The organism is Bradyrhizobium sp., assembly GCF_050014615.1.
In the GTDB taxonomy this organism is placed as follows: domain Bacteria; phylum Pseudomonadota; class Alphaproteobacteria; order Rhizobiales; family Xanthobacteraceae; genus Bradyrhizobium.
The window spans coordinates 1-42,158 of sequence record NZ_JBEKCZ010000016.1; the positions used below are offsets into that span (position 1 = coordinate 1).

Sequence of the window (42,158 nt, forward strand, 5' to 3'; positions counted from 1 at the left end):
CCCAGACATGGTCGTAGCGATCCGGGTAGAGCAGCAGGTCGGTCCTGCGCTCGTCTTCCAGCACCGCTGGAAACCAGGGATTGTCACGCCAATTGGCGTTGACGATCACGGCACCGTCGGGCTTTTTGGTCCGGAAGAAATCGTCAATCGCGTCCGAGCGCCGGCGTGGATTCCACGACGCCCACAATTCTGAATTCTCGGCGCGAATGGTCGGACGCAGCAGCGAAAGACTACGCGCGCTCAGCGACTGTGCCTCGTCGACCCAGGCGATGCGAAAACCCTCCAGCGATTTGATCGAATCGGCCGTATGATCCTGCATGCCCCGGAAAATGATGACGCCGCCGCCGGGGGTGGCGATCTTGTCGCTGAAAATCTTGAAGCGGGGGCCGAGGCCGAGGCCCGCGATCTTGCTTTCGATCAGGCGTTTTGAGGATTGCGCCAGCGTCTTCTGCGCCTCGCGAATGCATACCGCCGAGGTGCCGCGCTCGGCCTGGCAAAGCTCGACCAGAAGTTCGCCGAAGAAATGCGATTTTCCCGAGCCCCGGCCACCGTAAGCGCCGCGGTACCGCACGCCGGGCGCCAGCAGCGGTTCAAATATTTTCGCTGTCGCGATTTTCAGCATGGACAATGATGCGCTCGATTCGGTGGATCAGTTCGAGGGCGCCGTCGTCGCCGTTCTCGATCGGTTGTGTAGCCTTGCCCCAGCCGCGATCCAGAATGGCATTGGCGGCGGACACTTTGGCGGTCGCCGTCGCGTCCTTGCTGCGCATCACGCCGACCAGCACGTTCAGCGCCGTGCGCGTATGGCTCCGCGCCAGCGAGCGGATTTCGGTGATGGTTCTATTAGGCATGGATGTTCTCGGTGAATTCGGGATCGCCCTCTTCAGGCCAGACATATTCGCAAGGCGCGGTATCGGCGTGATCCATCGCGAGATCATCAGGCGGTGACGCTGGGGCGGAAAAACCGGTGAGGCCCCGTTTGCTGCCCCGGCGCGGGATCAACGGAATGATGTCCGCACTCATGACAGGACCTCCCACAGCGCGATCGCGAGCAGGCCCGCCAAAGCGAGCGATATCAGATACGCGGTCATGTTGAATTCTCTCGTGATTGCGAGGCGCAAAGCGACAAAGCGGCCCGGCTGATCGCCAACACTGGTTCGGACGGCGGCGCGCTTGCAGACGCGTCTTGCGACAAGGCGCTGACATGGGAGATGCTGCGTCCCGGATGCGGCCGCCGTCCGATTCAAAAAACGGGTTCAAAAAAAATCGCGATTGAAAAAGCCCGCGACCGGTTTCCCGGCGCGGGCTCAATTGTTGCGACGATGACAATCGTGCCGGTGATTTGCCCGACGTGTCAAATTTTTTCTCGCGGCTGGCGGCGTGAAATCCAATTGCGAAATCCGAACCGATCCGCCGGACAAGAATTCCCTTGATCGTCGTGGCAAAACCGCGAATGCTTCGTGGACCATTTTTACCGATCAAATCGATCCGGCGTCACAGCAATTCATGGCCGAAATCACCCGCCCAGAGACCAGGAAGCCGCGAAATATGGTGTTCCGGCTGCTGGGTCCGGGATTGGTGACCGGCGCCGCCGACGATGACCCCTCGGGCATCGCCACCTATTCGCAGGCCGGGGCGCAGTTCGGCTACGGCCTGTTGTGGACGGTGTTTCTCACCACGCCGTTCATGATCGCGATTCAGCTGGTGAGCGGACAGATCGGCCGGGTCACCGGCAAGGGCCTCGCCGCCAATGTGATGGAACTCGCACCGCGCTGGCTGGTGCTGGCGCTGGTGTTTCTATTGGTCGCCGCCAACACCTTCAACATCGCCGCCGACATCGCGGCGATGGGCGAAGCGCTGTCGCTGGTGATCGGCGGCCTCAACCACGAACATGCCCTGATTTTTTCGGCGATCTCGGTCTTGCTGCAGGTCTTCGTGCCCTATCGACGCTATGCGCCGGTGCTCAAATTCATGACGCTGACGCTGTTCGCCTATGTTGCGACGGCGCTGACCGTGAACATTCCCTGGAGCGCGGCGCTGCTGGCGACGATCTGGCCCAGATCCACCATCAACACCGACTACTTCCTGATGGTGGTCGCGGTGCTCGGCACCACCATCAGCCCCTATCTGTTTTTCTGGCAGGCCTCGCAGGAAGTCGAGGAAATGAACAAGGGCAAGAACAATGGCAAAACAAGCCGCCCGCTTCGCGAACTGCGCCGCGGCGGCCATCCGGAAATTGACCGCATCAAGATCGACACGTCAGTGGGCATGATCTTTTCCAACGTGATTGCGTTTTTCATCATCCTGACCACGTCGGCGGTGTTGAATGCGCACGGGGTCACCAATATCAATTCGGCGACCCAGGCCGCCGAGGCGTTGAGACCGCTGGCCGGTGATTTTACGTTCCTGCTGTTTGCGCTCGGCATCATCGGCACCGGCATGCTGGCGATACCGGTACTGGCCGGCTCCGCCGCCTATGGCGTATCCGAAGCGTTCGGATGGCCCGCGACGCTGGAAGCCAGGGCGCCGGACGCGGTCGGCTTCTACACCATCATCGCCGCCGCCACCGCGATCGGATTCGGCCTCGGCTTCACCGGCATCGACTCCATTCACATGCTGGTGTGGAGTGCGGTACTCAACGGCATCGTCGCCGTCCCGATCATGGCGATGATGATGGTGGTCGTGACCAATTTCGAACTGATGGGGCGGTTTCGGGCTGGACCCTGGCTGATCGCGCTGGGCTGGATCGGCACCGCGCTGATGGCGCTGGCGGTGATCGCATTGCTGTGGTCGTTCTTCGCGGGATAAACGCGCCAGCCTTCAGTTGCGCGCCTGCGGGGTCAATTCCAGCCCCGGCGGAGACTTTACCCAGGAGTAAGTGTGGCTGGCGAGATCATAACCGCGGTCAAACAGCGCATTCATGTATCGGGGGTCAAAAGGTTCGCTGCGGGCTTCGCTGAAGTCGGACGGAATGCTCGCGAGATTGAAATCGATCCCATCACGCTTGGTGATGGAATAGATACGATAGAGGTCGCCGATTCCCTGATTCTTGATCAGCGTCGAGATTGACCGCGTCGTGATCGACAGGACGTTCTCGCTGACGGATTGCCATTCGGGGTCGATTTTCCCGTTTCTGATCACATACAGCCGCCGTTTGGTGACAGTCCTTCCCGGCTTTTGATTGCCGGCGACGAACGAGAAGATCGATGGCGCGATGAATACCTGCCTGGTGATGCCGCCATCGACATGCAGTTCATCATAATCCTTGCCGCCAACCCGCACCTGAATCCGGACCGGCGGGAACACCCCGGGAAGCGTCGCCGACGCCAGCAATATCTTTCGGAACAGCGATATCGCGTCGCGATTGTTGCTCATCGCGATCCGGCCCATGTCCCACAACACCGGCCTTTGCGTATCGAGATTGGTGGTGCCGATCAGCAGGATTCGACCCTTGGCGCGCTCCCTGGCGATTTCCTGCAAGAAGGCGGCGTCGACATATTTCTCGATCAGATGCGCCAACGGCGTGTCGTCGGCCAGCGCGGAACCATCGATCAGGCCGTGAACGTTGTAGATGTAGATGTCTTTTCTTTCGTACTTGGTGAAGATCTCGCGCAGCTGACCATCACGTTCGCGCCCGAGGAAGACGAACGGAGCAATCAGCGCGCCGGAGCTGACGCCGGTGACCAGATCGAACGCCGGCCGTGTGCCCGCATCGCTCCAGCCCACCAGCAGGCCGGCGCCGAAGGCGCCGTCGTCGGCGCCGCCGGAAATCGCCAGCAGATTCGAGACCGGCGACGATTGGGTTTGCGTCCTGGGCGCATCCGCCATCACGATCGCTTCAATGGCGGGCGCCGATGCGTCGCCCCAGAAACGGATATTGTGAAATCCCTCGAGGTCGATCTGACCGGCATTCGCCTGCGGCAGAACATTGCGCGGGGAAATCGTCGCGCATCCGCCGGTCAGCAAAGCGAGCGAGCTGATCAGGCCCAGCAGTGCCGCGCGCGGCAGCGCAACCTCAAAGCGGATATCGCGCAGTGTTTGATCAAAGGCAGCGATGGCCCGCCGAAAAGGTCTTAACATCGGCCGGCACTTCTTCTGATATCACCAGCACGCGACCAGGAGCGTGATCCCCAAGCCATCTGGCTATTTCTCGATATTTCCATCTCAGCAGATTATCATCCGATCGGGCTTGCACTTCAGTTATGAAGCCGCGGCGGATGAGTGTTGAATTTGCGGTATTATCGAGGCGGCTTGCACAACGGCTTTATTTGACAAAACTCAGATACGAGGCGAGCGCCTCGATTTCGTCCGGGCCGAGATGGCTCGCCACCATCGGCATCGGCGACTCCGTGCCCGAATGATATCCCTGGCCCCATTGCTCGAGCCGGCCCTTCAAATAGAAATAGGCCAGTCCCCCCAGGCGGGGAATATCGCGCACGCCCTCGGCGTTCGGGCCATGACAGGCATAGCACGACACGATATTGGCTTCCGGGATTCCCTCCAGGTAGATCGTTCTTCCCCGCGACGCGAGCGTCCTGTCGCCGTCATTGGCGGCTTTCGCTGGGATGGTGGCAAAATACTCCGCCAGATCGCGTGCCGTATGCGGATCGAGAGCGGCGACCGCGCTCCACATGTATTGCTTCGAAAACGGATTGTCCCGCGCGTGCTCGCGAAAGCTCCTGATTTGACTCATGATGTATTGCGGCCGCTGTCCGGCCAGCCGCGGCGCGACCGTATAGCCCTGCGCTCCGGTTCCGTGACACCAGGTACAGTTGCGGACGGCGGGGCTCTCGCCGGCCCACGATGGAGCGGCGGAGGCGAGGATCGCCATGATCGCTATTTTCAACCCGATGCGCTTCATGACCCCAAGCTTTCGCGCTTCATGTACCCACCGACATGTCGGCGTATGAGATGGCGGCACTCACTGCAGATAACTGACATAGGCCGCGACCGCTTCAACCTGTGACCGCGTCAGATTGTGTGCCGTCGGTGCCATGATGGCGGATGTATCAACCGCCGAGCCCTGGCCTCGCTCCGTCTTCCAACCCGTCAACTGGCCCACGGTGTATGCGTAGACCTGACCCGCAAGCCGCGGAATTTCGTTTTGGCCCTTGCCCTCGGTGCCGTGGCAGGCGGAGCAAGCGGGAACGTTGGATTCGGGAAGGCCTTCCTCGTAGATTCGCTTCCCGGCCGCGATCGATCCCCTTGGCGCGCCGCCGAACGGTCTGGGATTGAGACCTCTGAAATGCGTGGCCAGCGCCGTCATGATCGACGGGCTCAGCACATGCGCGACGTTGAACATGATCGGATTGGTCCGCCTGCGCTCGATGAAGGCCCGCAGCTGAGCCTCGATATATTCGGGCTGCTGCCCGGCAAGCCGAGGCATCGGGAAGTATCCGAGATAGCCCTGGCCCGACAGCCCGTGGCAGGTCTTGCAATATTCCAGCTTGGCCTCCAGGCCTCCCTTCGCATGCACGACCATGTCCTGCGCGTGACCGCTTACGGAGAAACCCAGCGCCAGCGCCGCCGTCAGCAACGTCAGCCGCAAGCCGGCGGCCTTCACGGCCCGGCCGCCTCGCCTGCCGCCTGACGGGTCTGCTTTGCGTGAAAAGGCTCCGACCATCACCAACCGGACCCCCAGATGTGAAAGTTCAAGCCGACCTTGACGACCTGAACGGTCTGCTTGGCGTCCACGACACCCGAGAAAGCGCCGCTGATCTGTTCGGTCATCAGAATGTTGCCATGACCGAATGAGTAGTAATCGTATTCGAGGTTGACGGACCAATGACGTGCGAACGCCCAATCCACGCCGCCGCCGGCGACATAGCCATAGCGATTGTCCAGCCCTTGAAAATTATAGGGAGGGGGACCCAAAAATGTGGCGCCGCTGACGTTGTACTTGTCTCCGGCCAGGGCAAGACCACCTCTGGCGTAAAGCAGGACGTTGTCGAAGGCGTAACCGACCCGCCCCGTCACGCTTGCAAGAAAATCGTTGTTCGCCTGCACGAGCGCAATGTCGGGACTACCGAGCGGGAGGAGAACATTCGTGCTGCCCTTCATGGTCGTGCCGGAGGCGGTGCCTTCGATACCGATCACCAGGTTGGAAGCGAACTCATAGTCGCAACCGATCTGCCCGCCGACCACGACGCCGGTCGGCGAAGTGCTTGTGGTAGTGGTCCCGATGGTCGAGCCGGTGCCCAAAAATGAATCCTGCACGAGCTGCACCGGATCCGTCATGTCATTGCGGCCAAACCCGCCGCCGAGATGGCCGCCGGCATAGCAGCTGGTCCAGCTGAACGGCGGCGCTACATAGGGCACCTCCGACTTCATCGGCAGGTCCGCCGCGATCGCGGGTGCCGCGAGGCTCACCGCGAGCGCCGCTGCATGGACGAAAACAAGCTTTCTCATCAGACAATCTCCGTATGCGGACACGTCCGCCTACATCGCAAACCAGGCATGGAGGAACAGGGTATTGTTGTCGTGGGCGCCGACCGTGGTGCCATTCAGCTTGTTGTAATAGGTGTATTGCAGGCCGATGCGGGCGTTGAACCACGGCCAGCCGATCATCTTGCCGGCCCCGAACGGGATGTAGGCGATCTCGGCCATCCAGCCATTGGTGTTCGGGGTCAGGGCGGCACCGGTGACGGGATCGGTCCCGTACAGGTTCAGATCGGCGGTGCCCCATTGATTGAAATATTGCCCGGTGAAAACGACCCGGTTGTCGGCACCATAAGCAAACGAGGCCTGCAGCTTGAGGCTGTCGAGCAGGTTGGTGGGATTGGACGCGCTCGTATTGAGAAAGCTCGCGTCCAGCCGCTGAAACTCGCGAATATAGCTGCCGCGCAACGTCAGCCAGTAATTGTCGCCCTGATACTGATATTGGCTGTCGAAGCCGATATCGGTGAACGTGTCGGATTGGGGAAACACAGCGGTCGACCAGCTCGCGAAGCTGGTATCGACCCATGGATGGACATTGAACTGCGCGCCGAACGCGCCGATCATCAGCGTGTTCCTGCCCCAATGCGGCTCCAGCGCGACGCGCCAGTAGGGCGCAATGCCGCCGAGCTGACCGGGCTCACCGAACGGATCGGTACCCAGCGCGTTCTGCTGGCTGAAGCCGAGCGTCTTGTAGCCGGTCAATTCCAGATAAAGCAGGTCATTGATAAAGGTGTAGGCGCCGACGCCGCCGACATGCGCGGCAAAGGCGCCCTCGATCGCGGTAGCATGGCCCTGTGGGCCCAGAATCGTCGAAGCGGCGTAAGGGAAGGACCATGCCGGTGTGGTGTTCCACACATCCTGCACGGACGGATTGTTGTTGGCGGTAATGCCATAGATCAAGTCGAGCGGCCCGATACGGGCCGTACTGGCATAGCGGACGTCGGTATTGTCCCAGGTCCAGGTGTGACCGAACGGATCGCCAAAACCTCCGGGCGGCACCGCGTTATAGGTGACTTGCGCGAATGCACCGATGTTTTCGGTGATCGCTCCGCCGTAGAACGCGCTGAACGGCGACAGCACGACATTGTTGTTGGCGCTATAGGGGTCCGCGCCGGTCAATGGCGCCTGGGTATGGGTATAGCCGACAATGGCCATCATCGAGATCGGCGGGACGTAGTCCTTGTCGGCTTCGGGTGTCGTCGGAGTCGTCGGCAGCGTTTTGACATAGCCCAGCATCTTGTCGTACTCGGCGCGCGCATCTTTGCCGGCCTGCGACGAGAACGGCGTCGTTCGGAATTCGCCACCGCCGGTCGTATAGCCGAGCAGCTTGAACCTGCGGCCGTAAGGCGTGAGTGCAGGAAAATCGGTATGGCAGGTACCGCAGGGCTGCCCGGTCTGCCGCGCGAAACTTGGAAGCGCCTGCGCCGGCGGAGCAAGAACGATCGTGAGCAGGCCGACCGCGACGGCAACCAACGCACCCGCGGCGAACAGCCGGCAATTGCCGAAGCGTCGGGAACAACGACCGCCATCACCTTGCATCGCGCACTATTCCGTTGTTTGCGACACCTCGCGCTACGCGCGAAGTCTGGGCCCGCCTACGCGACAACGATAGTCCAAGAGATGGAAGCGCAGCTAAGACAATAGCTGAAATGAATCAGATTTCGCGCGCGCGAGACATTTTGGCAACTATGGTTGCATATGCAACAAATCGACGTCCGACGAAATATCATATTTCGTCGCCCGTCGATCCGATAAACAGAAGCAGTGCCAAATTTGTCCGCGCCACCCCGTTGTTTGCGACACTCTGCGAACGCGCGCACCGCTCCCCAAGCCACTCAAGCGCTAGTCCCAGACCGACAATCCGAGTGAGCAAAATTGACCACTAAATCGGATTTCGTCCCAGTGAGGCTTTTTGGCAACGGCGAATACGCGTAGACAAAATGTCCCCGTCAGATCATAGAAGACCATCCACGATCGGATCGTCTGCTGACGGATTGCCCAGAGTGGTGGGGTTCAAAACCTTCGACATTGATCCGGATCAAATCGGCCCGGAAAAATTCAACTGGATCGAACCGCGCGGCAAGGCATAACGTGGCCATCATCAAAAGGGCGGCCTGATGCGCATTACATCCCTGGTTATGACAGCAGCCTTTGTGATCGGCGTTTCCGCGGCCGCTCGGGCGGAGGACAAGGGCAAATCCGACGTTTCACCAGCAGAGCTCAAGGCCAAGACCGACTATTGCAAAACCTGTCACGGGGTGTCGGGGCAAGGGTTTCGTGGATCTTTTCCGATGCCGCGACTGGCGGGACAGCAACCCGAATACCTTCAAAATCAGTTGCAGGCGTTTATCGAGCGCAGGCGCACCAACCCTGTGATGTTCAATGTGGCGCATGTGCTGAGCCCGGCGATGCTCAAGGGCCTCGCCGAGCATTTCAGGGACCTCAACCCTAAACCGCTGGGAGGAGGACCAAGGGAATTCGCCGCTGCGGGGAAGAAAATCTATGATGAAGGAATCCCCGCCACCAACGTTCCTCCCTGCGCGACTTGTCATGGACCGGAAGCCAAAGGCGCTGACGCCTTTCCTCGTCTGGCAGGTCAGCTCAATGACTATGTTACGAAGAAACTTCTGAACTGGAGCAAGGAACGCGGTCAGGACCCGGCAAAGCCTGACAATTCAGCCATCATGGAGCCGATCGCGCATGGTCTGACCGAAGCGCAGGTTCAGGCCGTCGCGGCGTATCTCGGTAATCTGGAATGATTCTCTGACGCCTGCAGGCAGCGATCAATTCTATACAGACGTGCGCTGACGTCGTGCGTAGGGTGCACCCCACCACGCGCGGCACAACCGATCGCGGACACGCAGGCCGTCGCAGCAGCATCGTGAAAATTGATTCGCGATGACGCCATTGGAAATGCCTCTCACAGCAGGACGAATGTCATGACAGAAACACGCGGAATTTCCCGACGGCAGGTTTTGACCATTGCCGCCGGCGCTACTGGCGCATCGGTCGCGAGCGCGGCTGCCGTCATCGCCATTTCGACGCCCGCGCAGGCGGCCAAGGCGTCGCAGAAAATCGTGAAGTACCAGGACACGCCGAAGGGCGAGCAAAGCTGCGAAAGCTGCGTCCAGTTTGAAGCGCCCTCGTCCTGCAAGACCGTGGATGGAACGGTTGCCGCGCAGGGGTGGTGCATGGTCTATGCGAAGAAGCCGGCATAAGCACAGTTTCCGGCTGCGAAATACCTGGTCTCGACGCAGCCGCGGGATAGACCTCTCGCGCCCAGCCCTGTCACCATGCTAATAGTCACATCTACCGCGCCAACTTCCGGTTGGCGGCACCACAGGGGATGCGGCAATGAAGAATGGGGCAATCGCAGGGGTTATGAGCCTTGCTTTGGTTCTTGGCGTGGTTCTTGGCGTGGTTCTTGGCGCATTTGCCGTCTCGTATCCGGCTTCCGCCCAGAACGCCGTGGGCGGACCGAAAAAGCCGGTCGCCATCGGCGGCGCGGCGAAGCAAACCTCACCCGTCGTACCCGCCAATAAGGGCGGATCAAACGCGAATTCTGCTCCTTCAACCTGCCCGACAGGTTCGTGTGTGGTGAAAGGCCCCAAATAGGCAACGTTCCCGGAAGCGGCGTGTCAGCCGCGCAGCCGGCGTCGCTTCTCTAAATCGAAACCTGCCGCCCGATCTCGACCACCTGATCGTTGGGAAGACTGAAGAAGTCGCTGACATGGACCGCGTTGCGCTCCATCACCGCGAAGAACCGCTCCTGCCAGGCGGGCATGCCCAGGCCGTCCTCGCGGCCGACCACGGTCTCGTGGCCGACATAATAGGTGACATCGCCAAGATCGACCGTGCAGCCGAGCGATTGGCTGGTCGTGAGCAGTTCCGGAATATGGGGCCGCTCCATGAATCCAAAGCGCGCGTCCGCACGCCAGAAATTCGGCGCGACTTCCGAGATCGCGACCCGGTTGCGGGATGACACCCACGGCACCGACTGAATTTCCACCCGCAGCACGAACACATGCTCATGCAGCGCGCGGTTATGCCGGACATGCCAGACCATCACCGGCGGAGTGTCCTTCTCGGTCCGGGTCATGAACACGGCCGTGCCGGGAACCCGCGGAATGTTCTTCGCGGCGATCATCGCCATGAACTCCGGCACCGGGATCAAGGCTTCGTGCATGCGCACCGAAATCGCGGCCGCGCCGCGATGCCAGATCCACATCACGCCGTAGACGGAGATCGCGAGCAGCAGCGGAACATATCCGCCCTCGGCGATCTTGGTGAGGTTGGCGAGAAAGAACGCGCTGTCGACCACCAGAAAGCAGGCCGCGACCGATCCGGCCGCCAGCAGGCTCCAGCCCCAGATCTCGCGCATCGCGATGAAGAGCAGCGCCGACGTCATCAGCATCGTCAGCGAAACGGCGATGCCGTAGGCCGCTGCCAGATTGTCAGATTTGCCGAAGCCGATGGTCAATCCGACGGTCACGATCATCAACATCCAGTTGACGACGCCGACATAGATCTGCCCATAGCCTTCCGACGAAGTCTGCTTGATCAGGAGCCGCGGCAGCCAGCCGAGCTGAATAGCCTGCCGTGTCATCGAGAACGCGCCGGTGATGATCGACTGGCTGGCGATGATGGTCGCGATCGTCGCCAGTACGATCAGCGGGATCAGCAGAACTGGCGGACAGAGCCGGAAGAAGATATTGCCGTCGGTCGGCGCGCCCTCCAGCACCAGCGCGGCCTGCCCGGCATAGTTCAGGATCAGGCTTGGAAACACCACCGCGAACCAGGCCATTTTGATCGGCCCGCTGCCGAAATGGCCCATATCGGCATAAAGCGCCTCGGCGCCGGTGACGCAGAGGAACACCGCGCCCAGCACCAGAAAGCCGGTCACCCCGTGCGAGAACAAATAGGACAGCCCATAGACGGGATTGAGTGCGGCGAACACGCTGGGGTGCTGCACAATGCCCGAAATCCCCATCGCCGCCATGACCAGAAACCAGAGCATCATCACCGGGCCAAAAAACCGTCCGATGGTGGCGGTGCCCTGCGACTGGATCGCGAACAGCCCGAGCAGGATCGCGACCGCGGCGGGAACCACATAGGGCTGCAGCGCCGGCGTCGCCATGTTCAGCCCCTCCAGCGCCGACAACACCGAAATCGCCGGCGTGATCGCGCCATCGCCATAGATCAAGGCCGCCCCGAACAGGCCGAGCGCCACGATGGTCGGCCGCTGCTGCTTCTTCACGCCCAAGAGCGCCATCAGCGCGAGAATGCCGCCCTCGCCGTCATTGTCGACGCGCATCGCGAACGAGACGTATTTGATCGACGTGATGATGAAGAGCGTCCACAGCACCAGCGAGAGCGCGCCCAGCACCGTGCCGGGATCCGACGCGGTATCGGCCGTGCCCAGGATGGTCTTGAAGGTATAGAGCGGGCTGGTGCCGATATCGCCGAACACAATGCCGAGCGCCGAAAGCGCCAGGACAGGCAACTTGCCCTGTGGCGTTTGCCGCGCAAATTCACCGGCATCCGGTGCCTGATTTTCGCTCACTGATGCGCCGTCCAATGTGGTGCCGCCTTATGTCACAACAGCCGAACGCTTTCTTACAAACTATCGCCTTCAATTGCGACACCCAAACGACCCGGCGGGTTCCCGGACGCATCGCCGTCGGCCGTCGCGGTGAGATTTTTCGGCACCAGCAGCAGGGCCGGAAGGATCATGGCGTAGACGACCGTGATCGCGATGACGCAGACGACAAAGCCGCCATAGTGATCGTAAAGGCTGGTCCCGAGCACGTCGCCAAATCGCGTGACGGCGAAATAGAGACTGCCGCACATCATCAGCATCGACCCCTGCAGGCCCCGGGGACTCGACCGCATGATCAGGTCCAGATAGGCGCCGGTGGCGACGCCGCCCATCAGGCCGATCGGAATCGCGGCGATCAGCGCACCCGTCACCGAATGGATGAAGAGCAGCGGAACCATTTGTGGAACCGCGGCAACCGTTCCCCACAGCAACAATGTTTTCAGGGGAAACCTGCGGCAGAGCAGTCCATAGACGATGAAGGTCGGAATGAAGGAGGCGGCGAAGATCGCGTTCCACAGCCCCCATTGGGCGTCGGTGGCATGCAGGGTATTCTGCAGGTGATATTGCAGCGGCGTGGTCGAGCCCGGCGCGAAATTCCATAACAGCCAGATCAGCAGCGTCGGATAGATCGGCCAGTGGCCCAACAGCCGCTTCATGTCCGTCACCGGGTGACGGTCGGGACCGTCCTCGATGCGAACATTGTCGAATACGTCTTTCGGCTTCCACAGCGCATAGAGCGCAATCGCGGCCATGATCGCGGCGCCGACAAGAAACAGGATGCGGATCGCCCGATCCGGGCTTTCAGCCTCGAGCATGCCGCTGAGCATGCCGCCCATCAGCAACGCGCCGACGGTGGGAACCGACAGGAAGACGTTCCACACCGCGCTGATCTGGCCGGTCATCGCATGCTGCTGGCCGATCGTCGTGGTCAGTCCGTTCTGGGCGCTGGCGACAAACAGAAACGACGCCGTCAGCACCACGACCGCGACCAGCAGCGTCGAATAGGTCATCGGCACGAAGGCAAAGCCAACATAGAGCAAGGCGTTGATGCCGCCGAACAGCAGCATAAACCCGCGATCCCTCATCCCCAGCGGATTCCAGACGTCGCGAATGAATCCAAACACAAAGGAGAGATAGAGCGGGATGGCGGTGATGAGACGGAAATGAGCGACCTCATGCGCCTCCAGATGCAGCCGGTTTTTGAGAAGAAAGCTGACCGGAATATCGATCAGGCCGCCGGAGGGGCCGCCGAACGCCAGCAGAACGATCAGCATGCCGAGATAAAGGAAGATGATCCGCCGCGCCGACAGCGGCAAGGGGCTCGGAGCGGCGCCGATGGCGGCACGGTCAATCGTCATGACGCGCGGTTTGTCCTGTGGCGATGGCAACACGAAACCCAAGGGGATGCCGCTGTTCGATCGGCCGGCACCCCTTCAGTGCGTTCGGTCCGCACCGGATTGCCGGCGAATCATCGTATCGGTTCGGCGCATGGTTTAACAGGGGCCGCGGCCTGACAGGCCGCCGTCTTCGCACCGATGCCGGTCGCGCGATTGACGGCTGTCGCTCAGAATTGGGGTTGCGGCTTCAGGCGCGTTTGACTGACGGCATGGTGAGATCGTCGCTCGCTTCCTGCACGCCATCCGCATGGGTTAGATGGCGGAAGCTGCCGATGGCGGCCGGGCGCCCGAGCAGATATCCCTGCACCTCGTCGCACATCTCGTCCTGCAGGAATTGCAGCTCGGCGCTGGTCTCGACGCCTTCGGCGAGCACCGGCAGGCCCAGTCCGCGACCGAGGCCCAATACCGCCCGCACGATCGTCGCGGCCTGTCCGTTGGAATTGACCGACGTGATGAAGGAGCGGTCGATCTTGATCCGGTCGAACGGAAACGCGCGCAAATTGGACAGCGACGAATAGCCGGTACCGAAATCGTCCATCGCAATCGCGATGCCGAGCGCCTTGATCTGCCGCAGCATCGCCAGCGTGCGGTTGAAATCGCGAACCAGCGCCGTCTCGGTGATCTCGATCTCGAGGCGCCGCGGCGACAGGCCGGTCTCGAGCAGGACCTCGTGCAATTCCTGGACGAAGCTGGCATTGTAGAGCTGCACGGCCGAGACGTTGATGGCGATCTTCAGCGGCTGCGGCCACGACGCCGCATCGCGGCAAGCCGTTCTGAGGACCCAGTCTCCGATCTGCAGGATGGCGCCGGTCTCCTCCGCGATCGGGATGAAAACCGCCGGTGAAATCTCGCCGCGTATCGGATGCTTCCAGCGCAGCAGGGCTTCAAAGCCGACAACTTTCCCGCTCTTTGCTTCCTGCTGGGGCTGATACGCCAGCCGCAACTCGCCACGCGTCATCGCAAGACGCAGATCGTGCTCGAGCATGCGGCGCTCGCGAACCTCGGCACCCATCTTCGCTTCAAAGAAGCGGTAGGTGTTGCGGCCTTCGGTCTTGGCACGATAAAGCGCCGTGTCCGCATGCGTGAGCAGCGACTGACGATCGGGCGCGTCGTCAGGGCAGATCGCGATGCCGATGCTGGTCGCGATGTGGCTGTCCGACGGTTCGCCCGAACCTGACGCACGAAGCGCTTCGAGAACGATCTCGGCAAACCGGCCGGCTTCCGCGGGACCGGCCACATCAGGCATCAGAATGACGAACTCGTCACCGCCGAGGCGAGCCAGCATTTGCCGTTGCCCCAGCAACGCGGAGACGCGGGAAGCGACCAATTGCAAAACCTTGTCGCCGGCGGCGTGGCCGAACAGGTCGTTGACTTCCTTGAACCGGTCGAGATCGAGGCAGAGCACCGCGAGCCGATTGCCCGGGGTCATGGCCGCGATCTCCTGGTCGACCCGCGCGTTGAAATGGCTACGGTTAGGAATCGAGGTAAGCGCGTCATGATGCGCCAGAAAATAGATGTGCTGCTCGGCCTCCTTGCGCGCCTTCAGATCGCGAACCGCGACCACCTGGTGCGGCCGTCCAGCAAACACGATCGGGCGCAGGATCAGCTCGACCGGGGTCAGCGAGCCGTCACGGTGGCGCAATTCCGTCTCAATCGGCTCGTTCGGCCGGGACAGCAGCTCGGTGCGGGCGATCTGGTCGGGAACACAACGTTCGAGTTTTTTGCCGGCGAGTTCGCCGGTCGACAGGCCGGTCAGATCGGAAAAGCTTCGGTTGACCGAGACGATCATCTCGCCGTCGCACACCAGAAGGCCCTCGATCGAGGCGTCCGCGAGATCGCGCATCCGGTCGGTTTCAAGTTCGGAACGGCGATGGTCGCGGATATCGAGCACCACGCCCGCGAATGCCAGCGCCAGAATGGCGAGGCTTGCGATCGCCACGCCGACCGCCAGCCATCCGGCCGGCAACGCCGATTGCGACACCTCGATGGTCGGGTAGGGAATAATCGCCACCGCACCCATCGCGGTGAAGTGATGGCTGCAGATCGCGAGCGTCAACAGCAGCGCGCCGCCGATCTTCCACTTCTCCTGATCGCCGTGAAGCCCGACCGGAAGCGCGACAGCACCGATGACCCCGCCAAGCACGATCGACGACGCCACGAGAACGGGATCCCACAGGATGATGCCCGCAATCTCAAATGCGGCCATTCCAGTGTAATGCATGGCTGCTATGCCGCCGCCAACGATGGCACCGCCGATCCACGGCCCGTGGCGCCAGTTCGGAATCAGCGATACCGCGAGCCCGGCGCCGGTCAGCAGAATGGCGGCGACCAGCGATAGCAGGGTTAACGCAATATTATAGCCGTGCGGAATCTCCGGGGTGAACGCCAGCATCGCAACGAAGTGCGTCGCCCAGATACCGAATCCGGTGGATATGGCTGATACCGCGAGCCAAGTGCTTCGCATCCGCCCGCTGGATTTGCGGGCATGGCGAAGCAGATTGATGGCCGTAAACGACGCCAGCACGCACACGAACGCCGCGAGACCGACCAGCCTCAGATCATGTTCGGTGACGATGCAGTTGTAGACCTTCAGCATCCGATAGCTCCGCCGCGGTGGAGACCTCTCCGTCGCGGGGGACGCTAGCGGGAACTCTGTGAAATTCGAGTAAATGCATGAGGTTAAGCAATTAGTCTGGCCGCTGCATTTATGAGCAGGATTTTTGCCTAGACCAGTCCCAGCTCCGCCGAATGCACGCCGGTGAAGATGCGCTGAACACTGGCGGTCTCCAGCCCGAACATGCGCTGGAACAGTCCGCCGAACATCGCGCGGTAGTCGGTCAGAACCGGATAGTCGCGGTTTTGAAACAGATTGGCCTGATCGACCTTGACCTGTTCGCCGACAATGCGGCCGCCATTGATGCCGCCGCCCATCACCCAGTAGACGCTGCCATGGCCGTGGTCGGTGCCGTGGTCGCCATTCTCGCGGAAGGTGCGGCCGAATTCGGAAATCACCACGACAACGGTGTCGCGCCATCCCGCCGGTCCGACCTCTTCGGAAAATCCAGCCAGCGCGCGGCCGAGTTCGCCGAGGCGGTCGGCGAGATAGCCGGTCGCCGCGCCCTGGTTGACATGGGTATCCCAGCCGCCGACATCGACAAAGCCGAGGTTGAACTGCTCGCGCATCAACCGGCCGATCCGCCGCGCCGACAGCTCGAAGCCGCGCGGCGAAACCGCGCCGCGATTGGCGGCGTTCATCTCCTCCGAAATCGAGCGGTAGACGTCGTCGCGAATCCGGAAGCCTTCCGAAACCGAGGAAGCAAGATCGCTTTGCGCATACATATCCTTGATCAGCCGCGCCTGGCGATCGTCGACGCCGGGCTTGCCGACGCTGTTCAATCCGATATTGGCGATCTGCGACTTGCCGCGAAAGATCAGCGGCAGCTGATCGGTAAAGGAAATCGGCTTGACGCGCGTGAGTTCAGTGGCGAGCCGGCTCATGAAGCCGGAACGATAATCGCGCGAGCCGCCGGCCGCCTGACCGAGCTCGATCGTGTCCTGAGTCTCGAAGTGGCTCCGCGTCAAATCGTCCGACGTGCCGGCAAAGGGAACAAACGCAATTTCGCGCTTGGCCCACAACGGATAGATGCTGTCGCGCAAGGCCGGATGCAGCCCCCACTCCGCGCCGAGCGACAGCGCGGCATTGGGATTGCCGGCGTCGGGCTTGGCGATGCCGAGCGTCGGCCGCGAATTATGGTAGAAATCGCTTGCCACGGGAACCACGACATTGGCGGCATCGTAGGCGCCGCGCAGAAACACCACCAGCAATTTGGCATCGGTGGCGGGTGCGGCCCAGACACGGCCGGCCACCGTCAGCGGCACAGCGGCGGCAAAGGCCTTGATCAGATCGCGGCGATTCATGGGTTCAATCCCTCGTGCGTTTCTTCGGCGCTGATGTCAGCGCATGAACTCGGGCGACGACAAAAACAATGTATTCCAGTCCTGCGGTGAGATCGCCTGATCGAGCGCCGTCAATGTGGTCGGGCCCAAGGTCTGGCGCAATCCGTTGAAATAGAGCGAGTTCTGAATCAGGGGAAAGGCCGGCTGATCGACCGCGTTGGGCAGGTCCGGCTTGAACAACCCGGAGGACCCCGAGCCGATCTGGCGCGCGATCTCGAAACGCAGCGTCATTTGTCCCGGCCCGTTCCAGGATGCGGAAGCCATCGAATAGCCATCCGGCGTTTCGTGATTGAACAATCCTTCGCCCAATCGATTGAGCCAGCCCTGGATCGGCTGGGTATTGAGGATGACCTTGTCGTCATAGGCCAGACGAACCGCCGAGAACACGTATTGCACGGGGTCCTTGAACTTGGCGCCTGGCTTCAGGGAAGCCGTGAACTCCGGCGCATGAACCATCGCGGCAAGCACCGCCGATATATCGCCGTCGGTCGATTTGAAGGTTTGCGCCATCCGCTGCACCAGCGGTTCGGGCGGATTATCCGAAACGAAATAAGCCGCGATCTGCCGGCAAAGACGCGTGGCGGTCGCGGGATGGCGGGCGAGGATATCGATCGCCTCGTTCACTTCGGCGAGCCCGCTTCCCTTGATGGTGTGGCCGAGAAAAATCTTGTCGCCGTAATCATGCCGCGCCGGATTGAATTCGAAGGCGCCCTCGCGCACCAGCTGCGATTGCAGCTCCGGCTTGAGCTTGGGGTCTTCCGGCTTCAGATCGATGCCGACGCCGGTCAGAATACGGGCCAGCGCCTCGACATCCGCCTGGGTGTAACCGGAGCCGACGCCCATGGTGTGCAGTTCCATGATCTCGCGGGCATAGTTCTCGTTCAGATGTCCCGCCGCGTTATCGGAATTATCGAGGTAACGCAGCATCGCCGGATGATGCAGGGTGGCGACCAGCAGATCGCGGAACTTGCCGAGCGCCAGCGGCCGGATGGCGCGGTCCTGATAGTCGCCGATCAGGATGCGGATGTTGGCCTTGTATTGATGCACGTTGAAATGGTTGAACCAGAACCAGGCCATGCGTTCGCGCAGCTGGTCCGGCGCATAGAGCGCGCGCAGGATGGTGCGTGCCGCGGCCTGTTTGGCCCGATCGTTCATGGCCTGCTGATAGACCTGCTGCGCCGCCTTTTTCTGGTCGGGATCGGCGACCCCGTTGGCGCTCTTGGCCTGCTGCTCGAACGCGACAGCGATATCGAAAGGCAGCTTGTTCACATCAGGCATCGCCTCGATCTGCGTCCGAACCGCATCAGGCAATGCGGTATTGGGTGCCGGATGCAACTGCTCGGCAAGCCAGCGCTCGGTGCCGACCGCCTGGAAATGCGCCGCGCTCGAGGCGTTGATTCCAAAGGTCAGGCGATCGAGCAGAATCATGTCGCGCGGGTTCAGCTCGGCGGCGCTGGACGCCGCCACGCCGAGTATCCCGGTGGCGAGTATCCCGGTGGCGGCTGGCATGGCCAATGCGGCAAGGCTGAGCGCGGCGGCCAGCCGGCCGCGACAGGATTTCTTGGGGAGTTCTGGTGGGAGTTCTGGTTCCATCCGATTTTACCGGTGTTGCAATCCGTCAATCGCAGCCGCACGCACGCGATGTTTTCCCTGCCTGACAATATGGCCGGGAGCGCATGAATATGTTCTGAACAAAAAGCATAGAAATCATGGCGGGAAGGTTGGTTCCCACCATGATGTCAGGTGAAGCTAACGGGCAATAGTAACGGAAGTGAGGTCGCTATCCGCGCAGCAGCCGGTAGGCCCGCTCGTCGTACAGGCCGCCACTCATCGGCTGCAGTTCCTGCCGGAAGGCTCGCGCAGCCGGCGACGAGATCCAGTTGCTCTTGTCCGCGGGCGTGTCCCAGCTTTCGACAATCGTGAAATGATTCTTCCGGCTCGACTGGATCAGATCATCGAAACGGCGGTTGCCCGCGCTACCCCGCCCCTGCTCGACGAAGCTCTTCACCTTCGCGGTGCCGGGCTCGACCTGGGTCGGAATGATATCGACGTGGGTCATGATCACGACGGGATCGCCCGATGTCGGCATCATTGGGCCGACCGAGAACGCGGCGTGAATGCGCTCGTCGTAGGGCGCGCTTTGCAACGGCGCGAGCGTGGCCCGGAATTTCGCAGCGGCATCGGTCGCGGCGAAGGCCTGCTTGGCGCTTGAGGACTGCCATTGCTCGATCAGCCCGAAATGGCTGGGATCGGAAATGCGCTGCAGCGCCTCGATCTGGACGGCGCCGGGGGCTTGTTTCGCATCGGCCACGTAACCGAGAATGAGCTTGCGCGCCTCGGCCGCCGAACTCGGCGCAATTTCGATATAGCTGACGATATAGACAGGCTGCGCGGCGTCTTGCGCGAGCGCGGTGCCGCCATGGGCCAACAGACCGGCCATGATCATAACAGCCGCGACAAAGTATCGATGCATTGGGACTTCCTCCGGTATGGCGACGGATGGGACCTCATGGAGATCTCCGTTTTATTTTTTGCCCGCACAGTCCGTCACGCATGCGGGGTTTTTCACGTCGGGGCGGGGATCGCCGACGAACATGTTTCGGTTCGGCATTTTGATCGCACTCAAGGCCCCGGCGTCAAGGGTGGCGTCGGCCGGAATCAGCCCGTTGAGGTGGAGAATGTAGGCGGAGACCGCATAGACATCGTCATTGCCGAGGGATTGCGGCGCATTCTGCGGCATGGCCCGGCGGATGTAGTCGAACAAAGTCGGGGCGTAAGGCCAATAGCTGCCGACGGTCCGGACCGGCTTCGGCGTCGCAATCGTGCCCTGTCCGCCGACCAATTGATCGCCCACGCCGCCCTCGCCGTTGGCGCCATGGCACGCCGCGCACTGCTGATCGAACACCTCGCGGCCATGCGCGACACTGCCGCGGCCCGGCGGCAGATTGCCACCGTTGCGATCGACATCGATATTCCAGCCGGCGATCTCGGCTGGCGTCGCGGTTCGACCGATGCCGTAACCGCCATTTTCTTTTGGCTGTGTCTGGGCCTGCGCGTGCACCGGCAATCCCGACACCACGGCGATCAGCGCGGCGAAGGCAACCTCACGCATTGGCATTGGTCACTTGCCCCTGCGCGTCGATGCGCCACGGCTGAACGGCATTGTTGTGGTAGAAGGAATTCTCGCCGCGCGCCGCCAGCAGCTCCGCAAAGGTCGGTTGCACATAGTCCGTCTCGTCGATCGCGCGGCTTTGAATCACCGCCGGCTGACCGTCCCACCGCCATGGCAGCCGGAAGCGGGTCAAAGCCCGGGTCAGAACCGGCTCCTGCAGCCGCGCTTGCTGCCAGCTGTTGCCGTCATCGACCGAGACGTCGACGCGCTTGATCTTGCCATGCCCGCTCCACGCAAGCCCTGTGATCTCGTGGAAGCCCTGCTGCTTCAGTTTTTGACCGCCCGATGGCCGGGTGATGATGGATTTGGCTTCCATATAGAAGGTGAATTCCCGCGCGGTGCCGTCCGGCATCAGGTCGGTGTATTTCGAGGTTTCCTCCCGGGAGTAAACCGGCTCTGTCACGGCTTTCAGGCGACGCAGCCACTTCACGTTCATGTTGCCTTCGAAGCCGGGCAACAAGAGCCGCAGCGGATAGCCTTGCTGCGGGCGCAGCCGCTCGCCATTCTGGCTGTACACCAGCATCGCGTCGTCGAGACATTTTTCAATCGGAATACTGCGTGTCAGCGCCGCGGCATCGGCGCCCTCGGCCACGATCCATTTCGCCTCGGGACGCAATCCCGCTTCCTGCAACACCAGTTTCAGGCTGACCCCGGTCCACTCCGCGCAGCTTAGCAACCCCGCCACATCGGAGGCCGTCTTGCCGTAGGGTTTGGTGTAGGCCGGATTGCCCGAACATTCGATAAAGTGAATCCGCGATTCCTGGGGAAAGCGGCGGATGTCCTCCATCGTGAAGATCAGCGGCCGGTCCACCAAACCATGCAGCATCAACCGATGCTGCTCTGGATCGATGCTGGGAACCCCGCCGTGATGACGCTCATAAAACAGTCCGTTCGGCGTGATGATGCCATCGAGATCCCCAAGCGGCGAACGTCCTGACGCCGAAATATATTGTTTCAGATTTTTCGAGATATTCTTGACCACGCCGTTCTCGAAAGGCGAAGGCGTTCCGTAAGGCTGGCTCCCCATGGGATCGCCGGGGGCTTTCATCCATTCCGGGATATTGGGCGGCAGGTTGTCGGCGCCGGCCGCCGACGCCTCGCCTTTGAGCCCGCCCGCCAGCATCGCGCCACCGATCAAGGCAGCTCCGTCACGCAGGAAACCCCGGCGCGACGGCGCGGCATTATCCGAGGCCATATCCAAAGCAGGATTATCGTCGGGGTCGGTCGGTCCGGTCATCATGCGTTTCCGTGCGAAAGCCGCGCGCGTGAGATAACCCGCGAAATGACCTTTAGTCTAACCCTTCCGGATATTTCAACAGGCGGTATTTTCAGCTGGCAGCCCATCGCTTCGCGCGGGCTAGGATCCAGGCGACCTCTTCGGCGCAGCGGCGGAACCCGGTACTACAGCTCAAGACCGGCCCTAAACCATGGCATAGGGCACGAATGGAATGCGCTCGCGGCGGGAAGCGCGCGGCAGGAGTTCGCCGACGGCGGCCTTGAAATGCGCCGTTTCCTGATGCGCGCGCCATCCATCCTCGGCAATATATAGTTCGAAGATAAAAAACAGCCGCGGATTGGCCGGCGAGCGATAGGGAATGAAAAGCTTGACGCCCGGCTCCGCCAGGGTTGGGGCAACCAGCCCCGCGATCAGCGCCGCCACGGCATCCGCCTCGCCTTCTTTGGCTTCGATCGTGACCGCGACGACAAATCCCTCATTGATATCCGCTGGCGCATAGCTGGTTTTTTTCATGGCTGATTCTCCGCAATGCCTTCGATTGCGGGCGATAGCACGCCGGCGTCCCGGAATGGTTCGTCAACCATCGAAGTGTTGCCGTCTGGCGAGTATTTGTCAGGCGGTCTTGTCAGCGGTGACAAAATGCAGCGAGAACTGCGCGCCGCCCAGCACCCGGTTTTCGACCGCAATACTGGCGCCGTGCAGTTCGACGATGCGCTGCACGATCGAAAGCCCCAATCCAGTGCTGCCCTGCTGGTTGCGATCGCGGCGCCAGAAGCGCTGAAAGATCAGCTCCCGCTCTTCATTGGCAATTCCGGGACCGCGGTCCAGCACCTTGACGGTGCCGTTTTCCTCGACGACGAACTCGACGACCGTGTCCACAGGCGCGTGCTTGATGGCGTTTTCGGCGAGATTGCGGATCGCGCGTTTCATCATCTCGGCATTGCCCTTGACCCATACCGGCGTGCTGACGCCGAGCAGCGCGATTTCCCGGCCCTGCTCGAGCGCCAGGGGGGCGATGAACTCGGCGACCTCGGCGCAAGCACCCTGCGCATCCGCCAGTTCCGAGGGATCGATCGTGAACGCCTCGAGTTCCGCGATGTCGAGCAACTGGCCGACCACCCGGCTCATCGCCTCGATATCCAGATGCAGCGCCTTGGCGATGCGCGGATCGTCCAGGGTTTCCACGCGCGTGCGCAGAATGCTCAGCGGCGTGCGCAGCTCGTGGGCCGCGTCCGCGGTGAATTCGCGCTGCACCCGAAACCCCTGGTCGAGCCGGTCAAGCGCCTGGTTGATCGCCGAGACCAGCGGCCTGACCTCGCTTGGAATTTCGTTGAGCGGCAACCGGACATCGGTGCGCGCGGGCCCGATCTGCTGGGCAATTTCCGAAGCCTGCCGCAGCGGCAGCAACGCGCGGCGAAAGATCGCGATATCGGTCACCAGCAGCACCAGCAATATCGGCAGCGTGATCCAGCCGACATTCTTGTAGAAATCCTCGACGATGTCGTCGATCAGGACGTCGCGGTTGGCCATGTCTTCGGCGGCCTGAACCCACACCGTTGTGTCGCCGACGGCCCGTCGAATACTCGCGCCCGAGATGGCCGCGCCGCCGTTGCGGGTTTCGAGGAATTGAACCGCCGCCGCGCGCGGATCCGCCGGAAAGATCGGCGCCCGATCCTTCAGCGACGAGAACAGGGTTTTTCCGTGCTCATCGACCACCGCATAGGAATATCGCCCATAGGGCTGGGAATAGAGTCCCTGAAGGTCGGGTGGCAATGCCAGCGATAGACTGCCATCGGGCTGCGGGACCAGGTGATGGGCGACCGATGCCGCCTGCTCTTCCATCGCATCATTATGGAGGTTGGTGGTCGCGTGATTAAGCAGCCACGACAGCGCCAGCGACATCAGGATCGACGTGATCGCCACCGCGATCACGTGCAGGATCACGATGCGTGAGATGATCGATTTAAACCGGATCACGCTTTTCCTCGGCGATGAGATATCCGACGCCGCGGATGGTGTGGATCTGCACCTTGGCGCCCTTGTCGGAAAGCTGCTTGCGCAGCCGGTGGACATAGACCTCGACGGCATTCGAGGCGACGTCGCCGGAAAGCCCGAAGATATGGTCTTCGACCTGCTTCTTCGACACCACGCGTCCCTTGCTGCGCATCAAAAGTTCCAGCACCGCGGTTTCCCGGGACGACAGCACCTGCGGCTGATCGTCGATTGAGGCCTGGCGGTTGCGCAGATCGAATTCCAGGTTGGCGATATGCAGCGAGCTGCCGAGCTGCTGACCGGGCCGGCGCAGCTGGGCTTCCAGCCGCGCCACCAGTTCTTCCAGCGCGAACGGTTTGACCAGATAGTCATCGGCGCCGCTGCGCAGACCGTTGACGCGGTCCTGCAGTCCGCCGCGCGCGGTGAGAACCAGCACGGGCGTCGGATCCTTGCGATGTCTAAGCTCCCGCAGAATCGACAGGCCATCGCCGTCAGGCAATCCGAGATCGAGGATCACGGCGGCGTAAGACGTCGTCAGCAGGGCGTCCCGGGCTTCCGCGGCGGTAGCGAGAAGATCGGTCTCATAGCCAGCGATTCCCAGGCCCTTGGCGAGCAGTTGGGAAAGTTGCGCATTGTCTTCAACGACCAGCAATCGCATCGGCGGCCAACCACAGACTGTTCGGGGTTTTCCCGACTAGCTTTGAGGCCTTTTGCGGCGCCGGACAAGTTCTCAGAGGTTAATGCCGGCACCGCTGCAAGGCTGTTGCAAGGCTGTTGTAAGCCTGCTGTAAGCCCGAACATTGTTAATCCTTCCGGCGAGCGGAAGAAAGGCGCCGGCCACCCCACGGTTCACCCGGGCCACGACCCGGATCGAGGCGGCTACTTCAGCGAGCTGTTGATGGACGTGAACTTGGCGTTGAGCCTGGAACCCAGGCTATCGACGGCGCTGATGATCGCAAGCGCAATACCGGCGGCGATCAGGCCATATTCGATCGCGGTAGCGCCGGTTTCGTCCCGCCAGAATTTTTGGATTAGTCGCATTGAGTCCCCTCCCCATTTCTTTCCCCTCACCTTCTGGATCGAAACGCGGGATTCTCTCGCGACCCGCTGTCTTTAGCCGAGCCACATTGATCGATGTATAACGAACACGGTAAACGAACCCGATTTACGGACGCCATCAGCGCAGACCGATGCTGGTATCTGTGGCTTGGCAGTTGCTGAGCGGCTACTTGTCCAGATATTTCCGCAATATCTCGGTCAACCGCTCCGGATTGGTCTGCGGCGGCATGAAGCCGAGATACTCGCCGCCCCGGCCCATCAGATAGATGACGCCGGTGTGATCGATCGAATAGCCGCCACCCCGCGCGTCCGGCACCTTCGCGTAAAACGCCTTGTAGGAATTGGCGACCCTGCGAATTTCCTCCGGCGAGCCGGTCAGTCCGACCAGGCTGTGGTGAAAAGCCTCGACATATTCGCCGAGCACTTTCGTATCCCGCTCCGGATCGACCGTGATGAAAACCGGCTGCACGCCTTCGGCGGCCGGACCCAGCGCATCCAACGCCTGGGTGATCGCCATCAGATCGGCCGGGCACACGTCGGGGCAAAACGTGTAACCGAAATACACGATCATCAGTCTGCCGCGGAATTCGCTGTCGCTGCGTTGTTTGCCGGCCGGGTCGGTCAGCGTGAATGGTCCGCCGACGGTTCCGCGGCCGTACATCAGATCGTCCATCATCTGCGCGGCCTGTTCGGCCGACGGCTGCTCGTCTGCCGCCGCCGCGCCGTACAGGAAACCAAAGCCGAACAAGGACGCGACGATCGTCAACGTCCGCGCCCTTGAACCCGGCATGACTTCGCTCCGGGATCAGATGCCGAACGTGATGCGGGTGCCGGTGGTCGTGGTCAGCACCTTGCCCGGCAATTGCCGCTGCGCTTCCTGGGTGAAATTCAGCCCGCTGCAATGCATGGGGATCAGGACATCCGGATTGAGCTTGCCGATCTCGCTGACCACCTGCGTGAGGTAATCCGCCGGCGCCGGCCCGAGGTGAAAGCCGCCCATGATGGCGTGGACCTTGTCAACGCCCGAGACTTCCATCGCCTGCCGCACCGAATTGACGATGCCGACATGGCCGCAGGAGGAGATCACGATGAGCCCTTTGCCCTTCAGATGGAAGCAGGTCGCGTGCTCATGGATATGCTCGTCGGGCACGATCTTGCCCTCCATTTCGGCCGGCAAATAGTGGCTCGCGTTGCATCCGGCGCCGTCCTTGAGCTTGAACTCCACCATGGTATTGGGAAGCACCCTCTCGATGCTGCGACGGGTGATCTTGCCTGTCGTGAAGGCTTGGCCGCCGATCACGACCGGCTGCTCGCACAGCACCAGCTTGACGTTTTGCCTGGCGATATCGCGACGATCGAGCATGCCGAAATCGCTCAATTCGCCGGGGCCCCTGCTGTTGTAGCGCTGGCAGAAATTATCCTCGCCGCCGGCATACATCGTGATGTCGGCCGGCAGATCCTTGCGATGTTTTTCCAGAAATCCGAGCAGGCCGCCCCAATGGTCGAAATGGCCATGGCTCATGATCAGCGCATCGATCTTGGAGGGGTCGACCTTGAGCAATTCCATGTTGCCGTTGATGGTCTCGGGGGTCCAGCCATAATCCAGCAGGAAGGTGCGCTTGTCGTCGCCGCGCTGCGGCTCCAGCAGCAGCGACAGTCCCCATTCGCTGTGCAGCGGGCGCAATGAATTCGCGGAACGGCCGGGCTCGGTCCTGACGCCAGCCACTTCCTGCGGGCGAAAGTAAAGATCGCTGGCGCTGTCGACGAGAACGCGGACGCTGAGTCTGTCGATCACAGGCGCCTCGATCGGACCCGCCTTGGCCATCTCGACGCAGGCGAATCCACCGGCCGCAGCAGTGGCGGCAAAGCCGGCAGACATCTTCAAGGCGTCGCGTCGATTGAAGTTCGGCATGGTGTACTTTCTGGATTCGTCCGGGATCGTTGGGTTTTGTGCAATTTCCAGGTTCCGGAAATACAGGTCCGATTGATCGCCGTGTCAACCAAAATGCCCGTGGCAAGACAGGTTGAAGCGACCGACAAGCCTGCGCCAGCAATGGCAGGATGTTCGACGCCTCGTTGAGGATCAACCGGTCAACGTCCCGTGCTTTGACGATCGTTATCGGGAAACGATAAGGATGACGTATCTTGTTTCGCCTCGAAGGAGACAGCCGATGACTTCCCCGCCCGAACGGCTGCGCCAGCTTGTTGCCGGTCAATCCTGCTTTCGGGAGACGCGCTTCACGCGTCGTGAACTGCTAAAGGGAGCCGGCAGCGCGGGCCTCGCAGCTGTCGCGAGCCGCCCCAGCCACGGGCAGACTGCCGCACCGTCCGCCGATCACACCATCCGGATCGCCCCGATCTCGCTGGAAATCGGGCCGAACGAAATCATCAAAACCACGGGCTACAACGACAGGGTTCCCGGACCGCTGCTGCGCTTGAGGGAAGGCGCGCCGGTGACGATCAAGGTGGTCAATGATTCCGGCTATCCCAACCTGGTTCACTGGCACGGACTGTTCATCCCGTCCGATCAGGATGGCGCGATCGAGGAAGGCTCGCCGATCATCGCGCCCGGGGAATCGCTGCTTTATAGTTTTATCCCAAAACCAGCGGGCACACGCTGGTACCACAGCCACGCGATGGCGATGACCGACCTCTCGCGCAGCACCTATTCCGGCGAGTTCGGCTTCCTGATTGTCGATCCCGCGGCGGGCGATCCCGGCCGATATGACCGCGAGATCATGCTGGCCGCCCGTCGTTGGGACGGTGCCTGGGTCAGCATGCAGGACATGCGCAAGGGACCGCCAGCGGATAACGGTCTGGAGATCATGTACGGTGCGGCGACGCTCGGTGACCGGATGCTGGGACATGGCGAGCCGATTCGTGTGCGCCAGGGAGAGCGGGTGCTTTTTCGATTGCTGAACGCCAGCGCCAGCATGGCTGCATCACTCGCACTGTCGGGACACCGGTTCACCGTGATCGCACTGGACGGCAATCCCGTGCCCGCGCCGGCGGCGGTCGACATTTTGAAACTCGATGCTGCTGAGCGCGCCGACGTCATTGTCGAGATGAATAATCCCGGGATCTGGATCTTCGGATCGACCGACAATAACGACCGCGACATGGGCATGGGCGTCGTCATCGAATATGCGGATCAAAGCGGCGAGCCGGTCTGGTCCCCTCCCGCCAGGACTCCATGGGATTACACGTTGTTTGGGCGCAGCGCCCCGACTGCCTCACCCGACGAGACCATCAATCTGAAATTCGAGAAGATCGCGGGCGGCCGTGGCAACTACAACCGCTGGACCATCAACGGCAAGGTCTGGCCGGATACGACTCCGTTGTTCACCGTGCAGCGCGGCAAGCGCTATCGCCTTGTCATGAACAACAACAGCGGCGACGAGCATCCCGTCCACCTGCACCGGCACAGTTTCGAGGTGACCAAAATCGGCGACAAAACCACCTCAGGGCTGATGAAGGATACCATCAGCATGCCGCGCTTCTCCACCGCGGAGATCGACCTTGTCGCCGACAATCCCGGCGACACTCTGTTCCATTGCCATCATCAGGACCATATGGACGAGGGTTTTATGGGACTGATCACCTATGCGAAGGCTTGAGGCGCGCCCGATCCGGGGCGTCTGCCATGTGGTCGCTTTCGGGGGTTAAGCGGACGTCCGGCCGACCCATCCGGACCTCGCCGTGATGATCAAACGCGACGCGAACTCTGCGCCTGAAAGAGCACATGGCGGAGATCATCTTCATGAAGATCCTCGCCGGTCGGCAATGCGCGACGATGGCGGCCCACGATTCAAATCACCGTCGTCGGCGCGGGCGATGCGGGTAACAGCTCAGTCCTAAAACGCCAAGTCTTGCTCACCGGTCGCTATTTGCTCCAGCTCAGTGTTGCCATTGTGTCACATGCGGGGAAAATTCCTCTGCGCCCACAGGTTGCATCTTGAGCCGCGCGCGAGTTCCACCCAACATGGGCGCTAAGCTACCGGGTGCGCTAACGGCAAGGGGGATGCCATGCGTGCTACGCAGTCACTTGTGTTCGCTGGTCTTGCGTCAACGTTGCTCGGATGTTCGGCGGTTCCGGTTCAGGACGATGTCACGCGCAAATCAACATTCGACATCGTTCAACAAATCCGTTGCGAAGCCAGGAAGGCGGTCGAACACGTTCGTGGCAATCTCCCGAACGCAGCCATAGCGTACGAATTTACTTTCGACATTACCGAAGGCAATAACGTCATGGCCGGTGCAACCGGGATGGTTCCGTGGGTGTCGCCCGCCATGTTCTCACTTGCAGGGTCTACAGGGATAAATGGCACGCGGGAGACAAACCGCAATTTCAGGACTGTCGACACCTTTACCGACCTCATGAACATTCCTTGGCACGAATGCAGCGGGGATGCGCCTGCAAGAAATTTGATCTACCCCATTTCGGGAGATATCGGGATGGAAGAAGTCGTCAGGACATTCATCAAGCTCTCTCGAATTGACGACTCCGCTGCTCCCCTCACACCGGGAGCGCCGGGGACTGGTGGAACGGCACCAACATCGACGGCAGCAGGCACAGATTTGTTTACAATGGCCGATACATTGATGTTCACGACAACGCTGACGGCGGGCCTCACCCCGACGCTCACTCTCAGTCCGATCTCGCAACAGTTCCGGCTAACGAGCGCCAACGCCAGCCTGCAGGCGGGGAGGACGGATATGCATACCGTGGTCGTCGCCTTGGCGGTGACGCCGCAACCGAAAACCGCGTCCCACGGGTTAAGAAAAGTAGCCAAACCCGCCCTCGGCTCGTCCATCCCTTTCTCGGTCGTTGGTTCGACGAGTGCCAGCTCGATTTTGACCACAACGGCGATGCAGGCAGGCACGATCGATCCGAGGGATCGGGCATTGGTTGAACTCGATCGCCAGCGCATTTTTGCCTTGCAGGCAAGAACTCCAAATCTGCTTGTGGGGCCCTAGAGGCACCAGTCCGTTTGTAAATTGTCGGCGGAGCGCGCAGGGGCGGATCGCACTTTTCGGACCTGCCGCGATGTCCGATTTGAGTCCGCAATGCGTGACAAAGCAGATATCCGTCAACGCTAGGGATTGATGAGTTCACACCCTGGCTTTCCGGTTTTACCTGGATACTCGATCACGATACCCACGCCTTTGGCGCGATGGTTCCAAAACTGATGCGATCGGCGGAATTGCAGATATGGTATTCGTGGCCGAGGCGCTGACGAATTGACGCCGCGCCGGGTTGGCGACCGCGGGAGACGCCGGAGGCCTTGGTGGTGGTGAGTGATTCTGTTTCGCCTGACGCACCAGCTGCGCCCGTCAGCCCCAAGTGAAAAACAAGGTCCTGAAGCGATGTGGTCAGCACGCCATGCGACGAACTGGCTATGAACTGTCGGCTCACTGCATCCAACGCGGTAGCGGCAGGTGCTTCTGGCGCAGGAAAGCCGGGTTGAAGAGCTTGGACTGGTAGCGCTGGCCACCATCGGCGAGGATGGTCACGATGGTCTTACCGCGGCCAAGGTCGCGCGCAAGCCGCATAGCACCTACGATGTTGATTGCGCTTGAACCACCCAACACCAGCCCCTCCTGTTCGATTAGGTCGAACAAAACCGGTAGAGCCTCCTCATCAGTGATCTGGTAAGCCATGTCGATAGGCGTGCCTTCAAGGTTATTCGTCACCCGTACTTGCCCGATGCCCTCTGTGATCGAGTCGCCCTCTGTCGTCAGTTCGCCCCTGGTAAACCAGTTGTAGAGAGCAGCCCCCATTGGATCGCTGAGTGCGATCTTCACGCCGGGATTGCGTTCCTTGAGAGCGCGCGCAATTCCACCCAAAGTCCCGCCACTGCCGACGGCGCATGTGAAACCGTCAACCTTTCCGTCTGTCTGTTCCCAAATTTCGGGACCGGTCGTGCGATAGTGGCCATCACGGTTGGCGACGTTGTCGAACTGATTTGCCCAGAATGCGCCGAGCTCTTCAGCGAGACGACCGGAATAGCGAGCATAATGGCCGGGATTGGAATAGGGCACGGCCGGTATCAGACGCAGATCTGCGCCGCATAGCCGCAGCATGTCCTTCTTCTCCTGACTTTGAGTGTCAGGCATGACGATCACGGAACGATAACCGCGTGCATTGGCAACGAGCGCAATGCCGATACCGACGTTACCGGCCGTGCCTTCCACGATAACGCCGCCCGGCTTGAGTTGGCCGCGTTGCTCGGCATCGTTAATGATGGCTAGGGCCGCACGATCCTTGATCGATCCGCCCGGATTAAGAAATTCTGCCTTACCATAGATGTCGCAACCCGTGATGTCCGACGCTGCGCGCAGCCTGATCAATGGCGTATTGCCAATCGATTCTATAAAGCCAGATCGAACATTCACAGATAGTCCCCCTCTGGCTTTTAATTTCTGCGTGGCATTATAGCCTCGCCAAACATTGATTTGATGCTATTTTCACCTAATTCTCGGCAACTTCCTTGTCGTTCTGCACGCAAATGGGAAAAGCGTTTTTACTTGGCTTTCGTTAGCAAGAAGTGTGACAAACGTCCTCTGATGCAGAGAGTAGACTCGGTGGTGAGTGAATCTGTTTCGTCCAGCACACCCGCTACGCCTTCGGAACGAATCTCACATTCGGCGGAAGTCCCTGCGCGGGGGACGGTCGGCGAGGTCTTCACGGCGTTCCTGAAACTGGGCCTGACGTCGTTCGGTGGTCCGATCGCCCATCTCGGCTATTACCGGGATGAACTGGTGGTGCGGCGCCAATGGATCGACGAGAGCAGCTATGCCGATCTGGTCGCGCTCTGCCAGTTCCTGCCCGGACCGGCGTCGAGCCAGGTCGGCTTTTCCCTCGGTGTGTTGCGCGGCAACGGCCTGTTGGGCGGCCTTGCCGCGTGGTTCGGCTTCACCATGCCCTCCGCCCTGATCATGTTCGCCTTTGCGATGGGGGCTGCCGCATTCACCGGACCGGTCGCGTTGGGTTTCCTGCACGGCCTCAAGCTGGTCGCGGTTGCGGTCGTCGCCCAGGCCATCTGGGGCATGTCGCGAACCCTCACCCCCGACCGTACCCGCGCAGGGATCGCGCTGGCCGCGGTTGCGATCGTCGTACTGTTCGCGGGATCGCTCAGCCAGATCGCCGCGATCGCGCTCGGGGCCTGCGCCGGCCTTTGGCTCTGCCGCGCAGATGCCGCGCCGGTTTCCGGCCATCTGAATTTTCCGGTCACACGACAAGCCGGTGTGATCGCGCTGGTGCTGTTTGCGGCGCTGCTGTTGATATCACCGCTCGCGGTTGCCGCGAGCCACGTTCAGGGGCTCGCGCTGTTCGACGCCTTCTACCGCGCGGGCGCGCTGGTGTTCGGCGGCGGCCATGTGGTGCTGCCGCTGCTGCAGGCGCAAGTCGTGACCCCGGGATGGATCAGCAACGAGGCATTTTTGGCGGGCTATGGACTGGCCCAGGCGGTGCCGGGACCGCTGTTCACGTTTGCCGCCTATCTCGGCGCCGTGACGGGCCCTGCGCCGAACGGCGTTGCGGGGGCAACCATCGCGCTTGTCGCGTTGCTGCTTCCGGGCATGCTGCTGGTCTATGGCATGTTGCCGTTCTGGGATGCGATGCGTACACGCCCGGCAGCCCAGGCCGCGATGCGCGGCACCAACGCCGCCGTGGTCGGCATTCTCGCCGCGGCGCTGTACAATCCGGTCTGGACCAGCGCGGTCCTGACGCCGCGCGATTTCGCGCTGGCGCTGGCAGGCTTCCTGCTGCTCACGGTCTGGAAGCTGTCGCCATGGATCGTGGTGCTGCTGCTGGCCGGCGCCGGCATCCTGTCGCAACTGGTGTGAATATCATGGCCGCGTAGAGACAATCACGGGACCCCCGGATAGGCTGACGTTGAGGCTGAGTCAGCCTACAAACGCTTGATAGGGATGTGGCGATGAACTGGAACGACATGCTGCGCAGCAGCGAATCCGGATGGACCATCCTGGTGCGGCTTCTGGTGGGACTCGTGGTCTTTGTGCCGGAGGGCATCCAGAAACTGATGTTCGCAGATGCCCTGGGCGCAGGACGGTTTGCAAAGATCGGCATTCCCTATCCCGATGTGCTGGGCCCTTTCGTCGGCTGCGTCGAAACCGTTTGCGGCGCGCTGATCATCCTCGGGCTGTTGACGCGGCTGGCGGCGATACCGCTCATTATCATCATGATCGTGGCGCTGGTCTCGACCAAACTCCCGATCCTGCTCGGACATGATGTGGGGATGTTTCACCTGGCGGCGGACATCAAACGCACCGGTTTCTGGAGCACGATGCATGAATCGCGCGCCGACCTCACGATGCTGTTGGGCTGCGTCTATCTTCTGATCGTCGGCGCCGGCCGCTGGTCAGTGGATGCCGCTCTGGCGCGGTAGCCCTGATCCCTGCGAAGCGGTTTCCTGCGAGCTGGAATAGGGACCATAAAAAGCCCCTCGCACGCAATGAATCGTGGAGGGGCAATTTGTTCGTGCCGCAGAATATTTCGGCCTGCCGATCTATAGAGATAAACGGCTAATTTTGGGTTTGCCCCGTGCGTGCCAGAACGCTCCAAAAATGCCGGGGCCGTTTGCTTGACGCTCAGGCGGCTCCCGAAGCGATTGAATGATCTTCAGGGCCGATTTATCGTCACGTCTGAAACTCGCGTGAGCCTGGATAGAGACCCGATGCGCCGGCGCAGATCCATGATAGTCAAGACGCTCTCCAGGATTGTCCCAAGGGGCTTCCCAAGGATCTGCCCATGAGCGCGAACGCGGGACCCTGGCTCTCGGCCCACGGCAAGCTCTGGTATGATGACCGCTGGTACCGGCTGGCCTGGATCGTATGGCCTCAAGCGCTCGGCCTGTTGTTGGTGACGCTGTGGCTGTACCCGCCCTCCGCGCAGGGCTTTATCCCCTGGGCGAAGCCGGTCACCGAAGCGCCGAAAAATCAGCCGGCAACGCCGGCCAAAGAGCCCGCCGTTCCGCCGGTGGTCCAACCGCCGCTCGATGCGATGGCGTCCTGCAAGTCCGGCCAATACGCCGATATCATTACGAACTGCACCACGCTGCTGGCGTCCGGAACCCTCAAGGGCAACAATATCACTGACGCGTATTGGTATCGCGGATGGGCCTATTATTCGACCAAGCAGTATCAGCTCGCCATGAACGACTACGATCGGGCGATCGCGCTCGCGCCCGGCAACCCGGACTATTACAATAGCCGGGGGATTCTTTGGGTCGATCTTGGTAACAACGAACGTGCCCTGCAGGATACCGACCAGGCTATCCTGCTCAAGCCCGGCTTTGCCAACGCCCACATGGTTCGCGGGGTTGCCCTCAACCACATGAAGCGGTCCAATGAAGCGCTGGTCGCCTATTCCAGGTCGATCGAGCTCGACCCGACGCAATGGCTGGCTTTCGAGAACCGCGCCTCCTGGTATGAAGACCATTCCAACTGGCGCGCGATGTATGACGACGCGGTCAAACTGATCGAACTCGCGCCGAATTATCAGATGGGCTATGAGTTTCGGGCACACGCCTATTTCGAATCGGGCCAGTATCAGGCCGCGGTCGTCGATTACAGCAAGGCGATGTCGCTCGACCCCAATGCGATCTACAATTATCGCATGCGGGGCCGCTCATACTACTTCCTGAACCAGTTCGATGATGCGATGAGAGACTACGAAGCCGCGCTTCGAATTGATGCCAAGGACAGCGCCACGATCGACTTCATCAACGAGCTGAAGCGCCGGCAACGCCGGTGAGCCGCGCCAGCCTCGTTCACGAAAAAAGCTTCACGAAAAGCATAAAGGGTTTTCCATGATATCTGTCGATCACGCCGCCCGGCGCCTGTTGCTGGCGCTGTCCCTGGCGATGTCCGCCACCTTTGCGCTCGGTGCGGCACCCCATCAGGCCCGCGCGGAGGCCGGCTATCCGACGCGGCCGGTTCGGATCGTGGTGCCATTTGCCGTCGGCGGCGTCGCCGACACCACGATACGCACGATTGCGGAAAAACTGGGCGACAAGCTCGGGCAGCGCTTTTACGTCGACAATCTGCCCGGCGCCGGCGGCATCGCGGCCGCCCGCGCCGTGATCTCATCGGCGCCCGACGGCTATACCTTGGCGATCCTGGTCAACGGCACCGCCGTCAGCGTTTCCTTGTTCGAAAAACTGCCGTTCGATCCGGTGAAGGATTTTGCGCCTATTTCGAGCCTGGGCTTCTTTGATCTGGTGTTCTGTACCAATGCCAGTTCGCCGTACAAGACGATTGGCGACTTCATCGCCGCGGCGAAAGCCAAACCCGGCGCGCTCAATGTCGGGACCATCAATATCGGCAGCACCCAGAACCTGTCGGCTGAATTGTTCAAGACCGCGGCCGGTATCGACTTCACGGTCGTCCCCTTTCGCGGAACACCCGAAGTCGAGGTGTCGCTGCTGCAAGGCAACATCGCGCTGATGATCGACATGTACGCGACCGTCAAAGGCAATCTCGCCGACGGCAAATTCCGGGCGCTGGCCTCGTCGGGCGCGGCGCGCTGGGAAAGCACGCCCGATGTCGCGACCTTGCAGGAAAGCGGCGTCGGCAATTACGATGTCGTCTCCTGGAATGCGCTGTTCGCGCCCGCCCGCACCCCGCCGGAAATCATCAAGACGCTCAACAGCGCGCTGCAGGAGATCCTCGCGGACCCCGACCTCAAAAAGCGCCTGATCGATCTTGGCATCGAGGCCAGAGCGAGCACGCCGCAGGAACTCTCGGACCGGCTCAAATCCGATATCGACAAGTGGGCGAAAGTGATCGAGAAAGCCGGAATACCGAAACAATAGCCGCGCCTGCGCCAAGCCCCCGATCCCAATTCGAAAGATCATCTCAGATGACACCGTCCCAAACGACCGCGACCTCGACCAATCCCAGGCAGTGGAATGTCGGCCTTGTCGGCTACGGCGAGGTCGGCCGCATCCTCGCCGAGGACCTGCGCAAGCAGGACGTGCGCGTGACCGCCTATGACCTCAAGCTGCGCAGCGACCAGACCGGCGGCGCCTTGCGCGATCACGCCGGCGCGCATGGCGTCGAGCTGGTGGTGTCCCACGCCGATCTCGCCGCGCAGGCCGATTTCATCGTTTCCGCCGTCACCGCCAGCCAGGCCGTGCCGGTCGCGAAGGCCTGCGCGCCGGCGGTGAAATCCGGCGCCTGGTTCCTCGATTTCAATTCGGCATCGCCCGGCGCCAAGCAGCGTGCCGCGGCGCTGATCGACGGCCAAGGCGGGCGTTACGTCGAAGGCGCGGTCATGACGTCGATCCCGCCGTATCGTATCAAGGTGCCGCTACTGCTGGGCGGCGCCGGCGCCAAGGAGCTTGCGCCGCTGCTGGTGGAACTGGGCTTTGCCGCCAAGGTGGCGAGCGAGAAGCTCGGCGTCGCCTCGGCGGTCAAGATGTGCCGCAGCGTGATGATCAAGGGCCTTGAGGCGATGGTGATCGAAAGTTTCACCACCGCGCGCGCCTACGGCGTCGAGGACGCGGTGCTGGCGTCGCTGCAGGAAACCTTTCCCGGCATCGACTGGGAAAAACAGGGCGCCTATTTCTTCCAGCGCGTGATCGAGCACGGAAGGCGCCGCAGCGAAGAAGTCCGCGAAGTCGCGGAAACCGTCCGCGAGATCGGTCTCACCCCGTGGTCCGCGCAGGGCACCGCCGAGCGCCAGGCATGGGTCGCCGACCTCGCCGACGAAGGCTTGTTCGGACCAAAAGGCACGCCCGACTTTGCCCGCAGCCCGGACTGGCGTACCGAAGCCGATCGCATCCTGGCCAGCACCGCGGCAAAGAACAACACGCCAAAGAAAAGCAACTGAATGACCGCGACGATGCAGTTTGAAAAAACCCCGGGCTGGCTCGACTGGTACGCCGGCCCCTCAAAACCCCGCTTCAAGGTGCCGGCCGGCGCCGTCGACGCGCATTGTCATGTATTCGGCCCCGGCGCCGAATTCCCCTATGCGGCCGGGCGCAAATACACGCCCTGCGATGCGTCAAAGCAGCAGCTGTTTGCCTTGCGCGATCATCTCGGTTTCGCGCGCAACATCATCGTGCAGGCCACCTGCCACGGCGCCGACAACCGCGCGCTGACCGATGCCCTGGCGCATTCCGGCGGCAGAGCGCGCGGCGTCGCGACCGTCAAGCGCGACATCAGCGATGCCGAGCTGAACGCGCTGCATGAGGTCGGGGTGCGCGGCGTGCGCTTCAACTTCGTCAAGCGGCTGGTCGATTTCACGCCGCGAGACGAATTGATGGAGATCGCCGGCCGCGTCGCGAAACTCGGCTGGCATGTGGTGATCTATTTCGAGGCGGTCGACCTGCCCGAGCTGTGGGATTTCTTCACGGCGTTGCCGACCGTGGTCGTGGTCGATCACATGGGCCGGCCGGATGTCAGCAAATCGGTCGATGGCCCCGAGTTCGAACTGTTCATGAAGTTCATGACGCAGCACAGCAACATATGGTCCAAGGTCAGTTGCCCGGAACGGCTGTCGGTTTCGGGACCGCCGGCGTTGCACGGCGAGCAGAACCCCTACCCCGACGTGATCCCGTTCGCCCGGCGCATCGTCGAGACCTTTCCGGATCGCGTGCTCTGGGGCACCGACTGGCCGCATCCCAATCTGAAAGACCACATGCCCGACGACGGCCTGCTGGTCGACTTCATCCCGCATATCGCGGTTTCAGCCGAACTGCAGCACAGACTATTGGTCGACAATCCGATGCGGCTTTACTGGCAAGAAACCTGAAGAGAGCAAATTTGAAACGAACAAACCTGACGCGGCATACGCCTTGTTTCAGTGCGTCGCTTCAGTGCATCGTCTCACAGCATTCATCCCGGCCGACGAACGAGACCGCCGCATAGAGCTGATGGATCTCGGCTTCCAGATGCTCGTTCACCAGCAACAGCGCCTCAAGCGCGCCGCGCATATTGCCGTCGCACGCCGCGACGATCTTTTCGATAGCCATTTCAGTCCGTTTGGAGGCCATGTGCAATCCCCTGCATAAACGCCCATTCGTAAATACCCCATCGTAGTATCCTGCAGGGATTGGGGCGGAATTCGGCGACCAAAAAGATCATTTGGAGGCGCCGTGGAATATCCACCGGATTTTATCGCGCTTTCGCGCCAGGCCGACACCGGTCCACGCCGGGAAAGCTAGTCAAAACAAAAACTTAGAGCATCGGTTCTGGTTCAACGCGAATCGATCAGGCGTCAGGCGGCGCGAGCCTTTACGCGGCGACGGCCAGCCCGCGCGGACTGAGCACGTACTCTTTCAAAACCGTGTTCTTGGCGTCGACTTCAACCAGCGATACGTCGTAGGTCCAGAGATCGGCGAGGTGTTGAAGTACCCGCCTGGTGTCGGTTTCGTTCAGCTGGGCGCCCTTCACCACCACATGGCGCAGCATCAGGCGACGATCGCCCGCCAGATCGACGTCGACCACTTCGATATTGGGATCGATGTATCCGACATCATATTGCCGTGCCAGTTCACGGCGAATCCGGCGATAGCCGCGGGCATCATGGATGGCGTCGACCAGAATGCCCTCGGTCTGCTGCGGGTCGTCATGCAGATGGAACATGCGCAGGCTTCGCATCAGCCGCGGGCTCAGGAACTGGCTGATGAAACTTTCATCGCGGTAATTGGCCCAGATATCGCGCAGCACACCCATCACGTCGCCCTTGCCGGCAATCTCGGGAAACCACTCGCGGTCCTCGTCATCAGGGTTGGAGACGATGCGCTCGATGTCCTGCATCATCGCAAAGCCGAGCGCGTAGGGATTGAAGCCCGAGAAACGCTGATCGTCGAACTCGGGCTGGAACACCACATTGGTGTGCGACTGCAGGAATTCGAGAAAATTGCCGTCCGACAGCCGGCCCTGCTCGTGCAGCCGGGTCATGATGCGGTAATGCACGTAGGTCGCGGTGCCCTCGTTCATGACCTTGGTCTGGCTCTGCGGATAGAAATACTGCGCGATGTGCCGCACGATCCGGAGTAGTTCGCGCTGCCAGGATTGCAGGCGCGGCGCGGTCTTTTCGAGGAAATACAGGATATTTTCCTGCGGCAGCCCGAGCAGCTTGCGGCGCCGTTCCGAGTTGAGCAATTCCGCGCTCTTGATCGGCCCGGTCGGAACCGTGCGCCACAGATCGTTGAACGCACTCTCCTCATGGGCGCGGCGCTCGCCGGCGCGCTTTTCCTCGGCACGAAGATCGAGATTCTTCTTGCCGGGATAGCGATCGATGCCGTGCGACATCAGAGCATGCGCCGCATCGAGCGTCTGCTCGACCGCGAGACGGCCGTGACGCTCCTCGCATTGCGCCACGTAGCTCTTGGCGAAATCGAGATAATCCAGAATGCCCTCGGCGTCGGTCCATTGCCGGAACAGATAATTGTTCTTGAAGAAATGGTTGTGGCCGAACGCGGCATGCGCGATCACCAGCGTCTGCATGGTCGCGGTGTTTTCCTCCATCAGATAGGAAATGCACGGCGACGAGTTGATCACGATCTCATAGGCGAGGCCCCGCAGGCCCTTGCGATAGAACGCCTCGTGATGCGCGAAATGCTTGCCGAACGACCAATGCTTGTAGAACAGCGGCATGCCGGCCGAGGAATACGCGTCCAGCATCTGCTCGGCGGTGATGATCTCGATCTGGTTGGGATAGACATCGAGCCCGAGTTCGGTTCGCGCGATCTCCTCGCAGGCATCATGGATACGCTGCAGCTTCGGGAAATCCCAGTCCGCTCCCTCAAAAAGGTATTCGGCTGTCGCGGTCATGGCGCGGCTTTCTCCTTCTGGCGACGCTGGAACAGGTCGTGAAACACCGGAAAGATTTCGCTGCGGTCGGTGACCTTGCGCATCGACAGCGGCGCGCCATCGGCGCGCAGCCGCTGATACAGCGTCCACAGCGAGGAATCCGGCATTTCGAACGTGCTGCCATTGGACTCGCCGACTTCGAGATAGGCAAAGAACTGGCTGACCGGAAGAATCATCTCGGTCAAAAGCCGGCCGGTGACGGCGCCGTCCGAAATCGAATTGTCGCCGTCCGAGGCCTGGGCGGCATAGATGTTCCAGTCGGCGGGACGGAACCGCGACCTGACGATCTCGTGCATCGCCTGCAACGCGCTCGAAACCATGGTGCCGCCCGATGCCGGCCCGTGAAAGAAAGTCTCTTCGTCGACCTCTTCGGCGCGGTCGGTATGGCGAATGAAGACGATCTCGACATGCCGGTAGCGCCGGGTCAGAAACACGTACAGCAGCATGTAGAAGCGCTTGGCCAGATCCTTCATGTGTTCAGACATCGAGCCGGAAACGTCCATCAGGCAGAACATCACGGCCTGCGCCACCGGTTTCGGCACGGTCTCGAAGCGGCGGAACCGGATGTCGATCGGATCGATGAACGGAATCCGGCGCATCTTGGCTTTGAGGGCCTCGATCTCGGCCATCAATTCGGCGCGGCGCGCCTCGTCGGCCTCGGCAAGTTCTGCCTCGAGCTCGGCAATCGTCTCCGGCCGCGGCCGCCGCAACGCCACCCGCCGCGCCATCGCCAGCCGCACCGTGCGGCTGACCGAAATATTCGCCGGCGATCCTGAGGTCGCATAGCCGGCGCGGTGAAGCCCCTCACTTTCGGCCTCGGCGAGCTTGCGCTTGGCAAGGTCGGGCAATTCGAGATCATCGAGGAACAGGTCGACGAATTCGTCACGGCTCAGAACGAAGCGGAACGCATCCTCGCCGTCGCCTTCGCCCGGATCGGACGCTCTTCCGCGGCCCTCGCCCCCCGAACGCGGCAACCGGTCGCCTTCGATGAACTTCTTGTTGCCGGGAAGCACCATGTCGCGGGTGCCGCCTTCGCGGTGAAAGCGCGGTTCATTCATTCCATCGAGCGGAATGCTGACCTCACCGCCCTCCAGGACATCCTTGATGTCGCGGTCCTGGGAGGACTTCTTCACCGCGCCCTGAACCAGTGCCTTGGCACGGCGCAGGAAACGCTGGCGGTTTTCCAGGCTCTTGCTGCCTGGGTTCAGACGCCGATCGACGATGTGCATGGCCACCCTAGCATCTGCCTCAGCCGGCTTGTTTTACGCGCATGTACCATTCGACGAGCCGGCGAACCTGGCGCTCGGTATAACCGCGCCCCACCATCCGCTCGACAAATTCGCCGTGCTTCTTCTCGGTATCGCCGTCCTTCTTCGAACCGAACGAGATCACCGGAAGCAGGTCTTCGACCTGCGAGAATATCCGTTTCTCGATCACTTCGCGGATTTTTTCGTAGGAGGTCCAGGACGGATTCTTGCCGCCGTTCTGGGCCCGCGAGCGCAGCGAGAACTTGACGACCTCGTTGCGGAAGTCCTTGGGGTTGGCGATCCCCGCGGGCTTCTCGATCTTGGTCAGTTCCTGATTGAGCAGCTCGCGATTGAGCAGTTGATTGGTGTCGGGGTCCTTGAAGTCCTGATCCTCGATCCAGGCATCGGCGTAATCCACATAACGGTCGAACAGATTCTGACCGTAGTCCGAGTAGGATTCGAGATAGGCCTTCTGGATTTCGTGCCCGATGAATTCCGCGTAGCGCGGCACCAGTTCGGCCTTGATGAATTCGAGGTAGCGCTTCTCGACTTCCTCGGGCAACTGCTCGCGGCGGATCGACTGCTCCAGCGCATACATCAGATGCACCGGATCGGCGCCAAGTTCCGAGGTGTCGTGATTGTAGGTCGCGGCCAGAACCTTGAACGCGAACCGCGTCGAGACGCCGTCCATGCCTTCGTCGACGCCGGCGGCATCCTTGTATTCCTGCACGCTGCGCGCCTTGGGGTCGGACTCTTTCAGGCTTTCGCCGTCATAGACCCGCATTTTCGCAAAGGTGGTCGAGTTCTCGTGCTTGCGCAGACGCGACATGACGGAGAACCGCGCCAGCGTTTCCAGCGTGGCCGGCGCACAGGGTGCTGCGGCGAGTTCCGATCCCGAGATCAGCTTCTCGTAGATCTTCTGCTCTTCGGTGACCCGCAGGCAGTAGGGCACCTTGATGACGCAGATACGGTCGATGAAGGCTTCGTTGTTCTTGTTGGACTTGAAGCTCTGCCATTCGGATTCGTTGGAATGCGCCAGGATGACCCCGGTGAAGGGGATCGCACCGATATTCTCGGTGCCGATGTAATTGCCTTCCTGGGTCGCGGTCAAAAGCGGATGCAGCATCTTGATCGGCGCCTTGAACATCTCGACGAATTCGAGGATGCCCTGGTTGGCGCGGTTGAGGCCGCCCGAATAGCTGTAGGCGTCGGG

Annotated in this window: 39 protein-coding genes; 12 read left to right on the forward strand and 27 right to left on the reverse strand. The window is 61.3% G+C overall.

What is annotated here, in order from left to right; translation table 11 throughout:
- The 3 genes from ABR948_RS04335 to ABR948_RS04345 all read right to left on the reverse strand — a co-directional run.
- A partial coding sequence (locus ABR948_RS04335) for a phage terminase large subunit (RefSeq protein WP_428114209.1) occupies positions 1 to 628 on the reverse strand: 628 nt, incomplete at its 3' end.
- Positions 591 to 851 (reverse strand): hypothetical protein, encoded by a 261-nt coding sequence (locus ABR948_RS04340; protein WP_428114210.1) that lies wholly within the window; start codon positions 849 to 851, stop codon positions 591 to 593. The genes ABR948_RS04340 and ABR948_RS04335, both read right to left, overlap by 38 nt.
- Complete coding sequence (locus ABR948_RS04345) at positions 844 to 1,482, reverse strand: hypothetical protein (RefSeq protein WP_428114211.1); 639 nt, start codon at positions 1,480 to 1,482, stop codon at positions 844 to 846. Before ABR948_RS04345 ends, ABR948_RS04340 begins: the two co-directional genes overlap by 8 nt.
- 24 nt (positions 1,483 to 1,506) lie before the next feature.
- Between ABR948_RS04345 and ABR948_RS04350 the strand changes: the two genes are divergently transcribed.
- Positions 1,507 to 2,808 carry an NRAMP family divalent metal transporter gene (locus tag ABR948_RS04350; RefSeq protein ID WP_428114212.1) on the forward strand — a complete coding sequence of 434 codons (1,302 nt, stop codon included), beginning with the start codon at positions 1,507 to 1,509 and terminating at the stop codon, positions 2,806 to 2,808.
- Positions 2,809 to 2,820: 12 nt separating this feature from the next.
- Here the strand turns inward: ABR948_RS04350 and ABR948_RS04355 are convergent, their stop codons facing one another.
- From ABR948_RS04355 to ABR948_RS04375, 5 genes are all read right to left on the reverse strand, one after another.
- Positions 2,821 to 4,080 (reverse strand): patatin-like phospholipase family protein, encoded by a 1,260-nt coding sequence (locus ABR948_RS04355; RefSeq protein WP_428114213.1) that lies wholly within the window; start codon positions 4,078 to 4,080, stop codon positions 2,821 to 2,823.
- A 184-nt stretch (positions 4,081 to 4,264) separates the two neighbouring features.
- Positions 4,265 to 4,861 (reverse strand): c-type cytochrome, encoded by a 597-nt coding sequence (locus tag ABR948_RS04360; protein WP_428114214.1) that lies wholly within the window; start codon positions 4,859 to 4,861, stop codon positions 4,265 to 4,267.
- Between the two features lie 60 nt (positions 4,862 to 4,921).
- Positions 4,922 to 5,563 (reverse strand): c-type cytochrome, encoded by a 642-nt coding sequence (locus ABR948_RS04365; RefSeq protein ID WP_428114215.1) that lies wholly within the window; start codon positions 5,561 to 5,563, stop codon positions 4,922 to 4,924.
- A 59-nt stretch (positions 5,564 to 5,622) separates the two neighbouring features.
- Positions 5,623 to 6,369 (reverse strand): outer membrane protein, encoded by a 747-nt coding sequence (locus tag ABR948_RS04370; RefSeq protein ID WP_428114216.1) that lies wholly within the window; start codon positions 6,367 to 6,369, stop codon positions 5,623 to 5,625.
- A gap of 69 nt (positions 6,370 to 6,438) precedes the next feature.
- Positions 6,439 to 7,977, reverse strand: coding sequence for a cytochrome C (locus tag ABR948_RS04375; RefSeq protein WP_428114217.1), 1,539 nt, complete (start codon positions 7,975 to 7,977; stop codon positions 6,439 to 6,441).
- 578 nt (positions 7,978 to 8,555) lie between these two features.
- On the opposite strand from ABR948_RS04375, the gene ABR948_RS04380 reads away from it, so the two are divergent.
- The 3 genes from ABR948_RS04380 (at position 8,556) to ABR948_RS04390 (ending at position 10,053) form a co-directional block, all read left to right on the forward strand.
- Positions 8,556 to 9,197 (forward strand): c-type cytochrome, encoded by a 642-nt coding sequence (locus ABR948_RS04380; RefSeq protein WP_428114218.1) that lies wholly within the window; start codon positions 8,556 to 8,558, stop codon positions 9,195 to 9,197.
- A 180-nt stretch (positions 9,198 to 9,377) separates the two neighbouring features.
- Complete coding sequence (locus tag ABR948_RS04385) at positions 9,378 to 9,656, forward strand: high-potential iron-sulfur protein (RefSeq protein ID WP_428114219.1); 279 nt, start codon at positions 9,378 to 9,380, stop codon at positions 9,654 to 9,656.
- 136 nt (positions 9,657 to 9,792) lie between these two features.
- On the forward strand, positions 9,793 to 10,053 hold the full coding sequence (locus ABR948_RS04390) for a hypothetical protein (RefSeq protein ID WP_428114220.1): 261 nt from the start codon (positions 9,793 to 9,795) through the stop codon (positions 10,051 to 10,053).
- 49 nt (positions 10,054 to 10,102) lie between these two features.
- Here the strand turns inward: ABR948_RS04390 and ABR948_RS04395 are convergent, their stop codons facing one another.
- The 14 genes from ABR948_RS04395 to ABR948_RS04460 form a co-directional block, all read right to left on the reverse strand.
- Positions 10,103 to 12,001 carry a potassium transporter Kup gene (locus ABR948_RS04395; RefSeq protein ID WP_428114221.1) on the reverse strand — a complete coding sequence of 633 codons (1,899 nt, stop codon included), beginning with the start codon at positions 11,999 to 12,001 and terminating at the stop codon, positions 10,103 to 10,105.
- Between the two features lie 53 nt (positions 12,002 to 12,054).
- Positions 12,055 to 13,395: an MFS transporter gene (locus ABR948_RS04400; protein WP_428114222.1), complete on the reverse strand. Its 1,341-nt coding sequence runs from the start codon at positions 13,393 to 13,395 to the stop codon at positions 12,055 to 12,057.
- Positions 13,396 to 13,621: 226 nt separating this feature from the next.
- Complete coding sequence (locus ABR948_RS04405; RefSeq protein ID WP_428114223.1) at positions 13,622 to 16,030, reverse strand: bifunctional diguanylate cyclase/phosphodiesterase; 2,409 nt, start codon at positions 16,028 to 16,030, stop codon at positions 13,622 to 13,624.
- A 128-nt stretch (positions 16,031 to 16,158) separates the two neighbouring features.
- Positions 16,159 to 17,352, reverse strand: coding sequence for a DUF1501 domain-containing protein (locus ABR948_RS04410; RefSeq protein ID WP_428114224.1), 1,194 nt, complete (start codon positions 17,350 to 17,352; stop codon positions 16,159 to 16,161).
- A gap of 36 nt (positions 17,353 to 17,388) precedes the next feature.
- A complete protein-coding gene (locus ABR948_RS04415; protein WP_428114245.1) occupies positions 17,389 to 18,900 on the reverse strand; it encodes a DUF1800 domain-containing protein in 1,512 nt (503 codons plus the stop codon).
- A gap of 271 nt (positions 18,901 to 19,171) precedes the next feature.
- Positions 19,172 to 19,864 (reverse strand): putative quinol monooxygenase, encoded by a 693-nt coding sequence (locus ABR948_RS04420; protein ID WP_428114225.1) that lies wholly within the window; start codon positions 19,862 to 19,864, stop codon positions 19,172 to 19,174.
- A gap of 51 nt (positions 19,865 to 19,915) precedes the next feature.
- Positions 19,916 to 20,503 carry a c-type cytochrome gene (locus tag ABR948_RS04425; RefSeq protein WP_428114226.1) on the reverse strand — a complete coding sequence of 196 codons (588 nt, stop codon included), beginning with the start codon at positions 20,501 to 20,503 and terminating at the stop codon, positions 19,916 to 19,918.
- Positions 20,496 to 21,800, reverse strand: coding sequence for a sulfite dehydrogenase (soxC, locus tag ABR948_RS04430; RefSeq protein WP_428114227.1), 1,305 nt, complete (start codon positions 21,798 to 21,800; stop codon positions 20,496 to 20,498). The genes ABR948_RS04425 and soxC overlap by 8 nt, the downstream gene beginning before the upstream one ends.
- 183 nt (positions 21,801 to 21,983) lie before the next feature.
- Positions 21,984 to 22,313, reverse strand: coding sequence for a putative quinol monooxygenase (locus tag ABR948_RS04435; protein ID WP_428114228.1), 330 nt, complete (start codon positions 22,311 to 22,313; stop codon positions 21,984 to 21,986).
- A gap of 99 nt (positions 22,314 to 22,412) precedes the next feature.
- Positions 22,413 to 23,777: an ATP-binding protein gene (locus ABR948_RS04440; protein ID WP_428114229.1), complete on the reverse strand. Its 1,365-nt coding sequence runs from the start codon at positions 23,775 to 23,777 to the stop codon at positions 22,413 to 22,415.
- Positions 23,764 to 24,450 (reverse strand): response regulator, encoded by a 687-nt coding sequence (locus ABR948_RS04445; protein WP_428114230.1) that lies wholly within the window; start codon positions 24,448 to 24,450, stop codon positions 23,764 to 23,766. Before ABR948_RS04445 ends, ABR948_RS04440 begins: the two co-directional genes overlap by 14 nt.
- Positions 24,451 to 24,671: 221 nt before the next feature.
- On the reverse strand, positions 24,672 to 24,833 hold the full coding sequence (locus tag ABR948_RS04450; RefSeq protein WP_428114231.1) for a Flp family type IVb pilin: 162 nt from the start codon (positions 24,831 to 24,833) through the stop codon (positions 24,672 to 24,674).
- 184 nt (positions 24,834 to 25,017) lie between these two features.
- A complete protein-coding gene (locus tag ABR948_RS04455) occupies positions 25,018 to 25,641 on the reverse strand; it encodes an SCO family protein (protein WP_428114232.1) in 624 nt (207 codons plus the stop codon).
- Positions 25,642 to 25,656: 15 nt separating this feature from the next.
- Positions 25,657 to 26,763 (reverse strand): MBL fold metallo-hydrolase, encoded by a 1,107-nt coding sequence (locus tag ABR948_RS04460; RefSeq protein WP_428114233.1) that lies wholly within the window; start codon positions 26,761 to 26,763, stop codon positions 25,657 to 25,659.
- A 259-nt stretch (positions 26,764 to 27,022) separates the two neighbouring features.
- Here ABR948_RS04460 and ABR948_RS04465 point away from each other — a divergent pair, with 259 nt between their 5' ends.
- Both ABR948_RS04465 and ABR948_RS04470 read left to right on the forward strand, forming a co-directional pair.
- On the forward strand, positions 27,023 to 28,468 hold the full coding sequence (locus ABR948_RS04465; protein WP_428114234.1) for a multicopper oxidase family protein: 1,446 nt from the start codon (positions 27,023 to 27,025) through the stop codon (positions 28,466 to 28,468).
- 409 nt (positions 28,469 to 28,877) lie between these two features.
- On the forward strand, positions 28,878 to 29,828 hold the full coding sequence (locus ABR948_RS04470; protein WP_428114235.1) for a hypothetical protein: 951 nt from the start codon (positions 28,878 to 28,880) through the stop codon (positions 29,826 to 29,828).
- 435 nt (positions 29,829 to 30,263) lie between these two features.
- Here the strand turns inward: ABR948_RS04470 and ABR948_RS04475 are convergent, their stop codons facing one another.
- A complete protein-coding gene (locus ABR948_RS04475; RefSeq protein WP_428114236.1) occupies positions 30,264 to 31,202 on the reverse strand; it encodes a cysteine synthase A in 939 nt (312 codons plus the stop codon).
- Between the two features lie 216 nt (positions 31,203 to 31,418).
- Between ABR948_RS04475 and chrA the strand changes: the two genes are divergently transcribed.
- From chrA to ABR948_RS04505, 6 genes are all read left to right on the forward strand, one after another.
- The gene (gene chrA / locus ABR948_RS04480) at positions 31,419 to 32,699 is read left to right on the forward strand and encodes a chromate efflux transporter (RefSeq protein ID WP_428114237.1); all 1,281 of its coding nucleotides are present in this window, start codon (positions 31,419 to 31,421) and stop codon (positions 32,697 to 32,699) included.
- Between the two features lie 92 nt (positions 32,700 to 32,791).
- The gene (locus tag ABR948_RS04485; protein WP_428114238.1) at positions 32,792 to 33,262 is read left to right on the forward strand and encodes a DoxX family protein; all 471 of its coding nucleotides are present in this window, start codon (positions 32,792 to 32,794) and stop codon (positions 33,260 to 33,262) included.
- Positions 33,263 to 33,624: 362 nt separating this feature from the next.
- Positions 33,625 to 34,629: a tetratricopeptide repeat protein gene (locus tag ABR948_RS04490; protein WP_428114239.1), complete on the forward strand. Its 1,005-nt coding sequence runs from the start codon at positions 33,625 to 33,627 to the stop codon at positions 34,627 to 34,629.
- A 55-nt stretch (positions 34,630 to 34,684) separates the two neighbouring features.
- Positions 34,685 to 35,689, forward strand: a complete 1,005-nt coding sequence (locus tag ABR948_RS04495) for a tripartite tricarboxylate transporter substrate binding protein (protein WP_428114240.1) — start codon at positions 34,685 to 34,687, stop codon at positions 35,687 to 35,689.
- Between the two features lie 47 nt (positions 35,690 to 35,736).
- Positions 35,737 to 36,708 (forward strand): DUF1932 domain-containing protein, encoded by a 972-nt coding sequence (locus ABR948_RS04500; RefSeq protein WP_428114241.1) that lies wholly within the window; start codon positions 35,737 to 35,739, stop codon positions 36,706 to 36,708.
- A 12-nt stretch (positions 36,709 to 36,720) separates the two neighbouring features.
- Positions 36,721 to 37,632 carry an amidohydrolase family protein gene (locus ABR948_RS04505; protein WP_428114246.1) on the forward strand — a complete coding sequence of 304 codons (912 nt, stop codon included), beginning with the start codon at positions 36,721 to 36,723 and terminating at the stop codon, positions 37,630 to 37,632.
- A gap of 61 nt (positions 37,633 to 37,693) precedes the next feature.
- Here the strand turns inward: ABR948_RS04505 and ABR948_RS04510 are convergent, their stop codons facing one another.
- The 4 genes from ABR948_RS04510 to ABR948_RS04525 form a co-directional block, all read right to left on the reverse strand.
- Entirely contained in the window at positions 37,694 to 37,873 is a 180-nt protein-coding gene (locus ABR948_RS04510) for a hypothetical protein (protein WP_428114242.1), read from the reverse strand.
- Positions 37,874 to 38,114: 241 nt separating this feature from the next.
- Positions 38,115 to 39,659 carry a SpoVR family protein gene (locus tag ABR948_RS04515; protein ID WP_428114243.1) on the reverse strand — a complete coding sequence of 515 codons (1,545 nt, stop codon included), beginning with the start codon at positions 39,657 to 39,659 and terminating at the stop codon, positions 38,115 to 38,117.
- Entirely contained in the window at positions 39,656 to 40,927 is a 1,272-nt protein-coding gene (locus ABR948_RS04520; protein WP_428114247.1) for a YeaH/YhbH family protein, read from the reverse strand. The genes ABR948_RS04515 and ABR948_RS04520 overlap by 4 nt, the downstream gene beginning before the upstream one ends.
- Before the next feature lie 19 nt (positions 40,928 to 40,946).
- Positions 40,947 to 42,158: PrkA family serine protein kinase (locus tag ABR948_RS04525; protein WP_428114244.1), on the reverse strand; the 1,212-nt coding region annotated here is incomplete at its 5' end.

Coding starts and splice junctions, on each gene's coding strand:
- ABR948_RS04340 (WP_428114210.1), bottom strand. CDS start 851: ATGCCTAATAGAACCATCACCGAAATCCGCTCGCTGGCGCGGAGCCAT.
- ABR948_RS04350 (WP_428114212.1), top strand. CDS start 1,507: ATGGCCGAAATCACCCGCCCAGAGACCAGGAAGCCGCGAAATATGGTG.
- ABR948_RS04355 (WP_428114213.1), bottom strand. CDS start 4,080: ATGTTAAGACCTTTTCGGCGGGCCATCGCTGCCTTTGATCAAACACTG.
- ABR948_RS04360 (WP_428114214.1), bottom strand. CDS start 4,861: ATGAAGCGCATCGGGTTGAAAATAGCGATCATGGCGATCCTCGCCTCC.
- ABR948_RS04375 (WP_428114217.1), bottom strand. CDS start 7,977: ATGCAAGGTGATGGCGGTCGTTGTTCCCGACGCTTCGGCAATTGCCGG.
- ABR948_RS04380 (WP_428114218.1), top strand. CDS start 8,556: ATGCGCATTACATCCCTGGTTATGACAGCAGCCTTTGTGATCGGCGTT.
- ABR948_RS04385 (WP_428114219.1), top strand. CDS start 9,378: ATGACAGAAACACGCGGAATTTCCCGACGGCAGGTTTTGACCATTGCC.
- ABR948_RS04390 (WP_428114220.1), top strand. CDS start 9,793: ATGAAGAATGGGGCAATCGCAGGGGTTATGAGCCTTGCTTTGGTTCTT.
- ABR948_RS04400 (WP_428114222.1), bottom strand. CDS start 13,395: ATGACGATTGACCGTGCCGCCATCGGCGCCGCTCCGAGCCCCTTGCCG.
- ABR948_RS04405 (WP_428114223.1), bottom strand. CDS start 16,030: ATGCTGAAGGTCTACAACTGCATCGTCACCGAACATGATCTGAGGCTG.
- ABR948_RS04410 (WP_428114224.1), bottom strand. CDS start 17,352: ATGAATCGCCGCGATCTGATCAAGGCCTTTGCCGCCGCTGTGCCGCTG.
- ABR948_RS04415 (WP_428114245.1), bottom strand. CDS start 18,900: ATGCCAGCCGCCACCGGGATACTCGCCACCGGGATACTCGGCGTGGCG.
- ABR948_RS04420 (WP_428114225.1), bottom strand. CDS start 19,864: ATGCATCGATACTTTGTCGCGGCTGTTATGATCATGGCCGGTCTGTTG.
- ABR948_RS04425 (WP_428114226.1), bottom strand. CDS start 20,503: ATGCGTGAGGTTGCCTTCGCCGCGCTGATCGCCGTGGTGTCGGGATTG.
- soxC (WP_428114227.1), bottom strand. CDS start 21,800: ATGACCGGACCGACCGACCCCGACGATAATCCTGCTTTGGATATGGCC.
- ABR948_RS04435 (WP_428114228.1), bottom strand. CDS start 22,313: ATGAAAAAAACCAGCTATGCGCCAGCGGATATCAATGAGGGATTTGTC.
- ABR948_RS04445 (WP_428114230.1), bottom strand. CDS start 24,450: ATGCGATTGCTGGTCGTTGAAGACAATGCGCAACTTTCCCAACTGCTC.
- ABR948_RS04450 (WP_428114231.1), bottom strand. CDS start 24,833: ATGCGACTAATCCAAAAATTCTGGCGGGACGAAACCGGCGCTACCGCG.
- ABR948_RS04455 (WP_428114232.1), bottom strand. CDS start 25,641: ATGCCGGGTTCAAGGGCGCGGACGTTGACGATCGTCGCGTCCTTGTTC.
- ABR948_RS04460 (WP_428114233.1), bottom strand. CDS start 26,763: ATGCCGAACTTCAATCGACGCGACGCCTTGAAGATGTCTGCCGGCTTT.
- ABR948_RS04465 (WP_428114234.1), top strand. CDS start 27,023: ATGACTTCCCCGCCCGAACGGCTGCGCCAGCTTGTTGCCGGTCAATCC.
- ABR948_RS04470 (WP_428114235.1), top strand. CDS start 28,878: ATGCGTGCTACGCAGTCACTTGTGTTCGCTGGTCTTGCGTCAACGTTG.
- chrA (WP_428114237.1), top strand. CDS start 31,419: ATGCAGAGAGTAGACTCGGTGGTGAGTGAATCTGTTTCGTCCAGCACA.
- ABR948_RS04485 (WP_428114238.1), top strand. CDS start 32,792: ATGAACTGGAACGACATGCTGCGCAGCAGCGAATCCGGATGGACCATC.
- ABR948_RS04490 (WP_428114239.1), top strand. CDS start 33,625: ATGAGCGCGAACGCGGGACCCTGGCTCTCGGCCCACGGCAAGCTCTGG.
- ABR948_RS04495 (WP_428114240.1), top strand. CDS start 34,685: ATGATATCTGTCGATCACGCCGCCCGGCGCCTGTTGCTGGCGCTGTCC.
- ABR948_RS04500 (WP_428114241.1), top strand. CDS start 35,737: ATGACACCGTCCCAAACGACCGCGACCTCGACCAATCCCAGGCAGTGG.
- ABR948_RS04505 (WP_428114246.1), top strand. CDS start 36,721: ATGCAGTTTGAAAAAACCCCGGGCTGGCTCGACTGGTACGCCGGCCCC.
- ABR948_RS04510 (WP_428114242.1), bottom strand. CDS start 37,873: ATGGCCTCCAAACGGACTGAAATGGCTATCGAAAAGATCGTCGCGGCG.
- ABR948_RS04515 (WP_428114243.1), bottom strand. CDS start 39,659: ATGACCGCGACAGCCGAATACCTTTTTGAGGGAGCGGACTGGGATTTC.
- ABR948_RS04520 (WP_428114247.1), bottom strand. CDS start 40,927: ATGCACATCGTCGATCGGCGTCTGAACCCAGGCAGCAAGAGCCTGGAA.